The organism is Achromobacter pestifer, assembly GCF_902859625.1.
Lineage (GTDB): Bacteria > Pseudomonadota > Gammaproteobacteria > Burkholderiales > Burkholderiaceae_B > Achromobacter > Achromobacter pestifer.
In genome coordinates this window covers 805,010-861,592 of record NZ_CADIJX010000003.1, presented here as the reverse complement: position 1 = coordinate 861,592, position 56,583 = coordinate 805,010, and the positions used below count along the sequence as shown (strand labels likewise).

Here is a 56,583-nt window from a genome sequence, read left to right as displayed (position 1 = left end):
GTCAGCAGCGTGTGCGTCAACGGTCCCGTGGAAAAGCGCGAGGTCAGCGTCGTATCGACGTTGATGTCGTAGGACGTCTGGTCCGCGTCGAACAAGCGGCGGCGCAAGGTGCGGCGATCGGCCAGCAGGCCGTTGCCGGTGACCGTATCGAACTCCTGGTGCACGCGCGCATAGCGGGCGTTCTGCTGCAACGAGAACGTGTCGTTGAACGTGTGCTCCAGGCTATAGCCCACCGCGGTCTGGTCACGCAGATAGTGTTCGCGATCCGGCTCGCCCACATAGCGGTTGCGCGGCACGCTGCCGTTCGGGTTGTCGCGCAAGGTGCCATCGGCGGGCAGATACTGCGGCAGGAAGCCGATCTTGTCGTGCTGATACTGCGTCAGCAACGTCAGGCGTGTCGCCGCGCTGGGCTGCCAGGTCAGCGAAGGCGCCACGAACACGCGGTCGTTCTTCACATAGTCCACGGCGGTATTGCTGTCGCGCTGCAAGGCGATGACGCGATACAGCCATTCGTCCGTTTCGCCAATGGGACCCGTCAGGTCGATCGCGCCTTGGAAACGGTCCTGGTTGCCTGCCTGCAATTGCACTTCGCCCGCCCGTTCGGCGGCAGGCCGCTTGCTGACCATGCCGGTCAAGCCTCCAGGCCCGCTCTCCCCGTACAACACCGATGCCGGGCCACGCAGGACTTCCACGCGCTCCAGGCCAAAGGGTTCGCTTTGCCAAATGGCTCCGAGGCGCAACCCGTCCAGATAAGACGACGGTGAACTGAATCCGCGCAGCGAGATCCATTCAATCTGATTGTCCATGCCCAGCTGATCCACCGACACGCCCGGCGTGTATTGGATCGCCTCGGTAACCGTCTGCACGTTGCGGGCTTCCATTTCCTTGCGCGTCACGACGCTGACGGATTGCGGGTTCTCAAGAATCGACGTGTCGGTCTTGGTGCCGGTCGCGCTGCGCGAGGCCACCAGCCCCGCCACCGGTCCCCACGCATTTTCGCCCAGTCCGTTTCCCGTGACGGTCACCGTCTCCAGCGTCGCCGCCTCGTCGGCGGCGGGCCGCACGACGATCGCGCCATTCTGTTCTTGCGCCTTCAGGCGGGTGCCCGACAGCAGAGCCTGAACGGCCTGCATGACGGTCATGCGGCCAGACACCGGCCCCGCGGACTTGCCCGCCACCACGCTCGCGTCCACCAGAATGGGCGTGCCGGATTGCAGGGCCAGCGTGTTCAGGGATTGTGGCAAGGGCCCGGCGGGCAGACTCACGTCCACCGCCGCGCCTTGAGCAGCGGCGGCTACGCTGGCGGCGCTGATGGCCGCCGCGAACAGGCCGCGAATAAGGGAATGGCGCGTTGCGCGCCGCTGCGCACTGCGGGTATTGCGTTTGCTCATGGTCAATCCTAGGGAGGGTTCTGACCATGAAAACGAACGAGCGGCACGACACCGGACAATTATTTTCGGACGACGCGATCAATCCGCGTGCCGCCCTCCGCCAGCGCGGTGACGGACACGGGCAACACGTTGGGCAGCGCCGCCAGGAAGCGGCCGGGTTCGCGCGCGGGAAAGCTGCCCGTCACGCGCATTGCAAGCAGCGCCGGCGCGGGAGCCAACATGATCGGCTCGTCGCTCCATGCGTTCCACTGGGCTACCGCCTCGGCCAGCGGCGTGGCGTCAAACACCAACCAGCCCCGCCGCCACGCCTCGTGCGTTCCGGCAGGCACATCGCGCACGGGCTCCAGGCCGGCCGGGGTGGTACGCACCAGCTGGCCCGGCCGCAACAACACGCCGTCCCCGGAGCCGTCCTGCCCCCAAACGCGCACCAGCCCGCGTTCAACCTGTACGTGCATGACGCCAGCCCGGGCGCTGACGCTGAACGCCGTGCCCACTACCTTGACCGTTCCCCAGGGAGTGCGCGCCACGAACGGCCGCCCGGGTTCGGCGCGCACGTCCAGATACACCTGCCCTTGCGACAGATAGAGTTCGCGCGTGTCGCGGTAATAGGCAACGCGCGCTCGTGTGCCCGCATCCACCTCGACGACCGTGCCATCCGGCAACCCCAGCGAACGGACTTCGCGCCGGGCGGTCTGGATGCCCAAGCGGTATAGCGGTTGCGGGTCTTGCCAACGCAGCAGCGCCCCCAGCCCCAATGCCATCCCGCCGCCGGCAAAGGCGCGCAACATGGCCCGCCGGTGTGGCAATGCCGCTTGCGGCTTGGGTAGAAACGCCCGCAGCGCGTCGTTGACGGCGCCATCGGCAGCCCAAAGCCGCTCGGCGCGAGTCCAGGCGGCCCGATGCCGCGCGTCCTGCGCCAACCAGACGGCCACGTGCGCGCGCGCCTTGTCCGCCGTGGCGGCGTCGCCCCCCGTCATGCGGGTGAGATAAGTCAGTGCCCGTTCAATCATCACGGGCGTGGGTTCGTGCAAGCGGTCAGGATGCGGCACGACGCCCCCCGTCCTGCCATGCGGCGCAATCGAGCACCGCGCGCACCACGTGCTTTTCCACTGCCGCGATGCTCAGGCCCAGATGCTGGGCGGTTTCGGCATGGGTATGACCATAGACACGGACCATCAAAAAGACGTCGCGACGCTTCCTGGGCATGACGGCCAGACGCGCCAGCAAGCGCTCCGCTTCCTGCTGGGCGCTGACGACGCGATCCGTGCCGGGCGCCATCGCGGGCGACACCACGGCCAGGGTGTCCAGCATGGCTTGTTCAGCGCGCTTGCGACGCGCCTCGTCGATGATCAGGTTCTTGCCCACCCGATATAGCAACGCCCTCGGCTCTGCGAGCATTCCCGCCCGAAGCTCCATGCCCAGCACACGGGCGTAGCTTTCCTGAACCACATCCGACGCATTGTGGCGGCAGCGCAAGGCGCGCGTGAAAAAGCCGATCAGCTCTTGGTAATAACGTTCAAGCACGGGACGGCTCGGTCGGGGCGTGCGCAAGGCACAGGCTAATTATTAATGGTTCGCATTATCACACAACCAGGCCGCCCCGCCCGCCAATCCGCCAAAGACCCAGGCCTAGGCCTGCTTCGGCCCCGCCACGATGAACAAGCGCGGGAACGGCAACAGCACGGTGCCGTCGGCCAACGCGGGATAGGCTTCCGCGATCAGCGCCTGGTAGCGCGCCAGAAAGCTCGCCTGCTCGGCGGCGTCCAGCTTGTCCAGATAAGGCCGTAGCGCCGTGCCCTTGAACCATTCGACCACGGCGGCGGCCCCCGCCAACGGATGGTGATACGTCGTGCGCCACACATCCAGCACGCCGCAATGCGGCTTCAGCAGTTCGTAATACCACGCAGCGCTGTGCCGCGGCGGATGCTTCACCCCGCCCGTCTTTGCCGCCCAGGGCGCTTCACCCGCCACCTGCCGCGCCAGGCGATGGGCGGGTTCTTCCATGTTGTCGGGCGTTTGGACCGCCAGGCTGCCGCCCGGAGCCAGCTTGCCGACCAGGCGGGGATACAGCGTGGCGTGGTCCGGCACCCACTGCAAGGCGGCATTCGCCAGGATCACGTCGTATTGCTGCGGCGGATTCCAGGTGGCGATGTCGGCCAGATCGAATTGCAGCGACGGCAAGCGCTTGCGGGCAGCCAGGACCATGTCTTCCGAACTGTCCATCCCGGTGACGGCTGCATCGGGGTACCGGCCGGCCAGCACCTCGGTGGAATTGCCGGGACCGCAGCCCAGGTCAACGGCCAGGCCGACGGTCTGATTGGGCAAGGCGGCAACCAGATCGCGCACCGGACGGGTGCGTTCGTTTTCAAAAGCGGAATACTGCTTGGCGGACCAACTGTTGTTGCTCATGACGGCTCCTTGCCTGATGTCTGCGTACGGTTGGACTCTACGCTTGCCGATTCCATATTTCAAATATAGAGATAATCACTCAATCATATTCATACGATATGGCAACCAGCGTAAAAAAGCCCGCCGGACAAGCCGGCGGGTTTTCCACTGAAGCGATGGCCTTTTATGGGGGCCTTCCGCATTTACTGCGCCTTCAATTCAGCCGAGCGGGTTTTCCACAGCGAGAACAGCACGCCACCCAGAATCAGGCTGAACGTCACGCCCAGCGACAGCGCCGCGGGCACCTTGCCGATGAAGCCGACCAGGAAGATCTTCGTGCCGATGAACACCAGGACCAGCGCCAGCGCGTACTTCAGGTAGTGGAAACGGTGGATCATCGCCGCCAGCGCGAAGTACAGCGCACGCAGGCCCAGGATCGCGAAAATGTTGCTGGTGTAGACGATGAACGGATCCGTCGTGATGGCGAAAATGGCCGGCACGGAATCCACCGCGAACACCAGGTCAACAAACTCGATCAGCACCAACGCCAACAACAGCGGCGTCGCGAAACGCACCTTCTTCGACGTGGCCGGATCCGTCTCGGTCACGACGAAAGCATTGCCGCGCAACCCTTCCGTCACACGCATGTGACGCTTCAGGAACTTCAGGATCGGGTTGGTCGCGATGTCCGGCGTCTGATCCGCAATCATCCACATCTTGATGCCCGTGAACACCAGGAACGCGCCGAACAGATACAGCAGCCAGCCAAAATTACTGACCAATGCGGCGCCCAGGCCGATCATGATGGCGCGCAGCACGATCACGCCCAGAATGCCCCAGAACAGCACACGGTGTTGATATTGGCGCGGTATCGCGAAGAAACTGAAAATCAGCGCGATCACGAAAACGTTGTCCATCGACAGCGACTTTTCGATCATGAAGCCGGTGTAGTACGCCATGCCGCTGGCCGCACCCAGTTGCCACCAGACCCAGGCGCCAAACAGCAAGGCCGCGCTGATGTAACCCGCGGACAGCAACAGGCTTTCACGCACGCCGATCTCGCGGTCTTCCTTGTGCAGCACGCCCAGGTCGAAGACCAGCAAGCTGACGACGATGCCGATGAATAGCAGCCAACTCCAGGTCGGTGTCCCCAGAAAATCGGCCATGAAGAAGGTGATTAAGGTGTCCATGAATGCCCCGCTGTGTTCGAAGGCACTCATGATCCAGATCTTGGCAAAATGGAGAAATCAGCCTGAAAGTGAGTTAAGGTTCGAAAAAACCGAAGTGAGCGCAATGATGCTGAACTATCGCCATCTGTACTATTTCTGGATGGTCGCCAAGGAAGGCGGCTTTTCACGTGCCGCCGAACGGCTGGACATGGCCATTCAGACCATCAGCGCCCAAGTGCGTGAATTGGAAAAGAATCTGGGCCACCAACTGCTCAAGCCCGCCGGCCGGGGCGTGGCGTTGACCGACGCCGGCAAGGCCGCTTTCGCCCGGGCCGAAGAGATCTTCCAGATCGGCCATGTGCTGCCGCAAGAAGTGCGCGCGGCAGCCACCAAGCCCGTCATCCGGCTGTCCGTGGGTTTGTCGGACGGCATTTCCAAGCTGGCGGCGCACGCCTTGCTCGGCCCCGTGCTGGACACCCCCGACCTGCGCCTGACCTGCCACGAAGGCGAGGTTGAGGAACTGCTGGGTGAACTGGCCCAGCACCACCTGGACCTGGTGCTGGCCGGCCAGGGCGCACCCGCCAACCCCAACCTGCGGCTCACCAGCGACCGTCTGGTGTCCTCGCCCGTGGACTGGTACGGCCCGGCGCGGCTGGTGCGCAAGTCCGATACGCTGGACTTTCCCCGTTGTCTGGAGCGCCTGCCCGTATTGCTGCCCACGGGGCACTCCGTGCTGCGCCAGACGCTGGACCGCTGGTTCAGCGAACAAGGCGTGTTTCCGAACGTCGTGGGCGAGTTCGAGGACAGCGCGCTGATGTCGGTGTTTGCCGCCCGGGGCCTGGGCGTCTTTCCGCTCAGCCGGCTGGGTGGGGACGACATCGGCTTGCTGCGCGGTTTGCGCCCCCTGGCCCGATGCGATGACGTGCACGAGGAAATCCACGCCATCCGCAACCGCCGCGGCCAACACCATCCGCTGGTCCAGGCGGTGCTGGCACATGCCAAGACTTCGGTTTTTTCTTAATGTTTGTCACAACCACTCTGGTTTTTCAGAAATAGAATCTGCTTTATCGTGGACCCTCTTTTGAAATCGGAGTACCACTGCAATGAAAAAATTCATCTGGCTCGCTTTTGCCGTGCTTGCCGCACTCTGGACCGGGCTGGTGGCGCTGACCTTGCAACTGACCGACTGGGTTCTGGCAACCATCGCCACGGCACAGGTGCCGGGCGCCGCGCTGGATACGTCCCAATGGGTCGCGCCCGCCTGGGCTGCCGGCTGGGTCGATCCGGCCTGGCTGCAATCCCTGCAAGGCGGCCTGGTGTGGGCCGCTCAGGGGCTGAACCAGATCCTGCCCGTGGCCGGTAGCCTGGGCACGCTGATTTCGGTGCTGGGCTGGATCGTCTGGGCCTTCATCATCGTTGGCCTGCTGGTCCTGGCGCTGGTCTTGAGCTGGCTGGCGGGCAAACGTCAGCAGGCCGCCGAAGCGCCGGGCCGCCAAGTGGTGTAATAAGGCGGGCATCGCGCCACCCGGCACGCTGCCTCCCACCAGGAGCGTGCCGTGGCCCCCCGATCTGTTCCAGCCCTGACCTTGTCCTTGGCAACCCTGCTATCCACAGGCGCCATGGCGCCCGCGCAAGCGGCTCCCAGCCCCTCCGGCGTGGAAGTCTGCACGGTGACGGGCACCTCGGGGCAATACAGCGTGCGCGTGCGCAATACGGGCGCAGAGCCCTTGACGCGCGTCGATGTCACCGGCGTACGCCTGGACGCGGGCGGCCAGGCAACCGACCGCCTGACCGTCAGCCTGGCGGACATTCCCCCCGGCAAATACAAAACCGCCATCCTGGCTCGCCATGAGGAATCGGCCGCGCTGGATAGCATCGTGACCTACACCACCGCCCATGGAACGGAAACGCCTCAGCACGAGCTGTTCGCGGGCAAGGTCGCGCACGTCTCGCCCGGTTCGGCCCTGCAATACACGCTGGCGCCACTGGCGGTGCGCGGCTGGACCGTGGCCTACGGCTCGGCCACCTCGCTCAAGCTGGAAGCCGGCAGCGCCGTGCTGCTGTCCTACCCAGTGCGCAGCGGCAAGAAACCCGCCACCCGGCCGGAAGCCGGCCGCACGCCATCCGCCGTCGTGCCGCTGGCGCCCTGCCGGGAACCCGGCAAGAAATCCTGATCAAGTGCCGCTCAGCAGGTCGCGCTCGTTCAAGAGCGCATAGACGATCTCTGGCTTGTTGTCGAAGCCCCGACGAATGGCGGCAGGCAGCGCGGAGCGCGTCTTGCGGCACAGGCCCGGCGCATCCTCCAGCTGGATCGCGATACCGCGCGAGGTACGCACTTCGTTGTCGCTGGGCGTGATGCGGATCACGATGCCCAGTTGCGCCTCGATACGTCCCTGCATGGCCCGCAGGTCATCCAGGCTGGTGATGTTCTCCAGCCGCGCGACCAGGCGCCTTTCCTCTTCCTTCGTCAGCTTCAGGATGCGCACGTCCGCGACGGGATCGGCCAGCAGCCGGTCCCGGTCGCAACTACAGGCGCCGGGGGGACATTCCTGGCGGATGGGAAAGGGAAAGTTCATGGATAACGAAGGGCCGCGCCAACACAGCAGTCAATTTACCCTACCCAGGATGAAGCACGGCCCGGCGTCACGCACTGATCGTTTACCCGCAGCACACTGCGATATAGTTGCCCCCACAAATTCAATGCGAGGACGCGGGTGTTCAAAGGAATTCTGCTTGCGGCCGCATTGGCCGCGCTGGGACAGACTGCCCAGGCGCGCGACATTGCCTACCCCATCAGGGACGGCCTGCCAGCGGTCGTCAGCATCAGCGACGGCCCGGAGCAGCACGTCACGGTGCGCGTGGGCAACGGCCCCGTGCAACGGCTGGGCGCCTTCGATGACGACGCGATCGACCAAGTCGAATCGGTGGATATCGACCACGACGGCTACCTTGACCTGATCCTGGGCCAAAGCGGCGGCAGTTCGCAGATATTCGCGCGTTTGTTCCTGTATCGGCCCAAGGACGGCACGTTCCAGGAAATCCAGCATCCTGGCCAGGACAGCCCCTGCCACCAGTTCGTCAATCCGGTCATCGCCCCAAAGCACGCCGCCATCAGCGTGGGGTGCCGCTTCGGCGCCGCCAGCAACGGCGCCGAGGAATATGTCCTGCGCGCCGACGGCACCGTCCGTGCAACCACGTGGTCAACGCAAGCGCTGTTCGGCCTGGAAAACGAACCGGCCGAACTGACCTACCACTTCCGCGAAGACGGCACGATCGACCGCATCGACATCAACGGCGACGGCTCTCCGCTGGACAGCGGCACCGTGCCCGTCAGCAAGCTGGATTTATACGACGCCCCCGACGTCAACAGCCCCCCGTCCATGACTGCCGCCGAAGGCGAAGCGCTTGCCGTCATCGCGCTGCGCCCGCACGGCTGGCTGCAAGTCCGATACGCCAGCAAGACGGCCGGCGGCGACGTGATCAAGTGGGTGCGTTACAGCGATCTGCGTGTGGACAAATATCAGTACCAAGCCAGCCCCCCGTCAGCGGACGGGCTGGATCTGACGCTATTCAACTACCTGGGTGATTGGGACGACGAATCGGGCGGCCGCTACACCGTGCGGCTGGACAATCGGGGCACGGAAGCCGTCACCCTGGCCTCTCCCCGCATCTGGCTGCTGCTGATCAACGCCCGCGGCGATCGCATCACCCATCCGCTGTACGCGCGTGATGCCGTCACCCTGAGCCCGCCCGACACGCCCGGCAAGGATTCCGTGGTCGGCTGGGCGGACGACCCGATCGTCTGGCGCAAGGACGAAGACGGCACCTTCGCCTACATGGTCAACGACAATGGCTACGGCTACGTGCGGCTGGTACCCGACCTGGCGCCTGGCAAGTACCGGGCAGCGGTCGTCGTGACCGACCCGGCCGGCCTTGCCCGGCCGGTCTACTCGAACGAAGTCCGATTCGACTTTCCGTTCCCGAAGCGAGCCGCTAGGGACGACTAGGCTTCACCAGTAATAGTTCAAGCTCAGCATCGTTTCGCGCTCCATGCCGCGGAACGTATACGTGTAGTAGCGCTTGTCGAACACGTTGTTGATGTTCAACGCAATGCGGTAACGGGGCGTCTCGTAAGCGATGGCCATATCCGCCAGCGTGAAGGCGGAGTTGTAGGGCGTGGAGCCGTCAGCCGCGGTGTTCAGCGGCGCCTCGCCGCGATAGCGCACACCGCCGCCCAGCGACAGGCCCTGGATTTGCCGAGGACGATAGTCCAGCCACAAACTGGCGGTCTGGCGCGCGGTCTGCGACGTCTGGCGGCCAACCTCGCCCGGCCGGTTGCTTTTCGTCGTGCGAGGATCCACATAGGCATACCCCGCCATCACGCGCAACTCACGGGTCAATGGGAACTTGGCTTCCAGTTCCAGTCCCGTTGAACGCACTTCGCCCGTCTGCACGCTGAAACCTGGATGATCCGGATCCTGCGTCGTGACGTTGGTCTGGCGAATATCGAAGACCGCCGCCGTGAACAGGGCATCGGTGCCGGGCGGCTGATACTTCAGCCCGGCTTCATATTGCTTGCCTTCGCGCGGTTTGAACGCACTGCCATCAGACTGCATGCCGGTGATCGGGTCAAACGCGGTGGAGTAGCTGACATAGGGGGCAAACCCGCTATCGAACAAGTACAACAACCCCGCGCTTCCGGTTGTCGCGGAATCCTTGATCTGAGGCTGCGCCGTGCTGCTCTGCCGGGTCGTTGCGAAATCGCGGCGCAAGCTGACATTGGCGACCCAACGATTCCATTTCAGCTGATTCAGCGTATAGATGCCAGTCTGCTTCAGATTGCTTTGTGATTGGTCCATCTCCGGCACATCAATATGCTGCCCATAGACCGGCGCGTAGATATCCAGATTGGGCACGTCCCAGCCATAGCCCATGCCCGTGTCTTCCTGATAGCGCGTGTAGTCCACGCCCACCGAAAACGTATGCTGCACGCCTGCCCAGACCAAGTCCTTGGACGCGCGGCTATCCACCGCCAGCGTCTGGCCGTGGGTGCGCTGGGCAAGGCTGCCTCGCGTGACAGTGCGTTTATCGTCCAGCAGCGCCATGGCATAGATATGCCGGTAGTCGATGTCGATTTCCGAATAGCGAAGATTCTGGCGCAAACGCCAGCCGTTGCCGGTGTCATGCTCGAAGGCATAGCCGATCGACTTCGTGTTCCGATCGAAACGGTCGAAATCGGGATCACCAGCCGTGCGATGCATCGGAAGGTCTTCGATCTCCGAATACGTGAACAAGTTCGGCCACCAGCTCTTGGGGGTGCCGCGCTCCTTGGAGTAGGTTCCCAGCACCGTCAGGCGAGTCTGATTGCTCAGATTCCACAGCACTGTCGGTGAAACGGAAATGCGATCGTCACGCGACCCGTCGGTGCGCCCGTCGGCCTTGCGGCCCGTCACGTTCAGCCGATACAGCACCTTGTCGTTCGCATCGAACGCGCCGCCCAGATCGGCCGTCAGCTGGCGGCGGTTGTACGTGCCATAGCTGACGCCCACGCTATTGACATGGTCCGCCGTGGGACGCTTGGACACCACGTTGATCACGCCGCCCGGGCGTCCCTGTCCGAACAACACCGACGCAGGCCCCTTCAGCACTTCGATACTGTCCAGGTCTTCCAGGTTGTCGTTCCACGACCCATATGTGCCGGCGGACAACTGCTTCAAGCCGTCCTTGTAATAGGCGCTGCCATCGCTGAAACCACGGATCACTGCGCCAACCATGCGCACGTCGCTTGAGCCCGACACTTCAGTCTGCACGCCCGGCGTGTAGGACAGCGCAGCCTCCAGGCTTCTTGGCGCCTGCATCTTGATCTGCTCCTGCGTCACGATCGACACCGAACGTGGCGTTTCGATCAGCGGCACATCCAGCTTGCCGCTGGCGCTGCGCAGCGCGACATAACTGTCGGCCGTGCCGACAGCCACGCCGCGCACCGTCACGGGCTCCAACTCCGTGGCGCCAGCAGACGAAGGCAAGCTCAGCGACACATTGCGCCCGTCGCGCTTGAAGGCAATGCCGGACCCGGCCAACAACGAACGCAGCGCGTCATCCGGCGTGAGACGCCCCATCACCGCAGGTGCATTGCGCCCGCGCACCGTTTCCGGCAAATAGAAGATCACCAGTTCCGCTTGCTCGCCCAGTTGGATCAGTGCATCGCCCAAGGGCTGCGCGGTAATGCTGATCTGCATCGACGCGGTCTGCGCCATGGTGATGGCCGGCGCCGTGCAGGCCAGCACCAAGGTGACTGCGAGCGCATGCCAGCGGGCACCCCCGCCGTTCCATACGCCCTTGCGCGCAGCCGAGGCGCGCGAATTCACTTGCTTGTCCATGATGAGAGAAAAATTCCAGTACAACTGCCCGCGCGATTTGCGCCCGACACCCTTGGCCAAAGGTTGCTTCCAGGGTCGAGATCGACTTACGTGAACACACCCCGTCTAGGGATAGACGCCACGACCGGCAAAATTCCGGAATGATTCTCGCTATGATATTTGAAACAAAATAATTCAGCGCGGCGCCAGCACCCTGCCACCGTCTGCCGGGTACATCACGATCACCGGCGCGATCTGCGGCAGCACAGCCAACACGGCCTCCGGTTCGTCGATGGGCAAGGTCCCCGCCACGCGCAGTTGCGACAAGCGCTTGTCGTCGATCCGCAGCGGGTCGCGCAAATAGCGGTTCAGTTCGCTCACCACCTGAGACAACGGCGTGTCGCGAAATACCAGCCGGCCGCGTTGCCAGGCGGTGATCGCCGCCACGTTTTCCTGATGCGGAGTCTCCACGGCCTCGCCCGGCGCATGCCGCAGCACATAACCTGCTGTCAGATTGCGTGTCGTCCGGTTCCACCACGAACCGGCCGAGAAGGCTACGCTGCCCTCTTCCACCGCCAGCGCCACGGCATCGCCATGGCGGCGCACGTTGAATCGGGTACCGGTCACGCGCACCTGCGCCTGGCCCGCCTGGACAATGAACGGGCGGGCGGCGTCCGGGCTGACCGTGAAAAGGATCTCCCCGGCAAGCAGCAACACTTCGCGCCTGTCCGGGTACAGGGCGACCGTAGCCTGCGTATCCGTATTCAGTTCCAGCAAGGAGCCGTCGGGCAACACGATACGGCTGCGTTCCCCCCTCGCGGTGGTCAGCGTCTGCGCGTAGTCCGCACCGCGCTCCCACACGCGGGGACCGATCACGCCTGCGGCTACCGTCAACGCACAGGCGGCGGTCAATCCCAATGCGAACCGGCGGCGTCCCGTGCGCGCGGGCCCCACCTCGGCGACGAGCGCGGTTTGCGCCAGCAGATCGCGCAACTGCGCTGGCGGCACCGTATCCGCCACCCGCCAGGACGATTCCACGGAATCGTATTGGCGTTGATGCTCGGGGTCGGCTGCCAGCCAGGCGTCGCGCTCCTGACACGCGTTGGCATCCAGCGTGCCCAGGCGCAAGCGCGAGAACCAGTACACAGCCTGGTCTCGGGGCGAATCGGGCCGAGGATCAATGCGGGGCATGATCTTGCAACCGGTCATGGATATGCGCCAGCGCGCGTCTCATGTGCTTTTCCACGGTGCTTTGCGTCAGGCCGAGTTTCTGCGCGATTTCGGCCTGCGTATAGCCCTCCAACTTGTTCCATAAAAAGACCTGCTGGCATTTCACTGGCAGCTCGGTCAGCGCCGCCTTCAGCGCATCGGCCAATTGCGCCGCGCGGATCGAAGACTCCGGATCGGACTGTACCGGATGCTCCGCATCAGGCAGTTCGTCCAGGCTGACCTGATCGCGCCGAGCCTGGCGCCGGATCTCGCCGTTCAGCCGATTCTGACTGGCGCCGTAGAGATAGGCTTTGGGATCCAGCACCGTCGCATCGCCGTTGCGCAACATATTCGCCACCACGTCATGCGCGGCGTCCTCAGCATCGTGGCGGCTGCCGCCTCGGCGCGTCCACGCCCCGATCAGCTCGCAGTAATGGGCGAGCCAGCCTTTGTCGGAAGGTGGATGGCGAGACATGGACGACGGCGGTTCGGCGGTAGGGAGAGGCCCGCATTATCAATCATGATTCTCATTACCACAAACTACTACCGCAAGTAGTGCAGAATGCCTCCCATCCCTACAACACAATCTTTCACGCCATGTCCGCCGCTTCCCGCCCCCTTGGACACCGCTTGGCACGATGCCTGGCCATCTTGATCGTGCTGGTGGTGCTGGCCGCCGCCGCGCTGGCCGCAACCGGTCTGCTCACGCGCGCGCACAGCGCCGACGTGGCGGTGGTGCTGGGCAATACCGTGCAACCGGACGGCCAACCCTCGCGCCGGCTTGCCGCCCGCCTGGACCGCGCCTATGACTGCTACGCGGCGACGCAATGCCGGATCGTGTTCGTCAGTGGCGGCGTGGACCCGGCCGGCGCCGACGAAGCGGCCGTCATGCGCGACTATCTGGTCAAGCGTGGCGTACCGGCCGAACGCATCGTGACCGATAGCGCGGGCGTGGACAGCTGGGCCACGGCCCGCCACGCCAGTGCCTACATGCGCGAACACGGCTACGTCAGCGCGATGGCCGTCACCCAGTATTTCCATGTGCCGCGTACCCTGCTGGCGTTGCGGCGCCACGGCATCGTGGACGTCAGCGGCGGCTACCCGCGCTTCTTTGAACTGCGTGATATCTACTCCGTTTTCCGCGAACTGCCGGCGATGGCGTGGTATGCCTTCCGGCCGCTATAGTTGCGCTTTCGTTCGCCCCATCCCAGGACATCGCCGCCGTGCAGATCTTCCACAATCCCGTCCATGACAAACATGCTGGCCGCCAGGAAATGTTCCGCGGCAAGCTGGTGCCTTGCCACGAAACGCCGGCCCGACTGGAATATGTGCTGGACGCGCTGCGCCAACGCCGCATTGGCGATCTGCTCGCCCCGTCCGCCGCCGACCTGGACCTGATCAAGCGCGTGCACACGCCCCGCTACGTGGACTTCCTGGCCAGCGCCTGGCGGGACTGGGTGGCGTTGGACCCCGCCAACGCCGACATCGACATCCTGCCGTCGGTCTGGCCCGTGCGCGGCTTCCGCCACGATATCGAACCCACCAATTTCGCGGCGCGCGTCGGCCTGTTCTCGTTCGATAGCGGCTGCCCGCTCACAGCCGGAACCTGGGAAGCCGCGACCGTCGGCGCGGCCTGCGCCATCGACGCCGCACGCGCCATCACGACATCGGGCGGGCCACGCGCCGCCATGGCGCTGACGCGCCCGCCAGGCCATCACGCTGGCGCCGACTTCTTCGGCGGCTACTGCTTTCTGAACAACGCCGCGCTGGCCGCGCAGGCACTGCGCGAGGCCGGCGCCGCCCGCGTTGCCATCCTGGACGTGGACTATCACCACGGCAACGGCACGCAGAGCATCTTCTACGAACGCGGCGACGTGCTGACGGTATCCGTTCACGGCGACCCGACCACCGAATACCCGTTCTTCCTGGGCTATGCCGATGAGCGCGGCCAGGGCGCGGGCGAAGGCGCCAACCTGAACCTGCCGCTGGCGGCCGGCACCGGCTTTGCGGCATGGACCGATGCGCTGGAACAAGGCCTGGCCGCCATTCGGGCATTCAAGGCCGATGCGCTCGTGATCGCGCTGGGCGTGGACACCTACGAAGGCGACCCGATCTCCAAGTTCAAGCTCAAAAGTGCTGACTATTTGCAGGTTGGCCGCCTGCTGGCAAGCCTGGGCCTGCCGGCGGTCTTCACGATGGAAGGCGGCTATGCCGTGGCGGACGTCGGCATCAATGTGGCGAACGTCCTTGAAGGCTACGCCGGCTGAGCACCGGCGCGCATCCGTTCCCACAGCGCCTCCACCGACGCCCGCGCGTCGGTGCGATCCCTGAACGCCAGAATGGACACCTCGATGTCCCAATCACGGTTGGCCAAGGGCGCCAGGTCCGCCGATGCCAAGCGTTGCAGCGCGCTATCCGCCAACCACGCGACGCCCAGCTCCTCGGCTGCCATGTCGCCCAGCACGTCCGACATCTCGGCCTCAAAGACGCGCACGCCGTGCAGCGGTTGCTCCGCTGCCTCTATCGCGGCGTCAATCAGGCGGGCGAAGTACACATTGGCGGAATACATCAACAAGGGCACGGGTTTGGCCGCGGTGCCGGGCAGATCCAGACCGGTGCGTTCGATCAGCGCGCGCGCCGCGTACGGGCGTATGAGCTCCCTGCCTAGCGTCAGGCACTCGTAGCGCGCCGGGTCCAGCGGCAAGGGCTGGGCAACCTGATGGAAGCAGATCAGAAAATCCGCCGCCCCCGACGTGAAGGCCGATACCGTGTCGTGCACATTGCCGGTCTGAAGACTGCAACTAAGCAATCTTCCCTCGCTCCAAGAGCGCCACCACATCGGTAGATGCGTGGTCGCAAGCGCATACGAAGTCGCCAGCCGTAGCTGATTCTGGGCCGGCACCGCCGCGATGCCTGCCCGCGCCTCGGCAAGCTGATTGACCAGTTCTATCGCCGCGCCGCGAAAGCGTTCTCCCGCCTCGGTAAGTTGAGTGGGAAATGCGGAGCGATCGATCAGGCGCGCACCCACCCAATTCTCCAGGCTCTGGATACGGCGGCTGAATGCCGCCTGCGACAAATTGCGGGCCTCCGCGGCGCGCGTGAAATTGCGCACCTCGGACAGCGTAATGAAGTCCTGCAACCACCGGGTATCCATGATTCTCCTTGCGTATTGCGCATCGGCCATGCGTGCGACGCATCGCAACGCATGTGTACTTCGCATTGGACGGCGAGTACCCCCTGCCGGACACTGCCTCATCGGTTCCACATTGGAGCCCACACCCCCCGGAGTGTAAATATGGATGAAACCCTGCGCGACGCCGCCCGTGAATACCTGGTCCGCTACGGCGGCGACACGTTTCCCAACCTGTTCACTTCCGCCAAGGGCGTGGTCGTGCGCGACGACACCGGGCGCGAAATCCTGGACTTCACCTCCGGCCAGATGTGCGCCACCATCGGCCACAACCATCCCGCCATCGTCGCGGCGGTGCATCGCGCCGGCGAGACCGCGTTCCATTTCTTCAGCGGCATGATTCCGGAAACGGTGGCCCAATTGGCGGCCACCGTCGCGCGTGATTGGATGCCCTCCGGCCTGACGAAATCGATCTTCGTCAACACGGGCTCCGAAAGCAATGAGATTGCCTTGCGCATGGCCAAGATGCACAAGAGCGGCTTCGAGATTCTGGCCATCGGCGGGTCATGGCACGGCGTGACCAGCGGCGCCGGGTCGGTTTCCTACGCCAGCGATCGCAAGGGCTATGGCGTCCCGGCAGCAGGCACATTCGTCATGCCGGAACCCAACGCCTACCGGCCCTACATCGCCGGCATGGATGCCGAGCAATCCGCATTGGCCTGCCTGGAAATCGGATTGAAGATGTTCGACATGGCCTCCGCTGGCCGGCCGGCCGCCATCATCGTTGAACCCATCATCAGCGCGGGCGGCGTGTTGGTTCCGCCCAAGTCCTACATGCAGGCGCTAAGGCGCGCAGCCGACGCGCGCGGCATGCTGTTGATCTTTGATGAAGCGCAGACCGCGTTTGGCCGCATCGGCTACCGCACCGGTGCCGAGTACTTCGGCGTCACGCCCGACATCATGAGCGTTTCCAAGACCATGGGCGGCGGCCTGCCCCTGGCCGCCGCCGTCACCACGCCTGCGATCGAACAAGACATCCACGAAAAGGGCTTCACGTTCTACACCAGCCACGTGTCGGACCCGTTGCCAGCAACCGTGGGTTTGGCCGTGCTCGACACCATCCGGCGCGAAGGCTTGATCGAACGGGCGAACACGCAGGGCGACTATCTGCGCCGCAGCTTGCTTGAACTGCAACAGCGCCACGAAGCCATCGGTGACGTGCGCGGCCTGGGCCTGCTGCTGGGCGTGGAACTGGTGCAAGACCGTCACACCCGTGAGCCGTTCCATGAACTCGGCGCCTTGACCACGCAGCGCTGCTTTGAACTGGGCTTGTCGATGAATATCCGCCGTCGTCCCGAACGCGGCTCCGTCTGGCGAATTGCACCTCCGCTGACGGTAAGCAACGCCGAAATCGACCGTGCCGTCACGATCCTGGACCAGGCGTTGACCGAAAGCCTGGACAAAGTGTCAAAGCCGGCTGCGCGCGCCGCCTGACGGTTCCTTCCCCACATCCTTCACGCTTCATCCGGCGCCGGGCGCTCGTCCCGGCAGGAGAACGACATGCCGCTACGCCCCCTCACCCTTTGCGCCTTGGCGTTGGCCGCCGTGTCCAGCCAGGCCCTTGCAGGCCCCACCCTGGACATGGTCAAGAAACGGGGGTACCTGCAATGCGGCGTATCAACCGGCATTCAGGGCTTCTCGGCGCCCGACAGCAAAGGGGTCTGGAACGGTCTGGACGTAGACATGTGCCGCGCCATCGCAGCCACCGTGTTCAATGACGCGACGAAGTTCCGCCTGGCCCCGCTCACCACCCAGGCACGCTTCACCGCGCTACAGTCCGGAGAGGTCGACGTCCTTACCCGCAACGTAACGCCCACCATGGCTCGCGACACCACGCTCGGCTTGCTGAGCGTGGCCGTCAACTATTACGACAGCCAAGGCGTGATGGTGTCGCGAAAACTAGGGGTCAAAGCGCTGAAGGAACTGGATGGCGCCACGATCTGCGTGCAACCCGGAACGGTGACCGAATTGGACCTGGCCGACTGGTTCCGCACGCAATCCCTCCACTTCAAACCCGTCGTCATTGAAAAGTACGATGAAATTCTTCGGGCGTTCTCCGCCGGGCGGTGCGACGCTTTCACCTCTGACAAGTCGCAACTTGCAGCGTCGCGCATGACGTTGGAAAACCCCGACAAGTACGTGATCCTGGACGAGAACATTTCAAAGAGCCCGCTCGGCCCCATGGTGCGCCAGGGCGATGACAACTGGATGAATGTCGTGCGATGGTCGCTGAACGCCATGCTGGAGGCTGAAGAGTTCGGCATTTCATCTGCGAATGTCGATGCACAGCTGAACGCCAACAATCCGAATGTGCAACGCATTCTGGGCGTCAGCGCAGGCATGGGGCGCAACCTGGGCGTGGACGACAAGTGGGCCTATAACATCATCAAGCAGGTGGGCAACTATGGCGAAAGCTACGAACGCCACCTGGGCATGAGCAGCCCGATGAAACTGCCACGCGGGCTAAACGCCCAATGGCGTGACGGCGGCCTGATGTATGGCTGGCCGGTGCGCTAGCAGCAAGGCCCGCGCGGTCAGTCGCGCGTTTCCAATACCTTGTTGATGCGCAGTGCCAGCAAGGTGCACGCGGCTCCCGACAGCAGGTAGACGCTGACCGCCACCAAGCCGAAACGCGCCGACAACCCCAAGGCAACCAGCGGCGCAAAGGCCGCGCCGATCAACCACGCCATGTCAGACGTGAGCGCCGCGCCCGTATAACGGAAGCGGCGCGTGAAATTGGCCGTGACGGTGCCGGATGCCTGGCCATACGACAGACCCAGCAGCGCAAAACCCACCAGGATGAAGGCGTCCTGCCCCATTGGGCCGCCGCCCAGCAGCCACGGCGTGAACAACGCGAAGACGGCGATCAGCACGGCCAACAGGCCCAGCGTGGTGCGCCGGCCGATGGTGTCCGCCAGCCAGCCCGACGCCACCGTGCCCAGAATGCCGATGACCGCGCCGATGATCTGCACGATCAACACATCGGTGATCTGTTGCGTGGCGCTGACCGCAATCCACGACAGTGGAAACACCGTGACCAGGTGGAACAAGGCATAGCTGGCCAAGGCCGCAAACGCGCCGATGAACAGGTTGTAGCCCTGCGAACGCACCATCTCGGTAATGCCAATGGGCTCAAGTTCGCCTTCTTCCAGCAGCTGCGTGTATTCCTCGGTGACGACCAGCCGCAGCCGCGCGAACAGCGCCACCACGTTGATGGCGAAGGCAACGAAGAACGGGTAGCGCCAGCCCCACTCAAGAAAGTCGGCTTGGGTCAGCGTGACGTGCAAGTACAGGAACAGTGCGCTGGCCACCATGAAGCCGACGGGTGCGCCCAGCTGGCCCATCATCGAATACCAACCACGGCGGTTGGGCGGCGCGTTCAGCGCCAGCAGCGACGGCAAGCCATCCCAAGATCCGCCAAACGCCAGCCCTTGCACGCAACGGAACACCGCCAGCAAGGTAATGGCGTGCACGCCTATGGTTTCGTAACTGGGCAGGAACGCCATGCCGACCGTGGCCGTGCCCAGCAGGAAGAGCGCGACCGTCAACTTTGTGGCGCGGCCCCAACGCCGCTGGATCGCCATCGACAAGGCCGTGCCGATCGGCCTCATGATGAATGCGAAAGAGAAGATGACGAAGGCCCAGAGCGTGCCTTCCAGCTGCGGTTCGAAGGGGAAGAACACCTTCGGAAAAACCAGCACGCAAGCGATGCCAAACACGAAAAAATCGAAGTATTCGGAGGCTCGCCCCACGACCACGCCAACGGCGATTTCACCGGGGGCCACCTTGGCATGACTGGCCCCGCCAGCCGTCGCCCCCGGGCCGGGAACGGACGGAACATGACCGGGATACCGCGTGGTGGTCGACATGGATTTGCTCACTATAGGAGGATCAAAATACGCCACTGCCCCGCACACTTTTGTTCTTTTTACCCTAGATTTTTCGCGGCTTCCAGCGTAGTGTTGCGTTTACCTCCCACGGTTACGTTTCGAGGTATGGCTATGCAGTCCTTCCCAAGGCTCCGCGGCTTGCTCTTGATTACCGCCCTGCCATTGCTCGCCGGATGCAATGCGGTGCTGCTCTCGCCGTCAGGCGACGTAGCGGTTCAGCAGCGCAATCTCATCATCATCTCAACCGGGTTGATGCTGCTGATCATCGTGCCGGTGATCTTCCTGACCTTTCTGTTCGCGTGGCGCTATCGGGCCAGCAACAAAGAGGCTCACTACGACCCGGAATGGAACCACTCCACCATGCTGGAGCTTCTGATCTGGGCGGCCCCGCTGCTGATCATCATTGCCTTGGGCGCGCTGACGTGGGTCAGTACCCACCAGTTGGATCCTTACCGTCCGCTGGCACGCCTGTCCGAAGGCCGCGAGGTGCCCGCCGGCACCAAGCCGCTGGTCGTGGAAGTGGTGGCGCTGGACTGGAAATGGCTGTTCCTGTACCCCGAGCAAGGCATCGCCACCGTCAACGAACTTGCCGCGCCGGTCGACCGCCCCATCCAGTTCAAGATCACGTCGTCCACGGTGATGAATTCGTTCTTCATCCCCGCGCTGGCGGGTCAGATCTATGCCATGCCCGGCATGCAGACCACGCTGCATGCGGTGATCAACCACCCTGGTGAATACGAAGGGCTGTCGGCCAACTACAGCGGATCCGGTTTCTCGGGAATGCGCTTCAAGTTCCATGGACTGGATCAGCAAGGCTTCGACAAATGGGTGGCGGGCGCCCGCGCATCCACCGACAAGCTCAGCCGCGATGTCTACCTGAAGCTTGAACAGCCCAGCGAACGCAATCCGGTCCAGCATTACGCCACCGTCGCGCCCGGGCTGTTCGATGCCATCGTGAACCGCTGCGTCGAAGGCAACCGCATGTGCATGAAGGACACGATGGCCATCGACTCCCAAGGAGGCATGGGCATCCCCGGCGCGCTCAACGTCACCACCCTTGACCCGGAAACACGCGCACGCCTGGGCCTGACCGGAACACCGCCGCGCAAATATGTCGGCGCCATGTGCACATCCACCGAAGGGCTCGTGTTGTAGCGGCTTGCGCATGTCCGTCGCGATACGGGCCGGCCGATGCAGGGGCTTCATGAAATTGTGGTCTTTACGCTGGAATCAAGATGCCTGATCAACCTGACCTCATCAAGCTGATCTTCGGTCGACTGACCTGGGACGCCATTCCCCTTCACGAACCGATCCTGCTTGCCACCTTCTTCATGGTGGCGGTCGGCGGCATCGTCGTGCTGGGCTCCATCACCTACTACAAGAAATGGGGCTACCTGTGGCACGAATGGTTCACCAGCATCGACCATAAGAAAATCGGGATCATGTATGTGATCCTGGGCATCGTGATGCTGCTGCGCGGCTTTGCCGACGCCATCATGATGCGCTTGCAGCAGGCGGTTGCCTTCGGCGATTCGGCTGGCTACCTGCCCCCGCACCACTACGATCAGATCTTCACCGCGCACGGGGTGATCATGATTTTCTTCGTGGCCATGCCACTGGTCACGGGGCTGATGAACTACATCGTTCCCTTGCAGATCGGTGCACGCGACGTGGCCTTTCCCTTCCTGAACAACTTCAGCTTCTGGATGACCACCGGAGGCGTCATCCTGGTGATGATGTCGCTGTTCGTCGGCGAATTCGCCCGCACCGGCTGGCTGGCGTATCCACCGTTATCGGGGATCATGCAAAGCCCGGATGTCGGCGTCGATTACTACATATGGGCCTTGCAGATAGCGGGGGTGGGAACCCTCCTGTCCGGCGTGAACCTGCTGGTCACCATCGTCAAGATGCGCGCCCCCGGCATGACGATGATGCGCATGCCCATCTTCACCTGGACCGCGCTGTGCACCAACGTGCTGATCGTGGCCGCCTTCCCCGTGCTGACCGCCGTGCTGGCGCTGCTGTCCATGGACCGCTATGTAGGCACCAACTTCTTCACCGCGGACTTCGGCGGCAACGCCATGATGTACGTGAACCTGATCTGGATCTGGGGCCACCCCGAGGTCTACATCCTGATCCTGCCCGCCTTCGGCATTTTCTCGGAAGTGGTGTCCACCTTCTGCAGCAAGCGCCTGTTCGGCTACGCCTCCATGGTGTACGCCACGGTCGTGATCACCGTCCTGTCCTACCTGGTGTGGCTGCATCACTTCTTCACCATGGGGTCGGGCGCCAGCGTGAACTCGTTCTTCGGGATCACCACCATGATCATCTCGATCCCGACCGGAGCCAAGATCTTCAACTGGTTGTTCACGATGTACCGGGGCCGCATCCGCTTTGAAGTCCCGATGTTGTGGACGATGGGCTTCATGGTGACCTTCGTGATCGGCGGGATGACGGGCGTGCTGCTGGCCGTGCCCCCGGCCGACTTCGCGCTGCACAACAGCCTGTTCCTGATCGCCCACTTTCACAACGTCATCATCGGCGGTGTGCTGTTCGGCCTGATGGCCGGCATCACGTACTGGTTTCCCAAGGCCTTCGGCTACAAGCTGGACCCGTTCTGGGGCAAGTGCTCGTTCTGGTTCTGGCTGGTGGGTTTCTACGTGGCGTTCATGCCGCTGTACGTGCTGGGGCTCATGGGCGTGACCCGCCGCGTGAACCACTTTGAAGACATGTCGCTGCAAATCTGGTTCCAGGTGGCGGCTTTCGGCGCCCTGCTGATCGCGTGCGGCATCGCCAGCTTCATCATCCAGCTGGTGGTCAGCTACCGCCGGCGCGACCAGTTGCGCGATGAAACGGGCGACCCGTGGGGCGGCCGCACGCTGGAATGGTCCACGTCGTCGCCTCCGCCCAACTACAACTTCGCGTTCACGCCCCGCGTGCATGACCTGGATGCCTGGTGGCAGATGAAGCAACACGGCTATGAGCGGCCGCAGCAAGGCTTCATCCCCATCCATATGCCCAAGAACACCTGGGCCGGCATCGTGCTGGCGGCGATCAGCGTGGTGATGGGCTTTGCGCTGATCTGGCACATGTGGCCGCTGGCCGTGCTGTCGTTCGCGGCGCTGATCCTGGTGTCCATCGTTCATACCTTCAACTACAAGCGTGACTACTACGTGCCCGCCGATGAAGTGGTGCGCGAAGAAGACACCCGCACGAGGTTGTTAGCAAAACATGTCTGATACCTTGGCCCCTACCCTGCCCGGCGGCGTCACGCCGCCCCCCGAACCCGTGTTCTACGTCGCGGGCGAACATCACCCCAAGAACGGCACCCTATTGGGGTTCTGGGTCTACCTGATGAGCGACTGCCTCATCTTCGCCTGCCTGTTCGCCACCTACGGCGTGCTGGGCCGAAACTATGCGGCGGGCCCGTCAGGCGCCGACCTGTTCGATCTGCCCCTGGTGGCGGTGAACACTTCGCTGCTGCTGCTTTCGTCCATCACCTATGGCTTTGCCATGCTGGAGATGCGGCGCAACCGCGTCGGCGCCACCCAGCTGTGGCTGGCGGTCACCGGCATCCTCGGACTGGGCTTCCTGTCGCTGGAACTCTATGAATTCGCGCACCTGATCCACCAGGGCGCCGGCCCGCAACGCAGCGCCTTCCTGTCGGCCTTCTTCACGCTGGTTGGCACGCACGGTCTGCACGTCACCTTCGGCATCGTCTGGCTGGTGACGATGATGATCCAGGTGCGGATGCACGGCCTGATCCCCGAAAACCGCCGTCGCCTGATGTGCCTGTCGATGTTCTGGCACTTCCTGGACCTGATCTGGGTGGGCGTGTTCACCTTCGTATACCTGATGGGAGTGCTGCCATGACCGCGCACATGGATCATCTGGCCGACTCCGGGCATCACGGCCACGGCCATGGCGGCGGCCACGACCACCACGACGACGATGATGGCGCCGGCCACGGCACCCTGAAAAGCTATGTGACGGGCTTTGTGCTGGCCGCCATCCTGACGGCCATCCCGTTCTGGCTGGTCATGGACCGGGTATTCGCCAATTCGCGCACAACGGCGCTGGTGATCCTGGCCTTTGCCGTAGTGCAGATCGTGGTCCACATCGTGTATTTCCTGCACATGGACGCCAAGTCCGAAAGCGGCTGGAATATGTTGGCGTTAATATTCACCCTGGTGCTGGTCGTAATCACGCTCAGCGGGTCAATCTGGATCATGTATCACTTGAACTCCAATATGATGCCCATGTCCATACACGACATGCGGAATATGCCCTGATGGCAGCAGTAAAAGACACTCACTCCGGCGACACCTCCCGTAATCCGCGCAGCAAAACCACCCTGGTCATCCTGGGGGTGGTTGCTGTTGCGTTGTTCGCGGGCCTGTGCGCCCTGGGCACCTGGCAGGTGCACCGTCTGGCCTGGAAGCGCGACCTGATCGCGCAAGTCAATCAACGCGCCCACGCGGCTACCACGCCCGCGCCCGGCAAGCGGGATTGGCGGGCCTTGACCTTCAACAATGCCGAATATCGTCACGTAGCCGCTTCCGGCACCTTCCAGTACGACCGCCAGACGCTGGTCCAGGCCGCCACCGAACTGGGCAGCGGCTACTGGGTCATGACCCCGCTGCAATTGCCCGAAGGCGGCACGGTCCTGGTCAACCGCGGCTTCGTGCTGCCGGAATGGCGTAAGAACCAGGCCACGGCGACGCAACCGCCGGCAGAAGGAAACGTCACCGGCTTGTTGCGCATGGGCGAACCCGGCAGCGGCTTCCTGCGCAATAACGATCCAGCGGCCAACCTTTGGTATTCGCGCGACCTGCCGGCAATCGCCGCCGCGCGCGGCCTGACCGACGTCGCCCCCTACTTCATCGATGCCGACGCGGCGTCCAGCCCAAGCCGGGACCCCGCCAAAGCGCCCGTCGGCGGCTTGACCGTGCTGAGCTTCCCAAACAATCATCTGGTCTACGCCATCACCTGGTATGCGCTGGCGCTGATGATTGTCGTTGGCGTGGTGATCTTCGTGCGCGAAGAAAAGCGCGCTCGCGGCAAGGCCTGATCGTCATCAAAAAAGCCGTGGCGCCCTTCCAGGCGCCACGGCTTTTTTACGTCACGAGAAGCGCTTAGCGACCGGGCCAGCCGATGCTGCCCGGCTCTGGGCACACCCACGAGCCTTGCAGCCGTTCCCGAATCTGGGCCAGGCTTTGCTCCAGCAGCAGGGTGCCATCGCGGAACACGGGGATCAGCGCGCCCCCCTCGGCCTGCTCGGGGGTCTGCTGATCATGCAGCACATAGCCCGTCGCCGTTTCATCGACCCGCAACAACCCCTTGGCCGACCGCTTCACGCCCGAGTCGGTGACCGGATCCTTCACCAGTTCCTGGGGTTCGCCATTGACTTCGGCATAGGTCGCCTTCAGCGCCCAGCCGAAGGTATCCCGCGTCAGGTACTGATAGGTGTAGGAACCGATGCCCAACACCACGTTGCCCGATGCAAAGCCCTTCTTTTCCAGGCGGACCAGAATGTCGCGGCCGCGGGCCAGGGTGATGGAATCGCCGTAGATCAGGCCCACGTGCGAGTCCAGCAACTTGTAGCCCTGGTCCGTCATCACGCCACCGAAGATGTCCCACAGGCATTGCACTGCGCCTTTCACTTCCGCCTCGCGCAGCGCTTGGCCTGCACGCGCGTCCTCATCCAGCAACCAGTAGCGGCCGGTGGCGGCATCACGCACCGCCTCGAACCCGTCCTGGCGGGCGGCGGCCAATGCGCCAGCCGCGTCCACGCTGGGCACGTCCGTGCAGAAATAGCCGGTCAGGATCTTCACGGGATCGCCCGAATCGGGGCGGAAAACAACCTTGGCGTTGCCGAAGGAACCAGGCACCCGCGCCAGGATTTCCGGCTTCAAGGCCGCGGCGAATTCCGTCACCACTTGCCAGAAGTCCCAGGTGTCCGACACGACCGACACAATGCCACCCGGGTAGACCTGCGTGACCAGACGGCGGATGGTCTCGATCTCGCCTTCCTTGCTGCCCAGGCACATGACCGAGTGCTCGGTCGCGGGCACCGAGCCCCCGATCAGTTCACGATCGGAATCCGCGCCGTAAAGATCTTCCAGATAGTCGATGGCCGGAATCGTGTCGGTGCCGGTGAACGACAGCAAGTGGCCCGCGCCGCACTTGCGGGCGTCATGCAGGCCCGCCATGCCGCGCATCGAGAAATCGTGCCCCTGCCAATTCACGAAATCCGACGGACTGCCAGTCAGGCGAGCGAAATAGGTCAGCAGCTTGCGGTATTCAAAAGCAATCGTGGCGACGGTGGACGCCTTCCAGGATTCGCAGCTGAACAGCGTCTCGATATAGGTCACCAGCCAGGCGAATTCCGGCCGGGTATTGATGAAGGTGACGGGCGGGACGCGAATATCCACGCGCGCGCCTTCCGGCACCGAACGGATTTCCAGCGGCAGGTAACCCAGTGCATACAGCGCCTGCAAGTGGTCCACGGTAACCGCGCCCTTGCCCAGCGCGTTGTCCACGCGGCGTTGGTATTGGCGCACCGCGACACCCGCGGGCTTGCCGAAGAATTCGCGGTTGAACAGATCAATCAAGATTTCCTTGATGAACCCTTGCAGGCCGAACCAGACGATCTTGTCGTCGAACAGTTCGGGCAGCACCGGCGCCAGCCGGGCCGAACGTGGCGTGAAATTGGCCAGGATCTTGTTGGTGCCCTTCGGATACTGGAAGGGGTGGCCCGTCTTGTAGAAATCGGCTTGCAGGAAGGGATTGATGCCGTTCTTGACGGTGAGGGAATCGGGGGCATTCATGGCGTGGTTCCTTCTTAGTTGGCAAGCGCCGGGTTGACTCGCACCGGGGCGTCCAAGCCCGCGCTTTCGGTCCAGTCATAAGCGGTGAAAATGCCCGCATAGCGCGCATTCAGTTCCGTCAGGCCATGGCTGAAGATGCCATGCGTGACGTACAGATAGATGGGTTGGCGCGTCTTGTCGCGCAGGGCGGCCGCCAGTTCCAGGAAAGTACGGCCACCGTCGCAGATATCGTCCACGACCAGCACGGGCTGTTCGGGGATATCGTCAGGTACGCGGGTTTCGGTGATCCGGCCGGTTTGCGTATCGCGAACCTTTTCCGCGTAGCGAACGTCGGTCACGCCCAGTTGCTTGGCCAGCGCCTGCACCCGCTTGCGAGCGCCGGCGTCCGGTGCCATCAAGGTCACGCCGTTGGCAAAAGCCGGGGCGGACAGCGCCCGTTGCACGAAGGCGGTGGCATCGATCACCCGGACGCGCTGCAACAACGCCGGCGTCACATCGCTGTGCGGCTCCACCACGGTCACGGTGGCGTACTGCTGGTCATTGATCAGCTTGCAGAACACGGCGGCACCCAATGCCTCGCCAGGATTGCAAACCCTGTCCTGCCGCGCATAGGGCACGTAGGGCATGTCCAAGTGCACCGGCACGGCAGGGTTCAGGCGACGCAGCGCGTCCGTCAACATCAACAACTGCATGACGTCATTGGCTGATTTCAGCAAGGCATGGATGCGGAATTCGCTGGACGCATCCGCCTGGGCCCGCAATGCGGGCGGAACCGTGACCTGGCTTTCGCCGCCTGGGAACACAAACGCGGCGGGCGTGTCGCGTTGGCGCTTTCCTTCAACTACCGCAGTGATGGTGAACATGATGCTTCCTTAGTGGCACTTTAGAACTAAGTTGTGCCAGTATAAACCTGCTTATTGTTAATATGCAACTATGTTGATTTTCGACGCGGCCAGGGCAGATGCCAAAGAGGCTATCCGACGCTGCGGTCGAACAAGGCGAAGTCTTTCAACCGGTACAGGCGCGCGGGACGCTGCGCGCCCAGCACGTAGTCTTCGGTGGCTTCCAGCACCCCCCAGGCTTCCATCTTCCTGCGGAAATTCGACTTCTCAAGCGGAGTCTGCAAGATGGCTTCATACGTGTGTTGCAGCTCGGTCAGCGTGAAGCATTCCGGCAACAGGAAGAAGGGCAAGGTGGAATAGCTGGATTTGCCACGCAGGCGGGCGACGGCCGCGGCCACGATGTCCGCATGATCAAACGCCAGCGGCGGCAGCGCGTCCACGCTCACGAAACGGAATTCGGCCTGCGCCGCGGCTTCCAACTCGGCCACCGGCACCAGCGCGACGTAGGACACAGACAAGGACCATTGGCGCGGGTCGCGATCAGCGCCCGAAAACACCTGTAGTTGTTCCAGATAGCGCGGTTCAAAACCCGTCTTGTCCCGCAGCACGCGGCGGATGCTGGCTTCGGTGTTGCCGTCTTCATCCGTGTGCACCACCCCGCCCGGCAACGCCATGCCCCCTTTGAAAGGCGCGCGGTCGCGCTGATGCAAGGCGATTTCAAGGCCGCCTGCGCGCAAGGTCAGCAAGACGGCGTCGACGGTGACAAGAGGCAGTGGATAGTCCACGGGGCGGTTCCGTAAATGTAGCTTCGGGGCAAGATGCCACTATGAGGCCAAACGGTCAATCGCTGCCCTGCAACAGAAGCTTTCCGCAGGCCAATCCAAAGGCCGATAATTAAGCGAAATAGCCGGAATATCACACGTAATAAGCAGAAAATAACGTAAGTGTTTTACACTACGGGTTGGGAACACCGCTAGGCAGCATGCCGAGCGTGCTGTTCCCTTTGTTTTTTCCAACCCAAATTCCAGGAGACTTCCGGATGAAAAAGACGCTGCTCGCCGCTGCGATGCTGACCGCTTTCACAGGCATCGCTCAGGCAGAACCGTCAGTCACTCTCTATGGTGTCATCGACACCGGCATCGGCTACAACAAGATCAAAGGCGACGGCTACAGTGGTAGCAAGCTCGGCATGATCAACGGCATCCAGGCCGGCTCCCGCTGGGGCCTGCGCGGATCCGAAGATCTGGGAGACGGATTGCGCGCCGTCTTCAAGCTGGAAAGCGGCTTTGATTCCGGCAACGGCCAACGTGGTCAATCCGGCCGCCTGTTCGGCCGCCAAGCCACCATCGGCCTGGCCAACGACGCTTGGGGCTCGCTGGAATTCGGCCGCCAAGCCACGATCGGCTCGAACTACCTGGCCGACATCGACCCCTTCTACACCAGCTACACCCAATCCAACCTGGGCCTGGGTTTCAGCGCGGCCAACACCATGCGCTGGGACAACATGGTCATGTACCGCACCCCGTCGGTGAACGGCTTTGAATTCGGCGTGGGCTATTCGTTCAACGCGGATGACACGACCGCCGACCAGACGGGCTTCCGTACCGCCGACAACACGCGCGGCATCACCGCCGGTCTGCGCTACGTGCAAGGCCCGCTGAACGTGGCGCTGACGTACGACCAATTGAACGGTTCCAACCGCGGCAATATCGACAGCAACGCCACGCCGCGCCAGTACGCGCTGGGCGTGTCGTATGACCTGGAGGTCGTGAAACTGGCCGCCGCTTACGGCCGCACCACCGATGGCTGGTTCGTTGGCCAGGATCTGCCCGCCGGCACGCCGTTCAGCGACGAATTCGGCACCAACCGCTTCGTGAATGGCTTCAAGGCCAACGCCTACATGCTGGGCGCGACCCTGCCGGTTGGCGGCGCCAGCAGCGTGTTCGCCTCGTGGCAACACGTGGATCCGTCCAACTCCAAGTTGACGGGCGGCAACGCCAACATGAACGTCTACAGCGTCGGCTACACCTATGACCTGTCCAAGCGCACCAATCTGTACGCCTACGGTTCGTATGGCACGGACTATGCGTTCATCGACGGTCTGAAGAGCACTGCGGGTGGCGTGGGCATCCGCCATCAGTTCTAAGCTTCAATCCGCTAGGAAAAAATGCCGGGCGCATCGTGCGCCCGGCATTTTTTTGTGCGCCGCCGGCAAGACGCCTTGCCAGATGGGCCATGCCGGCGCCCGGGAACCGGGAATATCAGCCGCGCGCCTGTGCGCGTTCCAGCAGTTGGATGGTGGCTTTCTGGCCGCGCTCGCGCGCATGCTGTAGCGGCGTGCGTCCGTCTCGGTCAGCCAGGTTCACGTCGGCGCCGTTCTCGATCAGCAACGCGACAATCGCTTGATGGCGCGGCCCGCCATCGCTCAGGATGATGGCTTCCAGCAGCCCCGTCCAGCCCAGACGATTCACATGATTGGGATCCACGCCGGCCTCAAGCAGCGTTTTCACCACTTCGACGTGACCGCGCTCGCACGCCGGGATCAGCGCCGTGCCGCCATAACGGTTGGTGCTTTTCAGGTTGGCCCCGTGGATCAACGTCAACGCCAGGATCTCGCGATAGCCTTGCGCGCCCGCCAATAGATAGGCGCTGTCCTGCATCTGGTTCTGCGCGTTCACGTCCGCGCCAGCCTCGATCAACACACGTGCGGCCTCGGCGTGATTGCCCTGCGTCGCGCGTAGCAGCGCCGTATTGCCTTGCGCATCCCCCGCCTCCAGCGGCGCTCCCTGGGCCAGCAGCTCGCGCACGCGCGCCGTCTCGCCCTGCGCCGCGGCCTCCCGCAAGCGCGCGGCAGGATCCTCCGCCGCCAAGGCGCCCGCGCCCATGGCGCTCAGCGCCAGCACGACGCAGGTCCGCCAGAAGTTGATGAGTGTCATGGCGCGTCTCCTCCAGTCTGAATCAATGGAGAATTATGACCAAGCGCGCCCGCATCTGGAAATCCGCGTCATATTTCAGCAGTGCAATACGCAGGAAACACGGGCCAGTCATGATTGGATACCATTCCATCGATGCCATAGCCGACCCATGAACCAGAATCCTGACCCGCGCGTGCCCGCCCTTCCTCGACCCCGTCTGCGCTCCGTCCAACGCCTGCTGGCCGTGGCCCTGCTGCCGCTGGCGCTGGCTGCCTGCAATAGCAGCGACGATGACGATGTCGCGGAAACCCCCGTGGTCACACCGCCTCCGGTTGTCGTGGACCCGACGCCAGAAGTCGACACGCGCAACCAGGCTTACCTGACGGCCAAGGCCGGCGACGTCATCAAGGTGACGATCGAGGAATTGCATCCGACCCAGGCCGCCATCGGCTATGACCAGATCTACTACAAGCTTGGCCGTTGGCAAGGCGACTTCAGCCGCACCACGTGGGCAGCGGATCCCGTCTTGCAGCTGGACTATCTGAATCGCACAGTCGGCAAGAAGTTCGAGGACTACTGCGAGGACATGGGTGGCGTCACCACCACGCAAAAATTTCAAAGCATCGCCGACATCCAGGCAGCTCGCCTGGACAAGCCCGACACGTTCGCCTGCCAGAAGGCGCCGGGCACCGAGACCGCGAACCTGAAGACCGTCGTGGTGGGTTGGGACGGCAACCTGTACCTGACCGACGGCCATCACACGTTCTCGTCGCTGCGCGCGATTTTCGATGGCGGAGTCAAACTGCCCGTCTGGGTCAAGGTTGATGCCAACTACAGCAACCTCGCCTCGTCCGCCGCCTTCTGGCAGCGCATGGTCGATGAACGCCGCGCCTGGCTGCGCGACGGCCAGAATCAACCCATCACCGTGGACCAGTTGCCCAGCCGCCTGGGCCTGGCCAGCACCGACGAACCCGGTGGCATGCAGGAAGACCGCTACCGTTCGCTGGTGTACTTCACCCGCGACGTTGCCTACAAGAATGGCAGCCTGCCGGAATTCGCGGAATTCCTGTGGGGTGATTGGCTGCGCCGCCAAGTGGCCAGCGGCCAGCTGTCCGCGCTGGACCAGTACAAGATGGTGGCGCCCGCCACGCCCGCGCAGATCCTCGCGGTCAGCACGATGAACTCGTCGGCCGCGCCCACCGGCGCCAATGACAGCTATGCCGCCGCCGTGCGGGACGCATCCTTGAAGATGGGCGCGCTGGCTCCGAGCGACATCGTTTTTGAAGACCGTACGGCAGCAAGCCTGGGCGGCATTCCGCTGGCAGCGAACGTCGCCGCCAGCGTGTCCATCAAGGACCAGCGCGATGCGTTGGAAGAACTGCCCCGCAACGATGTCAAGACAGGCAGCACGCCCGAAGGCACGCCGCGTGGCGCCGGCAAACTGTGGTTCGCCGTCAACTACCGCGCTTGCGGCAAGCCCGCGGCAGGAACCTGCTGGGGCTGGTGACACGCGGGCCGCTGCTTTTCGGGAATCGTGCCGTTGGCGATTCCCGAAAAACACAGCACGATCGGGGGCTTATCCCAGGGCGCATGCCTGTGGATACGCCCCCGATGCGGTTTCTGTACTGCGGTCTGATGCCAAATTCTGCCGTTTATCGCCCTATTGCGGCCTGTGTATTTTTCGCGCGCATCGAGTATCTTGTGGCTCTTCCCGACCTTTCCGAGACCCTGTCAATGAGCATCGATTCCTCTTTCTCCCAGAGCAAGAACGCAACGCCCAGCGCGGACGCTTTTCTTCAGTTCCTGGTTAACCTGGTGAACAACGGCAGCCAGATCGAGAGCATCGGCGTGACGTTGCAGATGGGTGGCATGCTGGTATCGGGATCGATCGTGTCAGGCGCGGAGTACTTTGACCGTTTCGCCGCCAGCTTCACTGATTCGCTAGGCATGCTGGACGCGGATACCCGCACAAGCGTGCATGCGTCCTTGGCCGAACTGGGAGACGTCTTCCGCGTGCCGCAGCCCGCCGATCCGCTACCCAACTACATCCACCTGGCCGATGCCTTGTTTTTCGCGGCAGACGGCACGCCTGTCGCCGGCCAGCCCACGCTATGGCGTGGCCGAACCAGCTCGGTGGACGGCTTCATCCTGGGACGCCTGCAATCGGGCGTGGCGGACTAAATCACCGGCATCAAGCCTGTGCCCGGAGCCTCGGCTCCGGACCTGCCCCACCTTATTCCGTAAAGCGGGTGGTGGACGCCGTAAATGAACGCCATGCGTCACTGTCGGCTTGCAACCAGACGTTCAGGCAGTCGGGGCTTAGCGGCACGGACAACACCGTTCCGCGAAATAGCAAGTCGCTGTGCATGCGCATCCAGGCGAAATCACGGATGTCGTCAACGCCGCTGGCGACAACTTGCAGACCGGCGTTGCGGGCGCGCGCCATCAGCGTAAAGAAATGCCCTTGCAGGAAGCGGTTCTCAAACAACCCCGGGGGTACATTCAGATGCAGGCCCTCGGTGTGCAACACACCGTGTTCCAACGCCTTTCCGTTGGAGCTACAGGGCATCAAACGCACGCGCAAACGCGACTGAAACTCGGGATAACGCGCCAGGCTATCGGTGCAATTCGACAGCTTGGCGCTCAGCGGCAATGTGAACGTCATTCTGGCTGCTGGAATCATCAGAGGCGCGATGCCGTCGTAGCAGGTTTGCTTGTTGACCCATAGCGTGTTGTCGACCAGCCCGATGCCTAGTTCGGCGCATAGGCGTTCAGCCGGACAGCCACCGCCATTCACATCCAGGGGGTGCTCGAATGACAAGGGGATCGGCGGTTTGAATTTCTTGAAGAATGCCACGCTGGCAGCCAGCCCTGCCCCCAAACCGAAGGGCTTCAGCTCCCCCCGCTGAGAGGGGCGGTTGCGCCCCTGCACGGCATACTCATGGACGTGCCCCTGCGACGTGAAGACGGGCTGAAAACGTAGCAGGGAGGACTCCTCATGCAAAGGCCACAGCCGGGTATCGTCCTTCATGGCACCAACCACACTGCCGGCGTGTGCTGAAGGGACTGGACAGTGTCCGCCCATAGCCCCCGGCACCGATTGCTGGCGCAGACCGCCGCGCCTGAGCAGATTCGGGTCAAAGTCATTCTGTTCTCGCTTAAACGTCGAGCCGCTGCGAGGCAAAAGTGGCGCCGTGCCTGAACCCGCCGCGCCGCAACATATTCATAGAGGAATCCATAAGAGAATTGCCGTTCCCTACGAATGGTGCCCAATGACATTGATCGAAAGAACAAGAAAACTCTTAAATCAAGCATGAAAGCGGCCGCCAAGGCGCATGGCGTGGCACGTCAAGGCACCTTTTGAGAAATTAAGCCCTCCCCCTTCATTTTGAGATTCTTCTTATGTTCTTGGTAAGCAGGTATTTCTACGATGGCACAAATGCTGGTAGAAGACCGTGGCGCCCTCGCCCTCGAACCTCAGACCGCGCCACGCGCGGCTTCATTGCTGCTGCACCTGCTTGCAGTGGCTTTGCTCGTCTGTATCGCGGCCGGCGCCACGTTCTATCTGTACTGGGCTTTCAACAATGTCGTGTCTACCTACCGCCGCCACATGAACGCGGCGGCCTATGACGCACAATTGTTCTTCGGCCAGCGTGAATCGCTGCTCCGGTCCATTTCGGCGTCGGCCATACGAAACATCGACGGCATCGGCCAAACGCCATTACGGTTTCGCGGGTCGCGCCAGATCAAAATTCTGGCTCTCAGAAATTCCTCGAGTACTTTTAACTGGGCCTTGGTCTTGACCCAACGCGATCTGCAAAGCGTGAAACAGGCCAACACCAACATAATCTTTGTTTCCCCGCGCGATGCCAGCATGGCGTCAGTGACTTCGCGCGGTCAGGCTGCCCCGGCGGCAATCCCTGTCGAGATCAAGGAATGGCTGACGCAAGCCCTGACTCGCATCGGGTCGGGACCCTTGCCTCAGGGGGAAGCCCAAATCGTCTGGCTGCATCCGCCGCAGAGTGCCACCAAGCGACTCTATCTGTTCACCCCGCTGGATATCTTTCGGCCTGATGCCGGCTGGATTGGGCTTGAAGTCCATGGTGCGGAGTCCGCAGTGGACATGACGCGGATGGGCGCAGGCAACTATGTGCTATTCGACCAGAAAAACCGCGTCGTACTGCAAAGCCCCGACGCCGGCCTCGGGGATCCGACGTTGGCGCGCATCACTCACGAAGACGCATTCGGGCTGCGAGGCCAGGGCTGGCTCCCCGATTACTTGGTTCTGAGCAAATCGATCAGCGTGGATGGCTGGCGCCTGGTGTACTACACGCCGATTACGAACGTCCTGCACGACAATCTCATTGCCTTGCGCAACGCGGCCATCGCGTCTTTACTCTTGATCGCCATCGTCATTCTGCAAATGCGCTACATCCGCCGCCATCTGGTGATGCCAGCGCGACACCAATACGAGGCGCTTGCAGACAGCGTGTCGCTCAATCAGAAACTGATTCAAGTCGCACCTGTCGGATTGTGCCTGCTGCGCCGCTCCGACGGCGCCGTGGTGCTGTCCAATGACATGGCCCGCCGCTGGTTCCAAGGGACTCCCGGTTGGCGCTCAAAGCTTCTGCTGGAAGACGCCATCGAGACTGGCCGCGAACATCATTTCAGCGACGGCCGCAGCGCCTATCTGACGTTCGCGCTGACGACCTATCAGGGCGAGTCCGTCATGCTTTGCGGCATCAGCGATATCTCTGCGTTAAAGCAGGTCGAGCAATCCCTGCTGCAAGCCAAGCGCGATGCCGAAGCCGCCAATCAGGCCAAGACGGCATTCCTTGCCACGATGAGCCACGAGATCCGCACGCCCCTCTACGGCATGCTTGGCACGCTTGAACTATTTTCGCTGACGCAAGTCAGCAGCCAGCAGGCGCAGTACCTTGAGACCGTCCAGCAATCATCGGCGACGTTGCTGCGCACCATCAATGACACGCTGGACCTTTCGCGCATCGAGGCCGGCCGAACGGTGCTGGAGTACGCGCCTTTCTCACCGGTTGATCTGCTGCACAACGTCGTGGCCAGCTTTGCCGCGCGGGCTCAAGCCAAGGGGTTGCGCACCTACGCCGTGGCCGCCCCCGAGGCACCCGCCTCCGTGATTGGCGACAACACCCGCATTCGCCAAATTCTTGACAACCTGGTCAGCAACGCCATCAAGTTCACAGACGCCGGCCAGGTCGTATTGCGCCTGAATATTGGCAGGCGCACTCCAGAAGGAGTGAGCTTGTGCTTTCAGGTCGCCGACACGGGCGCCGGCATCGCGCCGGAGCACCAAGAGCGCTTGTTCGAACCCTACTATCGGGTCGACGCGGACAACACCGTGGCATCGCACGGAACCGGTCTGGGTCTGTCGATCTGCCGCAGCCTGTCCGACATGATGAATGGGCGCATCAATGCAGTCAGCGAGCCCGGCCTGGGCACCAGCATCACATTCGAGATCCGGCTGCCACCCGCGCCGGACAAATCAGACACCGACGACACTGCCCTGGAGGACACCGCCATCTACGTGCAAGGCGCCGTGCCCGAGATCGTGAACAATCTATCCGGCTGGCTGCGCCGATGGGGCGCGGTGGCGCACCCCTTGCCCGTGAATGACGACGCACTGGATACCTCCGCCGTGCTGGTCCATGCGTGGCCACACGTGTGCAAGATCGGCGACTGGCAAGGCGCGCAGGTGATCGTTCACCCACCCGGCCAGCGTCCCAACATTGAAGACGGCCCACACTACTGGTTTGCCAGCGCGTACGATCTGGCCGGCATCAAGCATGCGATCCGATTGGCGCAACGCGGCCTAGCCAGCGACGCCCCCTTGGACCCCAAGGAAACACCCGAAACCCTGGCGCTGCGCGTGCTGGTCGCGGAAGACAACCCCATCAGCCAATTGATCCTGCGCGAACAGCTTGAACATCTTGGCTGCACCGTTGTGCTGGTGGGGAATGGCCACGAAGCCATGAACCTTCCGGACCTGCTGGATTTTGACGTCGTGCTGACCGACCTGAACATGCCGGCGATGGACGGCTATGAACTGACCCGCATGCTACGCATCCGTGGGTACGACCGTCCTATCCTGGGCGTCACGGCGAACGCTTTTCCCCATGAACAACAACGTGCCATGAACGCCGGCATGACCAGTTTGCTGGTCAAACCCCTGGCGTTATCCGCTTTGCATCAAATGCTGCAAGCCGTCAAAGTCCCTCGGGACTAGCCCAGCTGTCTCCCGGCCGTGGCGGGGGTAACGCTACGCCATGGAGCGCGCCCTACCCAACCTCAGACCACTTCCCGCATGTTCAGCCCACGCAAACTGGTAGAAAGCACTACCCGTTCCTTTGCCGCGCAAGCGCGACAAAAGAACCTGCTCTTGTTCTCCACCACCGATCTATCCGTTATCCCTTGGGCAACGGGCGATACGTCAAACCTTCGACAGATTCTCAGCAATCTGCTGAGCAATGCGCTCAGCTTTACTGAATCCGGCCACGTCATCGTTCGGTTGCGTGGCGGTGATCGCACGGACGGAGTGCAGCGGCTAACCTTACAAGTCGTGGATACCGGTATCGGCATCAACCGGGAAGACCAAGCAGGACTTTTCAATTCCGTCCGCCCAATTGGCCATGCCGTACACGGCCGGCGCACCGGCTTGGCCCACTGCGCGCACTTGGCCCAGCTGATGGGTAGCCACATTCGCGTAACCAGTGAACCGGGATTGGGCAGCAGCTTCTCCCTGGACCTGGCGCTACCTGCCTCGGAAGGCGCGGCCGTCGATATCCCCGATCTTCGTGGCATCCGCGTCCTCGTGCGCAGCCCGCATCGTGAACTGAGCAACAACGTCTGTTCATGGCTGTCCCGCTGGGGAGCGAACGCCACCCCCGCAACCGACCCGATTCCCTGCGGAGCATCGGATGACGTGTTCCTTGATCTACTGACCGGCAGCGGTGCCAGGCCCGCCCACTGGACCGGCCACTATCTGTCCACGTGCGCGCCGGGGCCGTTTGCCGCTGACACCATTGAGCCGCTCGATGGATACGACCTGGAGGGCATCGGCTCGGGCATTGCGCGATTGGTCCACGGCACCCCTCTTACCCAACCGCCCGAGGGTGTTCCACCGCAACCCCCCATCCCACACCGATTTCGCCGCCTTTTCCTGGACACCATGCATGACGATTTGGATAAACTAGAACAAGCCATCGCCAGGCGTGATGCGTTTGTCGCGCTACAAGCCTTGCATCGCATGCGTGGCGCGTTGATGATGGTAGCCATGACCACGTTAGCCAATGACATTAAAACCGTCGACACAACGCTCAGGGGTGACGGGTGGAACGAACAGGCTTTTCTGGAAACCTCAAGGCTGGTGCTTGAAATCAGGGATTTCCTGATTCAAGTGTAGTTTCCGAAGCAGAAAATTCCCGCTATTTCACCCGTTTATTTCACAGCGCCATCCCATGGAAAGACTCAGAATAGTCCTAGCCGACGACCACCCGCTGGTGCGGATGGCGATGCGCGATCTGCTGGAACGGGATCTCAGCGTGGAGATCAGCGCGACGTTGTCCAGCCCCACGGCGCTGGTCGAGCATCTGACCCGAGACTTGCCCGATGTGGTCATCACCGACTACTCCATGCCCGGCGATGAAACCTACGGAGACGGCATCCGTCTGATCAAATACCTGACGCGGCATTTCCCTCATCCGCGAGTCGTTGTACTGACCATGGTGTCCAACCCGATGATCATCTCGGCGCTCTATGATGCAGGGGTATCCGCCGTGGTGCTCAAGCGCGATGACCTGACCGAAATCGTGACCGCATTGCAGACGCTGCAAGCCGGCCGCAAGTACTACCCGCCCGGATTTCAACGCGACGGCACCGTGGATTCACGCACCAAATTCATCGGCGAGCGCATCAATAGCCTGTCACCCAAGGAGTTTGAAGTGTTGCGCCATTTCATCCGCGGCGAATCCATGATGCAGGTTGCCGAGACCCTCAAGCGCAGCGTGAAAACCGTCAGCGGACAAAAAATCTCGGCGATGCGCAAGCTGAACGTGCAGACCGACCAGGAGCTGGTGGCGTTTTGCGTGGAAAGCGAGATTTTCCAGTAACTCATTCAGCGCTCCAAGACACTATCCCCCCATCTAAATGCATGGCCCTTGGGCATTCCAGCCCAATCGCAGCAAACCGAGACCCCAGGCATGACGCAAGACGCAGTTGAAACCGTGACGGACCAGAACGTGGATCGCAAGGCCATGCAGGCCTTGATTGAACAAGCAGCGGGCAATCCGCTGTCGTTCCAGGACTGCGACTTCCAAGGTGCCGATTTTTCCCGCCTGGAATTGCAAGGGGCGACATTCACCGCCTGCGCCATTGGAGACACCTCGTTCCAGGGATCCACGCTGGCCGACACCACCTGGGTCCGATGCCGTGGCGGGCGAGCCAATTTTGCCTCGGTTGACGCGAGCGACGCCGTGTTCCAGAACTGCGACCTGAACAACGCCAGCTGGCGCCGCGCCCGCCTGGCGGCGGCAAGGTTCCAGGGCTGCAAATTGACCGGCTCCGATTTCGACGGCATCGCTTGCCTGGGCTGGATCGTGGAGGAATGCCTGCTGGTGGGCGCGCTGCTGCGGGGCGTGTCGTTCCGCAAATCGAACATCATGCAGCTGGATTTCTCAGACGCGGACCTGGCGGGCAGCGATTTCCGCGACACGGTGTTCCATGGCGGCAGCCTGCGCAATGCCAATTTGAAGAACGTGCGCTTTGAAGGCGCCGACCTGCGTGAAGTGGACCTGAACGGGATTGATCTGACCGCCGCCGCGCGGCTGGCCGGCGCCACCATATCCAAGACGCAGGCGGCCGCGCTGTTGGCGGAATTGCGCATCAGCGTGATCTGACACGCACGCGCTGCCCACGGGCCGGAGCCTGTTCAAGGGCTTGACTGCCCGACGGCATGACCGCCGGGCATCTCCCGAAGTCCTACCCCTGCTGCTATGCCTGCGTACCCATCGCGGGATCGCTGACCGTGTGCTTGCCGGTTTCCACGCGCCCGGCAAAGCGGCGGTAGTAGGTCGGATCGGAAGCGCAGGTCACGGCGAAGTCGTACCACTGCCCGCTGCCCTCCAGCGACCAATGGACGGATGCCGTCGCACCGCCCGCCACATTCTGGCGCCATGGCCCGTCCTGGCGGTAGGCCATCGCCGTCACCGTGAAATCGCCCGGGTTGGCGCCCGCGTTCATGAGGTCGGCGTAGACATCGCCATTGGCGATGTCGTAGCAGACGCGGATTTCAGGCGCGACGCCGGTATCGGCGATGCGAGCGGTGTCGCCCTTGAAGTGGCGGTGCATGCCGTTGGGGCCCAACACCCACAGGTCATAACGGCCCAGATTGTCCCGGAACGCATCCCAGGTGTCCGATAGCGACTTTTCCGCCTCGACCACGTAGCGGCGCGGCAGGCGATCCAGGTTGAGGCGGTCATACACGTGGAAAACGGCGGCCTGCCTGCCCGTGTTCGAGAACAGCAACTCGACCATCCCCTCGGCGCTGCAACGCGCGCTGGTGTGCAGTTCGTAGGGCAAGGCGCGCGACGGACGGGTGCCGCTGGCCTGGATCGGCAGTTGCATGTCCGTCGGCAGGGGCATCGCGGGCAAGGCCTCTTGTGCCGTGCGCAACTGATCCACCGCGCTGCGCGTGCTGCGTCCGGCCAAGGTGGGCAGCGCTTCGGTGTTGGGCGTTGCAAAATTGAATGCGCTGGTCAGGTCACCGCAAACAGCCCGGCGGAACGGACTGATGTTGGGTTCCTGAACCCCAAAGCGCGCCTCCAGGAAGCGCAGCACCGACGTGTGGTCGAACACTTGCGAATCGACCCAGCCGCCACGGCTCCACGGCGAAATCACGAACAGCGGCACACGCGGTCCCGGCCCGTAGACGCGACCGTCTGGCGCTGGTTGGGTATGGCTGCCCGCCGGCGCGGGATGCGTGAAGTACTCAAATGCCATGTCGGCGTCGCTGAGTGTCGACTTGCCCGCCTTGCCCGAACCGTCATTGGACGACGGCGCGGACGGCGACGGCACGTGATCGAAGTACCCATCGTTCTCGTCGAAATTCACCAGGACGACGGTCTTGGCCCAGACTTCCGGCACGGCGGTCAGCGCATCCAGCACTTCTTGCAGGAACCAGGCGCCCTGCACGGGACTGGACGGACCAGGATGCTCGCAATAGATGGACGGCGCATTCATCCAGCTGACCTGCGGCAGTTTGCCTTCGCGAATGTCGCGCTTGAAGGCATCCAGGTAGTTCTCCGGCGCCGTACCCGGCAAGGTATTGGCAACGCCCTTGTACAAGGGGTTGTGTGCATTGTCGGTGGCGGCATCGTAGGCGTGATAAGGCAGCGCCTGGCCGGTATTGGCGTACGGCACGCCCGGCTTGCCACCGCTGGATACCGGGAAGCCCGAGGCGATGTTGGCGCGGCGAAATTGCTGGAATGCACCCAGCATGTTGTCGCCCCATTCATCCGGCATGTTCTGGTAGCAGATCCAGCTGACGCCCGCGTCTTCCAGCCGTTCGGCGTAGGTCTTCCAGGTGTAGCCCCTGTTCTGCGACGCGGGGAGTCCGTCGATCCAATCCCATTCATTGTTGACGAACGACGCGCCGCCGGCGGTGGCGCCATTGGTGCCCGTCAAGTGGAAAGAGCGATTGGCGTCGGTGCCGGTGTGCATGGAACAGTGATAGGCGTCACACAAGGTAAAGGCATTGGCCAGCGCGAACTGGAATGGAATCTCGCGTTCTTTGAAATAGCCCATCGAGATGTCGGTCTTTTCCGCAGGCCATTGCGTCATGCGGCCGTGATCCCACGCCGCTTGGCTGTCCACCCAGGTGTGGTGCGCACCGTCCGCGCGCTGCGCGTTGTTGGCGCTGCCGTCCAGATGGTAGGGCGTCAGCACCGCGCCATTGGCGCGTTGCTGCTGCCAGACCTTGCGACCATTGGCCAACGGGATCGTAAAGCGGTCGCCAAACCCGCGTACGCCTTTGAGCGTACCGAAATAGTGGTCGAACGAACGGTTCTCCTGCATCAGGATGATGACGTGCTCCACATCCTTGATGGTGCCTGTGGCATTGTTGGCAGGGATGGCCAGGGCCCGACGAATGCTGGGCGGAAATGCGGCGAGGGCGGCGGCGGCGAAACCTGCGCCGGTGGCAGTCTGTAGGAAATTGCGGCGTGAAGTCATTGGCGGGATTTGGGGTCGTTGAAGGCAGGACGAAACGGACGGGAACAGGCGTCAGTGGCTCAGGGTGCGCAGCGCAGTTGCGGCGCGGGTGGCTGAGGCTGTTCCGTGACGGGAGGTTCCGGATTGGTCGTCGGCGGATCGTCGCTGTCATCGCCGCCACAGGCGGACAGGGTGGTGGCCACGAGCAACGTGACCGCAAGCATTGTTGTTAGGCGTTTGGAGGGCATGGGGAGATCAGAGAGAGGGGAGGAACGAGCTTTCATGCCGCTGTCACCCGGCAAGACCCCGCGAGTCTAGGAATGCGACGTGACAACGCCGTGAATCCCCGCGCGCCACGCGCGGCGGTGATGTATCGGTGTATTTCCGTTGCCGCGCTAGCCAACCGACCGCCGCGCCCCTACACTCGATATCTCCCAGCAAGCCGTCGAAGTCAGCCTGTCTACTAGGAGCAATCATGCTCAACACGGATAGCATTCAAGCGCGGAAGCAACATGGATTGAAAGCCCGCGAACGGGCCAAGCGGTCCTCTCACGGCACGGCCGGCAACACCGACCGGGACCCGATCAAACTCCTGCGCCAGAGCAGCGCCGATCGCGTGGAGGCGCTGATTCCACTGCGCTACGGGCGCATGGCGGCATCCCCCTTCACCTTTTTCCGTGGCAGCGCCATTCTTCAGGCGCACGACTTGGCGGGCACCCCCGTCATGGGCATCAACATTCCCGTCTGCGGCGATGCACACCTGCTGAACTTTGGCGGCTTCGCCACGCCGGAACGACAGCTGTTGTTTGACCTGAACGACTTTGACGAAGTGGCCACGGGCCCCTGGGAATGGGATCTGAAGCGGCTGACGGCCAGTATCGCCATCGCGGGGCAGCACCTGGGCTTCAGCCGCGGCGACGTGGCCGACGCCGTGACGGCGGCAGCTGGCGAGTACCGGCGGCGCATGGCCGAATACGCGCAGAACAGCGCGCTGGACATCTGGTACGAAGGCATCACCTTCGACCGCATGCTTCAGGAGGCGAGCACCCCGCAAGGGCGCCGGCTTATCGCCAAGGCCATGGAGAAGGCCGCCAGCCGTACGCATGAAAGCGTGCTGCGCAAGATGGCGTTCCAGCAGGATGGCCGTTGGCAGATTCGCGATGCCCCGCCCGCCTTGTTCCACCCCAGAGGCCCGAATTCACTTCTGGATCAATCGAACTCCTGGCCCGACACGACGGCCTGGAAGAAGAAGATGGCCAAGTGCTACGGGCACTATCAGGACAGCCTGGCCCCGGATCGCCGTGAACTGCTCAGACACTTTTCAATCCAGGACGTGGTCTTCAAAGTGGTGGGCGTGGGCAGTGTGGGCACGCGGTGCCTGGTCGTGCTGCTGACCGACAGTTGGGACAACCCGCTATTCCTGCAAATCAAGGAAGCCTGCCGCTCAGTGATCGCCCGCTTTACGGCCGCCAAAGCCGAACCCCACGAAGGCTGCCGTGTGGTCAATGGGCAGCGGCTGTTGCAGGCCGCCAGCGATATCTTCCTGGGCTGGGCCAGCGGCCCGCGCGGCCGACACTACTACTTCCGGCAATTGCGAGACATGAAGGTGTCCGCCGACGTCGAAGGATTCGATGCCCGAGTCCTTGCCGGATATGCCCGTCTTTGCGGCTGGGCGCTGGCACGCGCACACGCGAAGGCCAGCGGCCGCGCCATCGAACTGGCGGCGTACATGGGCCGGGGCGACGCCTTTGTCGACGCGCTGGTCGAGTACTCGCAGGAATATGCCCGCCAGAATGAAAAGGACTACCGCGTATTCACCGACGCCTGCCGCTCGGGCAAGCTGCCGCTGCGCACGGACGAGGACATGGCAGCGGACTTTCGGGTGTAAGGCGAGGTCAGCGCCGGCGCAAGAAGCGCTGCTCGACGACGGCGCTGCCCCATTGCCGGCCTTCCGATTCGTCGGTCAGGACAAAGCCCGCTGCCTCGTACAGATGGCGGGCGGCGTCCAACCCTTGGAATGTCCACAGATAGGTCTCGTCGTAATGCGTGTCCGCGAATGCCAGCGCGCGCTCAAGCAGCGCCCGGCCCACACCCATGCCACGCAACGATTCGTCCACGATGAACCAGCGCAGATGAGCCTGCCGGCTGGCCAGATCACCGTCGATCACGATGGAGGCCAGCACCCTGCCCCCTTCCACATACAGCCATATGCCCTTGCCCGGCGCAGGCAACTCTTCGGCGAAGGCGCCGAGTTCGCTGGCGACCTTGCGTTCAAAATACACGCCGAAACCCGAGGCCTGCGCGTAATAGCGCGCGTGCAGACTGGCCACATCGCCGATGCAGCCCGGTACATAGCCGTCATGTATCTGGTCGGCAATGCCGGCCGCCGCCCCCGGCGCCACATTGGGGTTTTCGCGCGAGAGCGCATCGGCGTACAGGGACATGAAACGGATCAGCGATTGCTGGTCGTCCGGCGCCAACTGCCGCAAAGCGCGGGACACCTGATCCGTGGCGAACTGGTCGATCCGCGCACGCAACGCGAGGCCCGCGTCGGTCAGGGCCAGCCGGGAAGATCGCGCGTCATCGCTATCGGTTTCGCGAGCCACCAGCCCCGCGGATTCCAGCTTGGCCAGTTGCCGGCTGGTATTGGACTTGTCCAACCTGAGAATGGCCGCCAGGTCGCGCGCCTGGATGCCCGGCTGCAAACCGATTTCCAAGATGGCATGCACCGCCGATGGCGCCAGATCGCTACCGGCCAGAGACGTGCGCATGAAGCCCAGCTCGCGGACCAGCTTGCGGGAAAACTCACGCAGGTCCTGAATGGTTTGCTCCCGGGACTGGGAGGGAAAATCGATGAGATCCATGGCGGCCCCATAAGTTGCGGTTCGCAACCAATATACTTGCGTGTCGCAACTAAATCAAGGATGCACTGGCACGCGACGCCCAGGGCGGTGTGACGCCGAAATCCGCCGCCACGCGGATCGCGGACACCAGGCCGTCTTCATGGAAACCGTAACCCGCCCACGCCCCGCAGAACCAAGTCCGTGCGCGGCCCTGGATGCGAGCCAGCCGCGCCTGCGCCTCGACGGCGCCGGCATCCAGGATGGGGTGTTCGTACTCGTAGCGGCCCAGCACCCGGTCGGCGGCTGGCTCGCGTTGCGGGTTCAGCGTGACGATCAGGGGGTGCTTGAACGGCAGCGGCTGCAAGTGGTTCAGCAGATAGCTGACCGACATGGGCGCGTCGGGCTGAGGGCCAGCCAGATAATTCCAGGCCGACCACACCGCCCGTCGGCGCGGTAGCAGCGCAGTATCGGTATGCAGGACGGCGACGTTGGGCTGGTAGCGGAAACGCGACAACACGTCGCGCTCGTCTTCGCTGGCATCCAACATCGCCAGCGACGTCGGCGCATGGCAGGCCAGCACCACGGCGTCGAACCGGTCGACCTGTCCCGCACTATGCACCTCCACGCCATCGGGCAGGCGCTTGACGGCATGCACCGGAGTGGCGACACGCACCGACGCGATACGCGGCAGCATCGCGTCGACATATTGGCGCGCGCCCCCCTCCACCGTCTTCCATTGCGGGCGGCCTGCCACCTGCAACAAGCGGTGGTTCAGGCAAAACGACAAGAAGGTGCGCGCGGGTTGGGCCAGCACCATGCTGGGCGGTGTGGACCAGATGGCGCCCGCCATCGGCAGCAGATACCAGTTGCGCATGGCCTGGCCGTAGCCTTCAGCGTCCAACAGATCGCCCAGCAGCGCATGCGGGCCGGATTGCGCCAGATAATGCGCGGCCAGGCGATTGAACCGAAGGATGTCCTTCAACATGCCCAGAAAGGCCGGACGGAATAGATTGCGGCGTTGCGCGAACACCGTGCCCAGACGGGTGCCCGCCCATTCCAGATCGGGTTGCGCAAGCGATACGCTGAACGTCATGTCGCTGGCATGCACCGGAATGTCCAGATGCTGGAACAGCTGCACCAGATTGGGATAGGTCAGGTCGTTGTGCACCAGGAAACCGGTGTCGACCGGATGGCTGACGCCATCCACCACGGCGTCGACGGTATTGGTGTGGCCGCCGACGTAGCGGCCCGCCTCGAACAGCGTCACGTGGAACCTGTCCGATAGCAACCAGGCCGCGCTCAGCCCGGCAACGCCACCGCCAATGACCGCGACGCGGCTGCCTGGTACCACAGGGGGGGAAGAAAGGGTCATTGACGCCGCCTTGCTGTGAACGGACGAAGCCCGATTAAACCACCGCGAGAGAACAACAGCCTGGACGTTTCAGGCCGGCCGTTTGAAGGCGGCCCGGGCGGCCTCGATGGCGGGCTGGCAGACACAGCCGGTCATGTGATCATTGACCATGCCCACTGCCTGCATGAAGGCGTACATCGTCGTGGGACCGACAAACGTCCAGCCTCGTTTTTTCAACGCCCGGGACAATGCGGCCGACGCCGCCGACGTCGGGTTGTGGTTCCAGTAGTCCAGGTCCACTGCCGTCGGCCTATCGCTGGCCGGCGGTTCGTGTCTCCACAACCAGGCCGACAACGATCCCGTTTCCTCGGCCAGCGCCAGCGCTCGGCGCGCGTTGTTGATGGTGGACACGATCTTGGCGCGGTTACGCACGATGGCGGCGTTGCCCATCAGGCGATCCACGTCTTGATCGCCGTAGCGCGCCACCCGTTCAAAATCGAAATCATCGAAGGCTTCGCGAAACGCCTCGCGCTTGCGCAGGATGGTGATCCACGCCATGCCCGCCTGGAAGCCTTCCAGGCAGATCTTTTCGTACAAGCGGCGGTCGTCGACCACCGGCCGCCCCCATTCGTTGTCGTGATAGTCGGGCATGGACGGCTGCCAGAAGCAGCGCGGCATACCCGCTGCGTCCTGGATCAGTCCGGACGGGTCCGGCACGGCGGCCACCTCCAGCATCGTCATTGCTTGCCCGGCACGGGGCAGCTCAGATCGCCTTCCTCGCACTTCAGATAGGCAAGGAGCTCCTTCGTGCGCGCCTGTGTCAACTTATCCAGGCATTGGGTCAACACCATCGGGTAGGCGCTGCCCCCCGTGGTGCCGCTGGATGAAAACGCGCATTCCGCATCGCGGAAAAACAGCCAGGCCTTCTGGGCGGCTTGCAGCTGGGTGGTCGTGGTGCGATCGTCTTTCAGGCGATCGATCACCGTCTTGTAGGCCTTGTTCAGATCAGCATCGGACTTTCGGTAGGCTTGGTCGGCGCACAGGTTCATGTCGGTCTGCGTGGCGGCGTTGGCGCAGTTCAGCGGCTGCGCCTGAGCGCCTGCCGCCAGGATCAGCGCGGCGGCCGTGGCGATCGCGATACGCATAAGCGTTCCTCCTGGTAGTCGGGGTGAATGGACGGTTCCGATGGGAAAGTGTCGCATGGAAGCCCGGGGACGCGCATGTCGCACACGCGCATGTCGCACACGCGCACGTCGCCTAAGATATCGGGCATGAAGATTCAACTGCTCTCCGACCTGCACCTGGAATCCGACCCGACGTTCCTGGCGCAGCCTGCCCCGGGTGCCGACTTGCTGGTGTTGGCCGGCGACATCGGTTCGTATCAGCGAAAGTCAAAACTGACCCGCGACGACTTCGGGCTGGGCAGCTACGCTCCGCGCAACGGCTGGCCCACGCCCGTTGTGTACGTACCCGGCAACCATGAATACGACAACCTGGATTTCGACGAAGCGCACGATCGCCTGCGCGAGCTATGCCACGCCTTGGGCATCCAATGGCTGGAACGCGAAACCTGTGTGATCGACGGCGTGCGCCTGGTCGGCACCACGCTATGGACCGATTTCGACGCACTGGCGGCGGACAGCGACACGTTGGGCGTCGCGCTGACCAAGCGCGCCAAGGCGTTTCGCGCCGCCGACTTCTACCTGGAAAAAGCCCAGATGCAGCGGCACGGCGCCCCCTTCATGGCCGAGCAGATGCGCGAACAGGGCCTGGCCTGTCAGGCGTGGCTGGAGGCTGCCCTGCGCGTGCCCTTCGAGGGGCCAACGCTGGCCATCACCCACTTCGCGCCCACCCTGGCCAGCGCCGATCCGCGCTTCGGCGTGACGCCCGGCACCGCAGGGTTCTGCAACCGTCTGGACGCCCTGCTGCCGCTGGCCCACACCTGGATGCATGGCCACCTGCATTGCCCTCATGACTACATCAAGGACGGCTGCCGCGTCGTGGCCAACCCGTTGGGTTATGCCAAGAAAGGCGAACAGGCGGAGTTCGTGCCTGATCGCCTATGGGAAGTGACGGCCTGACGTTTGCTGCGGATGGTTGAGCCGTGAAAGCGCGGATCAGGGCGCCGGGTTCGGGTGGCGCACGTGGATCTCGTCCACCGCCTTCAGGAGTTCCGGCGACAGCGTGACATCCACGCTGTCAATGTTCTCTTTCAGTTGCGCAAGCGTCGTGGCGCCGATCAGGTTGCTGGTGACGAACGGACGCTGATTCACCCAGGCCAGCGCCAGATGGGTGGGCGACAAGCCGTGCTCACGCGCAAGCGCCACGTATTCGCGGGTGGCGGCTTCGGCCTGCGGATTGCTGTAACGGGTGAACCGCGTGTAGCGGGTCAAGCGCGCGCCTTCGGGGCGGGCACCGTCAAGGTACTTGCCGCAGAGCATGCCCATCGCCAGCGGCGAATAGGCCAGCAGACCCACGCCTTCGTGGTGCGTGAATTCGGACAGGCCGATTTCAAACACACGGTTCAAGAGGCTGTAGGCGTTCTGGATCGACACGATGCGCGGCAACGACTGATTGTCCGCGTGGCGCAGGAACTGGCCAACCCCCCAAGGCGTTTCGTTGGAGACGCCAACGTGGCGCACCTTGCCGGCGCGAACGAAGTCCTGCAAGACCGACAGCGTTTCCTCGATCGGCACGGTGTGATCGTCTTCCACCCAGGGGTAGTTCAGCTGGCCGAACGTGGCGGTAGTGCGATCAGGCCAGTGCAGCTGATACAGGTCCAGATAATCCGTCTGCAAGCGCTTCAGGCTGGCGTCCAGCGCAGCCGTCAGGTTCTTGCGGTCCAGGAAAGTCTTGCCGTCGCGGATGTGGCCAGGACGCTTGGGGTCACGCACCGGGCCGGCCACTTTGCTGGCCAACACGATTTCCTGGCGGCGCTTGCTGCGCGCCAGCCAGGTTCCGATATAGGTTTCGGTCAGGCCCTGGGTCTCGGGCTTGGGCGGCACCGGGTACATCTCGGCCACGTCGACCAGATTGACGCCGCGCGACAGCGCGTAGTCCAGTTGTTGGTGGGCTTCTGCCTCGGTATTCTGTTCGCCCCAGGTCATGGTGCCCAATCCAATCAGGCTGACATCCAGGTCGGTACGGCCGAGTTTGCGGGTTTTCAAGTTCTGCTCCGTGCGGGGGTCTTAGACAGGAAGCGACACCTTACTCCAAGATGTTGGCGTTTCCCTGACAACCCCTACGGGGATTCGGCTACTTGCCTGCGCCTTGCAATCCGCATACGCTGGCTTGTCCGAGACGGGAAAGCGCCATGTTCAGGAATTTCAACGAATCCTATCTGTTCTTCCTTGGCGTCCTGGTCTTCCTGGGCATCATCGAGCTGGGCTTCCGGTTGGGCCGGAAACAACGAAGACCCGCCGATGAGTCCCACAAGACGCACATCACGGCGTTGCAAACTGCCCTGCTCGGCCTGCTGGCCCTGCTGCTGGGATTTACCTTCGCCATGTCGGTCACGCGGTTTGAAGCACGCAAGAACCTGGTGCTGGAAGAGGCCAACGCCATTGGCAACGCTTATTGGCGTTCCCAACTGATCGCACAGTCTGCCCGCGAACAGATCCCCCGGTTATTGCTGGATTACACCAAGGCCGCACTGGATCTGCACGAGGCCGAAAACGACGCGCCCCGGTTCGATGCCGCCAACGCCACCACGCGGCGCATCGAACGCCAGATCCGCACCATCGCCGCAAACTCGGCCGACAATCCGCCCGCGATCTCGACCATCATGTTCATCCAGGCGATCAACGAAATGGCGCAGGTCAATGAAAAGCGCCGCGTTGCGCTGGAAAACCACGTGCCTGAACCGGTGTTCTACCTGCTGTTCATCGTCAGCGCGGGCGCCGTGGCCTTTATTGCCTACGGCACCGGCCTGCATGGGCGCAGGCGGCTGGTATCGACCGGACTGTTCGCTGCCCTGATCTCATTGGTGCTGACGTTCATCGTGGATATCGACCAGCCGGGCAGCGGCGTGATACAGGTCAGCCAGGAAAGCATGGAACGGATGCAGACGACGCTGGAGCACGAACTCTAGCGTCCAAGCGCCGGTTCAGAAGTGGTATTCCAGCACCTCGTCGCCCGCGTCATCCAGCGTGCCGGTGGAGCGCCACCCCAGATGACGGTAAAAGCCGTACGAGCGCACGGCCGGATCGGTGGCGCAGCCCAGGAACAAGCGGGCATGGCCGCGTTTCCGAAGCGCGTCAGCCGTCAGGTTCAAGACCGTCTTGCCCACGCCCTGCCCCTCGTATTGCGGCAACAACGCCAGTACGACGATTTCTCCGGTGTCGCGATGGCCGAAGCAATAGCCAGCCAGCTTGTCGCCATCCAGCGCGACAAAGCCCGGATATAGATCTTCCTGAATCCCCGCAGCCCAGGTTTCGCTGGTGATGCCGGCGTCGGCCAGCTCGGCTTCGGTGACGGCGTTTTCGCGGGTCATGCCGCGCAGCGTGACGCAGGCGGCGGCGTCAGCCGCGACCGCGGGTCTAAACGTGATGTCCATGATTGCTTATTTGCGTCGGCGTGCATTGCTCATGGAAGCCATGATAAATGACGCCGCCAACGCATCATCAACCCTGCGAGAGCTCCGCGACCGACCGCGCCAGATCCAGATACCGGCGGCGCAGGCTCGCCTCGGCCTGATCGCGTGGTTCCAGGCTGTTCTTGTCAGGCTCGTCCAGTTTGGCGGCCTGGAACATCGGCAGCAGATCACGCTTGAAGCTGTCCACCGTCGGCGTGACGGTATGCTCGACGAGCTTGCCCTGCACGTACTTGGACACCTGCATGGACAGGTTGCGCGACTGGCTCATCGACGCCGACGCCAGTGTGCCATGGTCATAGGCCAGATCCGTCCGGGTGCTGGTGGCGTCGTTGACCTGGTAGTAGAGATAATTCTGCGATGCCTTGTCCTCGGTCAGCGCCAGGGCGACCTGGGGCGACAGCGACTTATGAAAGCTGGCCTTCAGGGAGGTCTGCTGGTCTTGCGACACGGCCAGATTCCATCGGGCCTGCCCCGAGACCTTGCTGTTCTGCGACACCTGGAATGCAAACCCATCCACCTCATCGCGCCGGCCTGGGTTGACGCTCTTTGAGGTCTGTTTGATCGAAGCCGAAAAATCCGCCAGGCCTGACAGCAGGCTGCGGTGCGCTTGCGATGCGGGAATGCGCTCGACCGTGCCTGCCGGCTGGGCGCGCTGGGCTTGCGCCGCGCCGTAACTGCCGTGCACCGCAGAGAACGCATCCTTGAAGATGGACATCAACGTCTCGTCGCCCTGCCCTCGGCTGCGCGCACTGTCGAACTGCTGCAAGTACCTGCTGACGGCGGCGGCCTGCTGCTCGGCCGATCCAAACGTGGCCGGCTTGGTCAGGTCAACGCCAACCTTGACCTCGCCAGACGGCCCGGACACGGTCACGGATCGTTGCCCCGCGTCGGCGGAAAATTCGATGCTCTGGACCTCGACGCCATTCGTGCGCGTCGAGGCACGCAGATTCACGGACGACAGCAAGGACGTATCCATATCCGCCAACCCGGCGATGGCCAGGCGCGGGGGCACTTGGGCCAACCCGTCCAGCGCATCCTGAAAGCCGCCGGCCAATGAGGCAATCGCGTTGCGTTCGTCTTCGCTCAACGCCCCATTGGTCACGTCGATCTGCACCGCCATGCCTTCCGTGCCGCGTCGCAGCGAGACCTCGACCTGGGCGCCGCTGGCCGTACCGATGCGCAACGAGACCGTATTGTCGGCCAGCGCGCCCGGTGGCATGGCGCTGTTGGACACGGCTTGCGCGCCCGCTTCCGTGCGTCCGGCCGGCACAAACTGCGTGTAATTTCCCCCGTCGGTGCTGAAGCGGCTGAGCAACGCCGCCCCAACGTCCGAAAACGGATTGCCCCCGCCCAGCGAGAGCACCTTGCTGGACATCGCCACCCAAACGGGATCGGTCAGGGAGCCGGACTGCGTATAGGTCGACGCGCCGGAAGCCAATGCATTCTGACCCAGCCTGACGGCGGTCGACGCAGACGCGCCGGAGGATGGCGCGGCAACAAGCGCGCGCGAGATGGGATTGACGGTGCTGGGTTGGGCAACGCTAGGCAACGCTCCCGACGAACTGATGGCAGTCATGGTGGTGTCTTCCAGGCGCAAGGGCAGCGCCTGCCCTTTGGGATTCTCTTCAACTTGTAACGGCAGCCCCGACGAAAAATTAATGCCCCGATTTGCCAGTCATTCCCCCCTGCGGCGGAAATTCGTCATTGCCTCTCTATTTTTTGTATGCAAAAATATACAAAAATCAGATGAGACAAGCGTGCCCATCACCAAAAGCAATTCGCAGGCCTACGCGGCCTATAACGAAATCAAGCGCCGCATCCTTGCGGGCATGTTCACGCCCCGCGACCGCCTGCGCGAAGTGGAAGTCGCGAGCCTGCTGGAAATGGGCCGCACACCCGTGCGCGAAGCGCTCAAGCGCATCCAGGACGAGGGGCTGATCACGCACGAAGCCGGCCGTGGCCTGGTCGTCACCACCATGGACCAGCAAGAAGTCGGCGAGCTCTATTCCATGCGCGAAGTGCTGGAAAGCACCGCGGCAGGATTTGCCGCCCGCCACGCGACGGAAGCCGACATCGCCAACATGCAGGCCATTCTGGATGATGGCGACGGCGGCGATCCCGTCACGCAAAATCTGCGTTTTCACGAAGCCATCTACAGCGCCGCGCACAACCGGTATTTGATCCGATCGCTGCAATCGCTGACTGAAACCACTTACCTCCTGGGACGCAGCACGCTCAGTTCGCCCGACCGGGCGCAGCGCTCGAACCAGGAACACCAGGCCATCGTGGACGCCATCCGCAACCGCGACGTACAAGGCGCACAAGACGCCGCCCGCCACCATATTCACCAGGCCCTGCTGGAACGCCTAAAGATGCTGCGTCAGGGTTGAACGCGGCCGTCGATCGGAGACAAGTCGATGAGGAAGTCCCACGTATCCCCGCAGCGTCTGCTGGCGGGGCTGGCCCTGCTGTTGCCCGCTTTTTGCGCACCCGCGATGGCGGCCGACGCCTACCCCAGCCGTCCCATCACGCTGGTGGTGCCCTTTGCCGCAGGTGGCGGCACCGATAGCATTGCGCGCGACATGGCGCGCACGCTGGCCGACAAGCTCGGCCAATCGGTGGTGGTGGAGAATCGCGGCGGCGGTGGCGGTTCCATCGGCGCCAGCGCGGTGGCCAACGCCAAGCCCGACGGCTATACGCTGTTGTTCGCCACGTCCACTTTCGTGACCAATGCCGCAGCCGGCATCAGCACCACCTATGACGTGCGCAAATCCTTCGCGCCCGTCGCCATGCTGGGGCGCGGCCCCTTGTTCGTGGTGACTGCCAAGGACTTGAAACTGCACTCCATCGCCGACCTGCGCAAACTGGCCGCCACCCCGGACGCCAACCTGAATTTCTGCTCGGCGGGCAACGGCAGCATCAACCATCTGGCCGGTGAACTGTTCAAGCAGAAGACGCAGACGGCCATGACGCATGTGCCCTACAAGGGCAGCGGCCCCGCCACGGTCGATCTGCTGGCCGGCCGGGTGCAGGTGTTCTTCGCCACGGTCCCCACCATCCTGTCGCAGGTGCGCGACCAGCGCGTGGACCTGCTGGCCGTCACCGGCAAGACGCGCTCGCCGCTGTTCCCCGACACGCCTACCGTCGCCGAGGCGGGCGTTGCGGATTTCGACATCACCACCTGGTGGGGCGTCCTGGCGCCGGCCGGCACCCCAGCTGAAGTCGTGACCACGCTGAACCAGGCCATCAACGCCGCCGCGTCCGACACGCTGGTGCGCGATCGCCTGAAGCATGAAGGCGCCCAGGCCATCAGCGGATCGCCCGACGACTTCGGACAGGCGCTGTCGGCCGAGCTGGAGATGTGGCGCGGCGTTGTGCAGAAGTCTGGCATGGCGCTGGACTGAAGCCTCAACACGAAGCACACCAAGGAGACCATCATGCAGCCTGCACAGCCCCCATCGCGGTTAAGCCGCAGAACGTTGCTTCAAGGCGCCGCGGCCGGGCTGGCCTTGACGCTGGCCGGCGCGGCGCGCGCCGCTGACGCCTATCCGACCAAGCCGGTGACGCTGATCGTGCCCTACGCGCCGGGCGGACAGGGCGACGTGTTCGCCCGGATCCTGGCCGAGCGCCTGGGCACGGAGTTCAAGCAAACCGTCATCGTCGAAAACCGCCCGGGCGCGTCCGGCGCGGTGGGATCGCGGCTGGTGCTGCGCGCCCCGGCCGATGGCTACACGCTGCTGCTGGGCCAGACGGGCGAGATCGCGGTCAATCCCTACGCCATGAAGGCGCTAGGTTATGACCCCTTGCGCGAATTCGCGCCCGTGATCCTGGTGGGCGACTCACCGCTGGTGTTGGCCGTACCCGAAAAATCTCCCTATGCGGACCTGGGCGCGCTGATCGCGGCCGCCCGTGCCAAGCCCGACGCCTTGGCCTATGCCTCGTCCGGCACGGCCACGCCCGGCCATCTTGCCGCGGCCGCGCTGGCGCTGGGTACGCAGACCCGCATGATCCACGCCCCTTACAAAGGGGCCGGCCAAGCCATGTCCGACCTGTTGGGCGGCCATGTGGATTTCTTCTTCTCCAGCGCGTCGGCAGTCATGCCGCACGTCAACAGCGGCCGCCTCAAAGCGCTGGCGGTATCCTCGCGGGAGCGGGTGGCCGTACTGCCCCAAGTACCAACCGTCAGTGAAGTCGCCGTGCCGGACTTCCAATTCAGCCTGTGGGGCGGCGTGTTCGCACCGGCGCAAACGCCCGCGGCGATCGTGGAGCTGCTTAACCAGAAGCTCAATGCGATTCTGGCCGAACCCGCGATCAAATCCAGGCTGGAAGGCGACGGCGCGGCGGTTCGCCCCAACTCCACGCAAGTTTTCTCGGCCTTCGTGCGCAGCGAATCCGCCAAGTATCAACACCTGGTGCAAGCCACCGGGATTCAGGTCGAATAAGCCTGACCGTTCAACTCAACAGGAACACGCATCATGAAAATCGTTGTACTCCCCGGCGACGGCATCGGCCCTGAAACCATGGCGGTTGCCGTGGACGTCCTGGAAGCCGCCTCGCGCCGCTTTGGCCTGAATCTGCAATTCGATCACGACATCGCGGGCCACGACAGCCTGAAGCAGCACGGCGCGACGGTCACGCCCGGCTTGCTGGAAAAGGTGAAGGCCGCCGACGGACTGATGTTGGGCCCCATGGCCACGTACGACTTCAAGGACGAGGCGCGCGGCGAGATCAACCCGTCGATGTACTTCCGCAAGAACCTGGACCTGCACGCCAACATCCGCCCGGCGCGCACGTATCCCGGCATGAACGCACGGCTTGGCGAATTCGACCTGGTGGTCGTGCGCGAGAACACCGAAGGCTTTTACGCCGACCGCAACATCGCCTCGGGCGGCAGCGAAATGCTGATCACGCCGGATGTGGTGGTCTCGTTGCGCCGGATCACCCGCCAATGCTGCGAACGCATCGCGCGCACGGCCTTTGAACTGGCCATGACCCGCAGCAAGCACGTGACCATGGTGCACAAGGCCAACGTGCTCAAGCTGGGCGACGGCATGTTCCTGGAAATGTGCCGCCAAGTGGCCCAGGAATTCCCGGAAGTCCGCGTGGACGACGTCATCGTCGACGCCATGATGGCGCATGTGGTGCGTGCGCCGCAGCGCTATGACGTCATCGTCACCACCAATATGTTTGGCGACATCCTGTCCGACCTGACGGCCGAGCTGTCGGGCAGCCTGGGCCTGGGCGGATCGCTGAACGCCGGACGCGATTACGCCATGGGACAAGCCGCGCACGGCTCGGCGCCCGACATCGCCGGGCAGAACATTGCCAACCCGATCTCGCTGATTCTGTCGGGTGCGATGCTGCTGAACTGGCATGGCCAGAAGACCGGGCAGGCGCAGTTCCTGCAAGCGGCCGCCGCGCTGGAAGCCACCATCGCGGACACCATCTTGTCGCACGAATGCACGCGCGACGTCGGCGGCAAACTGGGTACGCGGGAAGCCGGCGCGGCATTCGTCGCACGCCTGCTGGCGGCCTGAATGAACGCGGCGCCGCTTCCCGCCCGCGCCTGCGACTGCCACGTCCATGTGGTGGCGCCGCAGGCCGGCTACCCCATGCTGCCCGACCGCCACTACACCCCTGGCCCTGCTTCGGTCGAAGACCTGCTTGCGCACCAGGCGCGGTTGGGGCTGGCGCACGCCGTGATCGTGCAGCCCAGCATCTATGGCACCGACAACCGCTTGCTGGTCGATAGCCTGCGCGCGTTGGACGGCGCGGCCCGCGGCGTGGCCGTGTTGGATGCCGAGGTGTCCGACGCCGAGCTGGTCCGCCTGCATGACGCCGGCGTGCGCGGGGTTCGGGTCAATCTTGAAAGCGTGGGCGCCAGCGATGCCGAAGCGGTCAGCCAGGCGCTGTCGGCCTGGGCCGGCCGCCTGGCGGGGCAGCCTTGGCACATTCAGATTTACGCATCGCTGGATGCCATCGCCTCGGCCGCTCCGGCCCTGCGCCGCCTGCCCGTGCCGGTAGTGCTGGATCATTTCGCGATGATTCCGGCGCAGGTGCCGCGACAGGACGCGCGCGTGGCGCAAGTGCTGAGCCTGGTGGCCAGTGGGGCCGCGTACATCAAGCTGTCGGCCGCGTATCGCATCACTGCCGATCCGGCCAACGCCGGCCAAGCTGCCCAAGTCGCGGCGCTGGCGCAAGCCATCGTCGCCTGCAACCCCGAGCGTGCGCTGTGGGCCAGCGATTGGCCGCATACCAATCGCGAGCCAGGCAAGCAGGCCACCGAGGTCAGCGCCTATCGCCCCATTGCCGCGCGGCAATTGCGCCACGAACTGGACGACTGGCTGCCTGACCCCGGCCTGCGGCAACAGGTG

At 63.4% G+C, this 56,583-nt stretch carries 53 protein-coding genes (2 of these 53 only partly in view); 28 read left to right on the top strand and 25 right to left on the bottom strand.

What is annotated here, in order from left to right:
- From HV753_RS15505 to HV753_RS15485, 5 genes are all read right to left on the bottom strand, one after another.
- On the bottom strand, positions 1-1,391 hold the 5' portion of the coding sequence (locus tag HV753_RS15505; protein ID WP_175175364.1) for a TonB-dependent siderophore receptor. It extends 1,015 nt beyond the left edge of the window; 1,391 of the gene's 2,406 nt are visible here — the first part of the coding sequence; the start codon lies at positions 1,389-1,391; its stop codon lies beyond the left edge, outside the window.
- 59 nt (positions 1,392-1,450) lie between these two features.
- A complete protein-coding gene (locus tag HV753_RS15500; protein ID WP_175175363.1) occupies positions 1,451-2,440 on the bottom strand; it encodes a FecR family protein in 990 nt (329 codons plus the stop codon).
- Positions 2,427-2,915, bottom strand: a complete 489-nt coding sequence (locus tag HV753_RS15495) for a sigma-70 family RNA polymerase sigma factor (RefSeq protein ID WP_175175362.1) — start codon at positions 2,913-2,915, stop codon at positions 2,427-2,429. The genes HV753_RS15500 and HV753_RS15495 overlap by 14 nt, the downstream gene beginning before the upstream one ends.
- Before the next feature lie 105 nt (positions 2,916-3,020).
- Complete coding sequence (tam, locus tag HV753_RS15490; protein ID WP_175175361.1) at positions 3,021-3,800, bottom strand: trans-aconitate 2-methyltransferase; 780 nt, start codon at positions 3,798-3,800, stop codon at positions 3,021-3,023.
- A gap of 182 nt (positions 3,801-3,982) precedes the next feature.
- Positions 3,983-4,969 (bottom strand): TerC family protein, encoded by a 987-nt coding sequence (locus HV753_RS15485; RefSeq protein WP_175175463.1) that lies wholly within the window; start codon positions 4,967-4,969, stop codon positions 3,983-3,985.
- A gap of 106 nt (positions 4,970-5,075) precedes the next feature.
- Between HV753_RS15485 and HV753_RS15480 the strand changes: the two genes are divergently transcribed.
- The 3 genes from HV753_RS15480 to HV753_RS15470 all read left to right on the top strand — a co-directional run bounded on the left by HV753_RS15480 (position 5,076) and on the right by HV753_RS15470 (position 7,122).
- Positions 5,076-5,969 (top strand): LysR family transcriptional regulator, encoded by an 894-nt coding sequence (locus tag HV753_RS15480; RefSeq protein ID WP_175175464.1) that lies wholly within the window; start codon positions 5,076-5,078, stop codon positions 5,967-5,969.
- Between the two features lie 82 nt (positions 5,970-6,051).
- Positions 6,052-6,453 carry a hypothetical protein gene (locus HV753_RS15475; protein ID WP_175175360.1) on the top strand — a complete coding sequence of 134 codons (402 nt, stop codon included), beginning with the start codon at positions 6,052-6,054 and terminating at the stop codon, positions 6,451-6,453.
- A gap of 51 nt (positions 6,454-6,504) precedes the next feature.
- Positions 6,505-7,122 (top strand): hypothetical protein, encoded by a 618-nt coding sequence (locus tag HV753_RS15470; protein ID WP_175175359.1) that lies wholly within the window; start codon positions 6,505-6,507, stop codon positions 7,120-7,122.
- On the opposite strand, the gene HV753_RS15465 is transcribed toward HV753_RS15470, so the two are convergent.
- A complete protein-coding gene (locus HV753_RS15465) occupies positions 7,123-7,524 on the bottom strand; it encodes a hypothetical protein (RefSeq protein WP_175175358.1) in 402 nt (133 codons plus the stop codon).
- A gap of 138 nt (positions 7,525-7,662) precedes the next feature.
- Between HV753_RS15465 and HV753_RS15460 the strand changes: the two genes are divergently transcribed.
- Positions 7,663-8,955 (top strand): SH3 domain-containing protein, encoded by a 1,293-nt coding sequence (locus HV753_RS15460; RefSeq protein ID WP_175175357.1) that lies wholly within the window; start codon positions 7,663-7,665, stop codon positions 8,953-8,955.
- Positions 8,956-8,958: 3 nt separating this feature from the next.
- On the opposite strand, the gene HV753_RS15455 is transcribed toward HV753_RS15460, so the two are convergent.
- The 3 genes from HV753_RS15455 to HV753_RS15445 all read right to left on the bottom strand — a co-directional run bounded on the left by HV753_RS15455 (position 8,959) and on the right by HV753_RS15445 (position 12,991).
- On the bottom strand, positions 8,959-11,328 hold the full coding sequence (locus HV753_RS15455; RefSeq protein WP_175175356.1) for a TonB-dependent siderophore receptor: 2,370 nt from the start codon (positions 11,326-11,328) through the stop codon (positions 8,959-8,961).
- Positions 11,329-11,502: 174 nt separating this feature from the next.
- Complete coding sequence (locus HV753_RS15450; protein WP_175175355.1) at positions 11,503-12,516, bottom strand: FecR family protein; 1,014 nt, start codon at positions 12,514-12,516, stop codon at positions 11,503-11,505.
- Positions 12,485-12,991: an RNA polymerase sigma factor gene (locus tag HV753_RS15445; RefSeq protein ID WP_175175354.1), complete on the bottom strand. Its 507-nt coding sequence runs from the start codon at positions 12,989-12,991 to the stop codon at positions 12,485-12,487. Before HV753_RS15445 ends, HV753_RS15450 begins: the two co-directional genes overlap by 32 nt.
- Positions 12,992-13,146: 155 nt before the next feature.
- On the opposite strand from HV753_RS15445, the gene HV753_RS15440 reads away from it, so the two are divergent.
- Both HV753_RS15440 and HV753_RS15435 read left to right on the top strand, forming a co-directional pair.
- Entirely contained in the window at positions 13,147-13,701 is a 555-nt protein-coding gene (locus HV753_RS15440) for a YdcF family protein (protein WP_246288286.1), read from the top strand.
- A 38-nt stretch (positions 13,702-13,739) separates the two neighbouring features.
- On the top strand, positions 13,740-14,783 hold the full coding sequence (locus HV753_RS15435; RefSeq protein ID WP_175175352.1) for a histone deacetylase family protein: 1,044 nt from the start codon (positions 13,740-13,742) through the stop codon (positions 14,781-14,783).
- Here HV753_RS15435 and HV753_RS15430 read toward each other — a convergent pair.
- Positions 14,771-15,670 (bottom strand): LysR family transcriptional regulator, encoded by a 900-nt coding sequence (locus HV753_RS15430; RefSeq protein WP_175175351.1) that lies wholly within the window; start codon positions 15,668-15,670, stop codon positions 14,771-14,773. The two genes, HV753_RS15435 and HV753_RS15430, sit on opposite strands and share 13 nt — an antisense overlap.
- A gap of 141 nt (positions 15,671-15,811) precedes the next feature.
- On the opposite strand from HV753_RS15430, the gene HV753_RS15425 reads away from it, so the two are divergent.
- Positions 15,812-17,140 (top strand): aspartate aminotransferase family protein, encoded by a 1,329-nt coding sequence (locus HV753_RS15425; RefSeq protein ID WP_175175350.1) that lies wholly within the window; start codon positions 15,812-15,814, stop codon positions 17,138-17,140.
- Between the two features lie 66 nt (positions 17,141-17,206).
- Positions 17,207-18,223 carry an amino acid ABC transporter substrate-binding protein gene (locus HV753_RS15420; RefSeq protein WP_175175349.1) on the top strand — a complete coding sequence of 339 codons (1,017 nt, stop codon included), beginning with the start codon at positions 17,207-17,209 and terminating at the stop codon, positions 18,221-18,223.
- 17 nt (positions 18,224-18,240) lie between these two features.
- On the opposite strand, the gene HV753_RS15415 is transcribed toward HV753_RS15420, so the two are convergent.
- Entirely contained in the window at positions 18,241-19,575 is a 1,335-nt protein-coding gene (locus HV753_RS15415; protein ID WP_175175348.1) for an MFS transporter, read from the bottom strand.
- Positions 19,576-19,707: 132 nt separating this feature from the next.
- Between HV753_RS15415 and cyoA the strand changes: the two genes are divergently transcribed.
- The 5 genes from cyoA (at position 19,708) to HV753_RS15390 (ending at position 24,667) form a co-directional block, all read left to right on the top strand.
- Complete coding sequence (gene cyoA, locus HV753_RS15410) at positions 19,708-20,751, top strand: ubiquinol oxidase subunit II (RefSeq protein ID WP_175175347.1); 1,044 nt, start codon at positions 19,708-19,710, stop codon at positions 20,749-20,751.
- Between the two features lie 80 nt (positions 20,752-20,831).
- Entirely contained in the window at positions 20,832-22,835 is a 2,004-nt protein-coding gene (cyoB, locus tag HV753_RS15405) for a cytochrome o ubiquinol oxidase subunit I (RefSeq protein WP_175175346.1), read from the top strand.
- Positions 22,828-23,469 carry a cytochrome o ubiquinol oxidase subunit III gene (gene cyoC, locus HV753_RS15400; RefSeq protein ID WP_175175345.1) on the top strand — a complete coding sequence of 214 codons (642 nt, stop codon included), beginning with the start codon at positions 22,828-22,830 and terminating at the stop codon, positions 23,467-23,469. The genes cyoB and cyoC overlap by 8 nt, the downstream gene beginning before the upstream one ends.
- Positions 23,466-23,888: a cytochrome o ubiquinol oxidase subunit IV gene (gene cyoD, locus HV753_RS15395; protein WP_175175344.1), complete on the top strand. Its 423-nt coding sequence runs from the start codon at positions 23,466-23,468 to the stop codon at positions 23,886-23,888. The genes cyoC and cyoD overlap by 4 nt, the downstream gene beginning before the upstream one ends.
- Complete coding sequence (locus HV753_RS15390; protein WP_175175343.1) at positions 23,888-24,667, top strand: SURF1 family protein; 780 nt, start codon at positions 23,888-23,890, stop codon at positions 24,665-24,667. The genes cyoD and HV753_RS15390 overlap by 1 nt, the downstream gene beginning before the upstream one ends.
- Positions 24,668-24,731: 64 nt before the next feature.
- Here the strand turns inward: HV753_RS15390 and HV753_RS15385 are convergent, their stop codons facing one another.
- The 3 genes from HV753_RS15385 to HV753_RS15375 all read right to left on the bottom strand — a co-directional run bounded on the left by HV753_RS15385 (position 24,732) and on the right by HV753_RS15375 (position 28,053).
- Positions 24,732-26,426 carry a nicotinate phosphoribosyltransferase gene (locus tag HV753_RS15385; protein ID WP_175175342.1) on the bottom strand — a complete coding sequence of 565 codons (1,695 nt, stop codon included), beginning with the start codon at positions 26,424-26,426 and terminating at the stop codon, positions 24,732-24,734.
- Between the two features lie 14 nt (positions 26,427-26,440).
- Positions 26,441-27,289 carry a ribose-phosphate diphosphokinase gene (prs, locus tag HV753_RS15380; protein WP_175175341.1) on the bottom strand — a complete coding sequence of 283 codons (849 nt, stop codon included), beginning with the start codon at positions 27,287-27,289 and terminating at the stop codon, positions 26,441-26,443.
- Positions 27,290-27,399: 110 nt separating this feature from the next.
- Positions 27,400-28,053 carry an NUDIX hydrolase gene (locus tag HV753_RS15375; RefSeq protein WP_175175340.1) on the bottom strand — a complete coding sequence of 218 codons (654 nt, stop codon included), beginning with the start codon at positions 28,051-28,053 and terminating at the stop codon, positions 27,400-27,402.
- 254 nt (positions 28,054-28,307) lie between these two features.
- On the opposite strand from HV753_RS15375, the gene HV753_RS15370 reads away from it, so the two are divergent.
- Complete coding sequence (locus tag HV753_RS15370) at positions 28,308-29,414, top strand: porin (RefSeq protein ID WP_175175339.1); 1,107 nt, start codon at positions 28,308-28,310, stop codon at positions 29,412-29,414.
- Positions 29,415-29,529: 115 nt separating this feature from the next.
- On the opposite strand, the gene HV753_RS15365 is transcribed toward HV753_RS15370, so the two are convergent.
- Positions 29,530-30,153, bottom strand: a complete 624-nt coding sequence (locus tag HV753_RS15365; RefSeq protein ID WP_425485900.1) for an ankyrin repeat domain-containing protein — start codon at positions 30,151-30,153, stop codon at positions 29,530-29,532.
- Positions 30,154-30,352: 199 nt separating this feature from the next.
- On the opposite strand from HV753_RS15365, the gene HV753_RS15360 reads away from it, so the two are divergent.
- Together HV753_RS15360 and gvpU are read left to right on the top strand one after the other, a co-directional pair.
- Positions 30,353-31,690 (top strand): ParB/Srx family N-terminal domain-containing protein, encoded by a 1,338-nt coding sequence (locus HV753_RS15360; RefSeq protein ID WP_175175337.1) that lies wholly within the window; start codon positions 30,353-30,355, stop codon positions 31,688-31,690.
- 227 nt (positions 31,691-31,917) lie between these two features.
- On the top strand, positions 31,918-32,364 hold the full coding sequence (gene gvpU / locus HV753_RS15355) for a gas vesicle accessory protein GvpU (RefSeq protein ID WP_175175336.1): 447 nt from the start codon (positions 31,918-31,920) through the stop codon (positions 32,362-32,364).
- 52 nt (positions 32,365-32,416) lie between these two features.
- On the opposite strand, the gene HV753_RS15350 is transcribed toward gvpU, so the two are convergent.
- Positions 32,417-33,214 carry a hypothetical protein gene (locus HV753_RS15350; RefSeq protein ID WP_175175335.1) on the bottom strand — a complete coding sequence of 266 codons (798 nt, stop codon included), beginning with the start codon at positions 33,212-33,214 and terminating at the stop codon, positions 32,417-32,419.
- 408 nt (positions 33,215-33,622) lie between these two features.
- On the opposite strand from HV753_RS15350, the gene HV753_RS15345 reads away from it, so the two are divergent.
- The 4 genes from HV753_RS15345 (at position 33,623) to HV753_RS15330 (ending at position 39,110) form a co-directional block, all read left to right on the top strand.
- Positions 33,623-36,442 (top strand): ATP-binding protein, encoded by a 2,820-nt coding sequence (locus HV753_RS15345; protein WP_175175334.1) that lies wholly within the window; start codon positions 33,623-33,625, stop codon positions 36,440-36,442.
- 78 nt (positions 36,443-36,520) lie between these two features.
- On the top strand, positions 36,521-37,618 hold the full coding sequence (locus HV753_RS15340) for an ATP-binding protein (protein WP_175175333.1): 1,098 nt from the start codon (positions 36,521-36,523) through the stop codon (positions 37,616-37,618).
- 55 nt (positions 37,619-37,673) lie between these two features.
- Complete coding sequence (locus tag HV753_RS15335; RefSeq protein WP_175175332.1) at positions 37,674-38,324, top strand: response regulator; 651 nt, start codon at positions 37,674-37,676, stop codon at positions 38,322-38,324.
- Between the two features lie 90 nt (positions 38,325-38,414).
- Positions 38,415-39,110, top strand: a complete 696-nt coding sequence (locus HV753_RS15330; RefSeq protein ID WP_175175331.1) for a pentapeptide repeat-containing protein — start codon at positions 38,415-38,417, stop codon at positions 39,108-39,110.
- A gap of 94 nt (positions 39,111-39,204) precedes the next feature.
- On the opposite strand, the gene HV753_RS15325 is transcribed toward HV753_RS15330, so the two are convergent.
- Together HV753_RS15325 and HV753_RS15320 are read right to left on the bottom strand one after the other, a co-directional pair.
- Positions 39,205-41,442 carry a phosphocholine-specific phospholipase C gene (locus tag HV753_RS15325; RefSeq protein WP_175175330.1) on the bottom strand — a complete coding sequence of 746 codons (2,238 nt, stop codon included), beginning with the start codon at positions 41,440-41,442 and terminating at the stop codon, positions 39,205-39,207.
- 59 nt (positions 41,443-41,501) lie between these two features.
- Positions 41,502-41,669: a hypothetical protein gene (locus tag HV753_RS15320; RefSeq protein ID WP_175175329.1), complete on the bottom strand. Its 168-nt coding sequence runs from the start codon at positions 41,667-41,669 to the stop codon at positions 41,502-41,504.
- 227 nt (positions 41,670-41,896) lie between these two features.
- Between HV753_RS15320 and HV753_RS15315 the strand changes: the two genes are divergently transcribed.
- A complete protein-coding gene (locus HV753_RS15315) occupies positions 41,897-43,309 on the top strand; it encodes a DUF2252 domain-containing protein (protein ID WP_175175328.1) in 1,413 nt (470 codons plus the stop codon).
- A 7-nt stretch (positions 43,310-43,316) separates the two neighbouring features.
- Here the strand turns inward: HV753_RS15315 and HV753_RS15310 are convergent, their stop codons facing one another.
- The 4 genes from HV753_RS15310 to HV753_RS15295 form a co-directional block, all read right to left on the bottom strand.
- A complete protein-coding gene (locus HV753_RS15310) occupies positions 43,317-44,285 on the bottom strand; it encodes a bifunctional helix-turn-helix transcriptional regulator/GNAT family N-acetyltransferase (RefSeq protein ID WP_175175327.1) in 969 nt (322 codons plus the stop codon).
- 49 nt (positions 44,286-44,334) lie between these two features.
- Positions 44,335-45,636, bottom strand: a complete 1,302-nt coding sequence (locus HV753_RS15305) for an NAD(P)/FAD-dependent oxidoreductase (RefSeq protein ID WP_175175326.1) — start codon at positions 45,634-45,636, stop codon at positions 44,335-44,337.
- Between the two features lie 69 nt (positions 45,637-45,705).
- Complete coding sequence (locus HV753_RS15300) at positions 45,706-46,356, bottom strand: DNA-3-methyladenine glycosylase I (RefSeq protein ID WP_246288285.1); 651 nt, start codon at positions 46,354-46,356, stop codon at positions 45,706-45,708.
- Positions 46,353-46,760, bottom strand: coding sequence for a lysozyme inhibitor LprI family protein (locus HV753_RS15295; protein WP_175175325.1), 408 nt, complete (start codon positions 46,758-46,760; stop codon positions 46,353-46,355). The genes HV753_RS15300 and HV753_RS15295 overlap by 4 nt, the downstream gene beginning before the upstream one ends.
- Positions 46,761-46,886: 126 nt before the next feature.
- On the opposite strand from HV753_RS15295, the gene HV753_RS15290 reads away from it, so the two are divergent.
- Positions 46,887-47,696 carry a metallophosphoesterase gene (locus tag HV753_RS15290; protein WP_175175324.1) on the top strand — a complete coding sequence of 270 codons (810 nt, stop codon included), beginning with the start codon at positions 46,887-46,889 and terminating at the stop codon, positions 47,694-47,696.
- Between the two features lie 36 nt (positions 47,697-47,732).
- Here HV753_RS15290 and HV753_RS15285 read toward each other — a convergent pair whose 3' ends face one another.
- On the bottom strand, positions 47,733-48,782 hold the full coding sequence (locus HV753_RS15285) for an NADP(H)-dependent aldo-keto reductase (RefSeq protein ID WP_175175323.1): 1,050 nt from the start codon (positions 48,780-48,782) through the stop codon (positions 47,733-47,735).
- A 146-nt stretch (positions 48,783-48,928) separates the two neighbouring features.
- Here HV753_RS15285 and HV753_RS15280 point away from each other — a divergent pair, with 146 nt between their 5' ends.
- Positions 48,929-49,705, top strand: a complete 777-nt coding sequence (locus HV753_RS15280) for a bestrophin-like domain (RefSeq protein WP_175175322.1) — start codon at positions 48,929-48,931, stop codon at positions 49,703-49,705.
- A 15-nt stretch (positions 49,706-49,720) separates the two neighbouring features.
- On the opposite strand, the gene HV753_RS15275 is transcribed toward HV753_RS15280, so the two are convergent.
- Positions 49,721-50,170 (bottom strand): GNAT family N-acetyltransferase, encoded by a 450-nt coding sequence (locus HV753_RS15275; protein ID WP_175175321.1) that lies wholly within the window; start codon positions 50,168-50,170, stop codon positions 49,721-49,723.
- 67 nt (positions 50,171-50,237) lie between these two features.
- Positions 50,238-51,785 carry a hypothetical protein gene (locus tag HV753_RS15270; protein ID WP_175175320.1) on the bottom strand — a complete coding sequence of 516 codons (1,548 nt, stop codon included), beginning with the start codon at positions 51,783-51,785 and terminating at the stop codon, positions 50,238-50,240.
- A 181-nt stretch (positions 51,786-51,966) separates the two neighbouring features.
- Here HV753_RS15270 and HV753_RS15265 point away from each other — a divergent pair, with 181 nt between their 5' ends.
- The 5 genes in view from HV753_RS15265 to HV753_RS15245 are tightly spaced (at most 33 nt apart) and all read left to right on the top strand, a layout consistent with a single transcriptional unit that may run on beyond the window.
- Positions 51,967-52,599, top strand: coding sequence for a GntR family transcriptional regulator (locus HV753_RS15265; protein WP_246288284.1), 633 nt, complete (start codon positions 51,967-51,969; stop codon positions 52,597-52,599).
- 27 nt (positions 52,600-52,626) lie between these two features.
- A complete protein-coding gene (locus HV753_RS15260; protein WP_175175318.1) occupies positions 52,627-53,613 on the top strand; it encodes a tripartite tricarboxylate transporter substrate binding protein in 987 nt (328 codons plus the stop codon).
- 33 nt (positions 53,614-53,646) lie between these two features.
- The gene (locus tag HV753_RS15255; protein ID WP_175175317.1) at positions 53,647-54,651 is read left to right on the top strand and encodes a Bug family tripartite tricarboxylate transporter substrate binding protein; all 1,005 of its coding nucleotides are present in this window, start codon (positions 53,647-53,649) and stop codon (positions 54,649-54,651) included.
- A 33-nt stretch (positions 54,652-54,684) separates the two neighbouring features.
- On the top strand, positions 54,685-55,746 hold the full coding sequence (locus tag HV753_RS15250; protein ID WP_175175316.1) for an isocitrate/isopropylmalate dehydrogenase family protein: 1,062 nt from the start codon (positions 54,685-54,687) through the stop codon (positions 55,744-55,746).
- Positions 55,747-56,583 carry the 5' portion of an amidohydrolase family protein gene (locus tag HV753_RS15245; protein ID WP_175175315.1) on the top strand. The gene runs 36 nt beyond the window's last position, so the window shows 837 of its 873 coding nt (coding positions 1-837); the start codon lies at positions 55,747-55,749; its stop codon lies beyond the right edge, outside the window.

What these genes read in the sequence shown, in the direction of transcription:
- prs (WP_175175341.1), bottom strand. Translation starts at nt 27,289, where the DNA reads ATGTTCACCATCACTGCGGTAGTTGAAGGAAAGCGCCAACGCGACACG.
- HV753_RS15300 (WP_246288285.1), bottom strand. Translation starts at nt 46,356, where the DNA reads ATGACGATGCTGGAGGTGGCCGCCGTGCCGGACCCGTCCGGACTGATC.
- HV753_RS15305 (WP_175175326.1), bottom strand. Translation starts at nt 45,636, where the DNA reads ATGACCCTTTCTTCCCCCCCTGTGGTACCAGGCAGCCGCGTCGCGGTC.
- HV753_RS15365 (WP_425485900.1), bottom strand. Translation starts at nt 30,153, where the DNA reads ATGGGCGCGGGCGCCTTGGCGGCGGAGGATCCTGCCGCGCGCTTGCGG.
- HV753_RS15270 (WP_175175320.1), bottom strand. Translation starts at nt 51,785, where the DNA reads ATGACTGCCATCAGTTCGTCGGGAGCGTTGCCTAGCGTTGCCCAACCC.
- HV753_RS15295 (WP_175175325.1), bottom strand. Translation starts at nt 46,760, where the DNA reads ATGCGTATCGCGATCGCCACGGCCGCCGCGCTGATCCTGGCGGCAGGC.
- HV753_RS15320 (WP_175175329.1), bottom strand. Translation starts at nt 41,669, where the DNA reads ATGCCCTCCAAACGCCTAACAACAATGCTTGCGGTCACGTTGCTCGTG.
- cyoD (WP_175175344.1), top strand. Translation starts at nt 23,466, where the DNA reads ATGACCGCGCACATGGATCATCTGGCCGACTCCGGGCATCACGGCCAC.
- tam (WP_175175361.1), bottom strand. Translation starts at nt 3,800, where the DNA reads ATGAGCAACAACAGTTGGTCCGCCAAGCAGTATTCCGCTTTTGAAAAC.
- HV753_RS15315 (WP_175175328.1), top strand. Translation starts at nt 41,897, where the DNA reads ATGCTCAACACGGATAGCATTCAAGCGCGGAAGCAACATGGATTGAAA.
- HV753_RS15445 (WP_175175354.1), bottom strand. Translation starts at nt 12,991, where the DNA reads ATGTCTCGCCATCCACCTTCCGACAAAGGCTGGCTCGCCCATTACTGC.
- HV753_RS15465 (WP_175175358.1), bottom strand. Translation starts at nt 7,524, where the DNA reads ATGAACTTTCCCTTTCCCATCCGCCAGGAATGTCCCCCCGGCGCCTGT.
- HV753_RS15325 (WP_175175330.1), bottom strand. Translation starts at nt 41,442, where the DNA reads ATGACTTCACGCCGCAATTTCCTACAGACTGCCACCGGCGCAGGTTTC.
- HV753_RS15370 (WP_175175339.1), top strand. Translation starts at nt 28,308, where the DNA reads ATGAAAAAGACGCTGCTCGCCGCTGCGATGCTGACCGCTTTCACAGGC.
- HV753_RS15475 (WP_175175360.1), top strand. Translation starts at nt 6,052, where the DNA reads ATGAAAAAATTCATCTGGCTCGCTTTTGCCGTGCTTGCCGCACTCTGG.
- cyoA (WP_175175347.1), top strand. Translation starts at nt 19,708, where the DNA reads ATGCAGTCCTTCCCAAGGCTCCGCGGCTTGCTCTTGATTACCGCCCTG.
- HV753_RS15455 (WP_175175356.1), bottom strand. Translation starts at nt 11,328, where the DNA reads ATGGACAAGCAAGTGAATTCGCGCGCCTCGGCTGCGCGCAAGGGCGTA.
- HV753_RS15350 (WP_175175335.1), bottom strand. Translation starts at nt 33,214, where the DNA reads ATGAAGGACGATACCCGGCTGTGGCCTTTGCATGAGGAGTCCTCCCTG.
- HV753_RS15390 (WP_175175343.1), top strand. Translation starts at nt 23,888, where the DNA reads ATGGCAGCAGTAAAAGACACTCACTCCGGCGACACCTCCCGTAATCCG.
- HV753_RS15420 (WP_175175349.1), top strand. Translation starts at nt 17,207, where the DNA reads ATGCCGCTACGCCCCCTCACCCTTTGCGCCTTGGCGTTGGCCGCCGTG.
- HV753_RS15415 (WP_175175348.1), bottom strand. Translation starts at nt 19,575, where the DNA reads ATGTCGACCACCACGCGGTATCCCGGTCATGTTCCGTCCGTTCCCGGC.
- HV753_RS15290 (WP_175175324.1), top strand. Translation starts at nt 46,887, where the DNA reads ATGAAGATTCAACTGCTCTCCGACCTGCACCTGGAATCCGACCCGACG.
- HV753_RS15430 (WP_175175351.1), bottom strand. Translation starts at nt 15,670, where the DNA reads ATGGATACCCGGTGGTTGCAGGACTTCATTACGCTGTCCGAGGTGCGC.
- HV753_RS15330 (WP_175175331.1), top strand. Translation starts at nt 38,415, where the DNA reads ATGACGCAAGACGCAGTTGAAACCGTGACGGACCAGAACGTGGATCGC.
- HV753_RS15425 (WP_175175350.1), top strand. Translation starts at nt 15,812, where the DNA reads ATGGATGAAACCCTGCGCGACGCCGCCCGTGAATACCTGGTCCGCTAC.
- HV753_RS15450 (WP_175175355.1), bottom strand. Translation starts at nt 12,516, where the DNA reads ATGACCGGTTGCAAGATCATGCCCCGCATTGATCCTCGGCCCGATTCG.
- cyoC (WP_175175345.1), top strand. Translation starts at nt 22,828, where the DNA reads ATGTCTGATACCTTGGCCCCTACCCTGCCCGGCGGCGTCACGCCGCCC.
- gvpU (WP_175175336.1), top strand. Translation starts at nt 31,918, where the DNA reads ATGAGCATCGATTCCTCTTTCTCCCAGAGCAAGAACGCAACGCCCAGC.
- HV753_RS15480 (WP_175175464.1), top strand. Translation starts at nt 5,076, where the DNA reads ATGCTGAACTATCGCCATCTGTACTATTTCTGGATGGTCGCCAAGGAA.
- HV753_RS15255 (WP_175175317.1), top strand. Translation starts at nt 53,647, where the DNA reads ATGCAGCCTGCACAGCCCCCATCGCGGTTAAGCCGCAGAACGTTGCTT.
- HV753_RS15345 (WP_175175334.1), top strand. Translation starts at nt 33,623, where the DNA reads ATGCTGGTAGAAGACCGTGGCGCCCTCGCCCTCGAACCTCAGACCGCG.
- HV753_RS15335 (WP_175175332.1), top strand. Translation starts at nt 37,674, where the DNA reads ATGGAAAGACTCAGAATAGTCCTAGCCGACGACCACCCGCTGGTGCGG.
- HV753_RS15250 (WP_175175316.1), top strand. Translation starts at nt 54,685, where the DNA reads ATGAAAATCGTTGTACTCCCCGGCGACGGCATCGGCCCTGAAACCATG.
- HV753_RS15385 (WP_175175342.1), bottom strand. Translation starts at nt 26,426, where the DNA reads ATGAATGCCCCCGATTCCCTCACCGTCAAGAACGGCATCAATCCCTTC.
- HV753_RS15360 (WP_175175337.1), top strand. Translation starts at nt 30,353, where the DNA reads ATGAACCAGAATCCTGACCCGCGCGTGCCCGCCCTTCCTCGACCCCGT.
- HV753_RS15340 (WP_175175333.1), top strand. Translation starts at nt 36,521, where the DNA reads ATGTTCAGCCCACGCAAACTGGTAGAAAGCACTACCCGTTCCTTTGCC.
- cyoB (WP_175175346.1), top strand. Translation starts at nt 20,832, where the DNA reads ATGCCTGATCAACCTGACCTCATCAAGCTGATCTTCGGTCGACTGACC.
- HV753_RS15280 (WP_175175322.1), top strand. Translation starts at nt 48,929, where the DNA reads ATGTTCAGGAATTTCAACGAATCCTATCTGTTCTTCCTTGGCGTCCTG.
- HV753_RS15275 (WP_175175321.1), bottom strand. Translation starts at nt 50,170, where the DNA reads ATGGACATCACGTTTAGACCCGCGGTCGCGGCTGACGCCGCCGCCTGC.
- HV753_RS15260 (WP_175175318.1), top strand. Translation starts at nt 52,627, where the DNA reads ATGAGGAAGTCCCACGTATCCCCGCAGCGTCTGCTGGCGGGGCTGGCC.
- HV753_RS15485 (WP_175175463.1), bottom strand. Translation starts at nt 4,969, where the DNA reads ATGGACACCTTAATCACCTTCTTCATGGCCGATTTTCTGGGGACACCG.
- HV753_RS15310 (WP_175175327.1), bottom strand. Translation starts at nt 44,285, where the DNA reads ATGGATCTCATCGATTTTCCCTCCCAGTCCCGGGAGCAAACCATTCAG.